This window comes from Nocardiopsis listeri NBRC 13360 (genome assembly GCF_001570765.1).
Lineage (GTDB): Bacteria > Actinomycetota > Actinomycetes > Streptosporangiales > Streptosporangiaceae > Nocardiopsis > Nocardiopsis listeri.
Genome location: NZ_BCSH01000002.1, coordinates 1 through 57,671, shown reverse-complemented (window position 1 = coordinate 57,671; position 57,671 = coordinate 1). Strand labels below are relative to the sequence as shown.

The window sequence follows — 57,671 nt, the reverse complement described above, 5'->3', positions numbered from 1 at the left end:
GTCGCTGCTGATCGGCAGCGTCCTGCTGCTGGTGATCAACCTGCCGTTCGCTCCGCTGTGGGCCCGCCTGTTGAAGCTGCCCAAGCCGTACCTGTACGCGGGCATCACGCTGTTCTCGGTGCTGGCGGTGTACGCGATCAACACCTCGGTGACGCACCTGGTGATGCTGCTGGCGGTCGCGGTGCTGGGTCTGGTCATGCGGACGTTCGGGGTCCCGGTGGCGCCGGCGCTCATCGGTGTGGTCCTGGGGCCGATCGCGGAGACGGAGTTCCGTCGGGCCTTGGCCGCTTCCTCGGGCGACCCGTCGATCCTGGTGGGCAGTGGCATCTCGATCGGCCTGTACGCGCTGGTGCTGCTCGCGGCGGCACTGCCGCTGATCGCGTTCCTGCGTCGGCGTCGCGCCGACGCCCGCGCGGTGGACGTGAAGGAGCCCGTCGAGCGGCCCTGACTTCTCGTTCCCTCCCCCTGTGTGGCCCCCGGTTTCCGTCTGCCGGGGGCCACCGTTCGTGGAACCGTGCCCGTGGCCGCCCGAGACGGCTCGTCCGCCGAGGCGTGGCGTTACCGTCGCGGCGCCCGTGAGAACCGCGCACGATCCCACTGAACAGGTCCGGAGCGCGACCCGGTAATCTCGTCGGGCCAGTCGTACTCCACTCCGTGGGGCAGGGAACCCGGTGTGAATCCGGGACTGACGCGCAGCGGTGAGGGTGACGGGTGGGCATGTCCCGGGACACGTTTCCCGGGACGGCCACTGGAGCGACGCTCCGGGAAGGCGCCCCCTACCGATCGAACCCGAGTCCGAAGACCTGCTGGCGCTGGCGGTGACGGGCCGCCAGGTCATCCGCGGACCCCGCGTACGGGTCCCTGACCCGAAGGACGCGCATGCCCGATGTGCCCCGCACGCGGCGTGACCGCTGCCCCGGTGTACTCAGACCCTGGGCCGCCGACGACGGACTACTGGTCCGCCTCCGTCTGGTCGGCGGACGGCTCCCCTCCGATTCCCTGCGCGCCCTGGCCGCCGTGTCCGAGAAGTACGGAACCGGCAGGATCCACGTCACCGGCCGGGCCAACCTGCAACTGCGCGGGCTTCCCGGCGAGGACGGGCTCCTGCCCCCCGAGGTGCTGCGTGCCCTGGAGGACACCGGCCTGCTGCCCTCCCGCACCCACGAACTGGTCCGCAACATCATGCTCTCCCCGCGCGCGCAGGGAACGGTCCGTGACTCCGTCGCCACGGCTCTCGACGGGCTGCTGTGCGCCCGACCGCATCGGGCCGCCCTGCCCGGGCGCTTCCTGTTCGTCCTGGACGACGGCACCGGCGACCTGCTCGACCGCACCTGTGACCTCGGGCTCGTCGCACTCGACGAACACACCGCGCAACTGCGCGTCGGCGCCGGTTGGGGACCACTGACCCCGATCGGCGGAGCCGCGGCCCGGCTCGTGGAGCTCGCCGACGAGTTCCTACGGAGGCGCGGCGACGGGCCCACCGCGCCGTGGCACGTCACCGAACTCCCGGCACCGCTGATCGAACCGGTGCCACCGGACCCCCGGCTACCCGCCCCCGCGCCGCCGCTGCCGTACGGACCGCTGCCCGAGGGCGGGCATCACGTACCCGTGCCCGTGGAGGGCCTGGACCGCTCCGCCGCCGAAGCACTCGCCGCGGAGGCCCTGGTCTCCGGACGCGCAGACCTCGTCGTCACGCCCTGGCGTGGCGTTCTCGTCCCCGGAGGCGCCCTGTGAACGTTCCGAGTCGCCCGAACCGACGCTACGAGTACGTGGACGACGGCCCCGCGATCTACGTCGACTCCTTCGCCACCATCCGGCGCGAGGCCCGCCTGGACCACCTTCCGGCCAACGCCGAACGGCTCGCCGTACGGATGATCCACGGCACCGGCCAGGTCGACCTCGCCGAGGACCTGGCGATCCACCCCGATCTGGTCCCCGAGGCGCGCGCCGCCCTACGGTCCGGTGCCCCCATCCTGTGCGACGCGAACATGGTGGCCAGTGGTGTGACCGCGAGCCGCCTGCCACGCGGCAACGACGTGCTCTGCTTCCTCGGCGACGAGCGGGTCCCCGGTCTGGCCCGGGAGTGGGGCACCACCCGGACCGCCGCCGCCGTGTCCCTCTGGGAGCCGCTGTTGGAGGGCTCCGTGGTCGCTGTGGGCAACGCGCCCACCGCCCTGTTCCATCTGCTGGAGATGCTGATCGACGGCGCCCCGCGCCCGACCGCGATCGTCGGCTGCCCGGTCGGCTTCATCGGAGCCGCCGAATCCAAGCAGGCCCTGACCGAGCTCGCCGACCGGTTCGGTGTCGACGTTCCCTACGTGGTCGCCCGAGGCCGCCGAGGGGGCTCGGCGATGACCGCATCGGCGCTGAACGCACTGGCCAAGGAGGAAGAGGCGTGACCGGTCGTTTCCACGGTGTCGGCGTCGGTCCCGGCGACCCCGAACTGATCACTCTCAAGGCGGCCAGGCTCATTCGCGGAGCCGACGTCGTCGCCTACCACGCGGGCGTCGGTAAGGAGTCCAACGCCCGCCGCATCGCCGCCGACCTCATCCCGGACGCGGCGGTCGAGGAACAGCTGACCTACCCGGTGACCACCGGCGCGACCGACCACCCGGGCGGCTACACGGGGGCACTGGCCGACTTCTACGAGGCGTCGGCCGCGCGGTTGGCCGCCCACCTCGACGCGGGCCGCGACGTCGTGCTGCTCTCGGAGGGCGACCCGCTCTTCTACGGCTCGTACATGTACATGCACGACCGGCTCTCCGAACGGTACGAGACCGAGATCGTGCCCGGGGTCCCCGCGTTCGGCGCCGCCGCCGCGGCGACCGCGACGCCGTTGGTCCGGCAGACCGACGTGCTCACCGTGCTGCCCGGCACCCTTCCCGAGCCGGAGCTGGCCCGCCGTCTGGCGGACACCGACGCCGCGGTGATCATGAAGCTGGGCCGGACCTTCCCCGCCGTGCGCCGTGCCTTGGAGGCGGCCGGGCGTCTGGAGCACGCGATGTACCTGGAGCGCGCGTCGATGGAGGGGGAACGGCGGATGCCGGTCGCGGAGGTCGACCCGGCCACGGTCCCCTACTTCTCCCTCGTGTTGGTCACCGGCGACAGCCGCAACGGCAGGAGGTCCCGGGACCGCGTGGTGTCCGAACCCGCCACGGGACCCGCGGCCACCGAACCCGCCGGGCCGGCGGCCGAACTGCTGGTCGTCGGTCTGGGGCCGGGCCCCGGGCACTGGCTCACCCCCGAGGCCTCCTCGGCGCTGGCGGAGGTGGACCACGTGGTGGGCTACGGCCCCTACGTCGACCGTGTCCCCCAGCGCCCCGGCCTGAGGCGGCACGCCTCCGGCAACAGCGTCGAGATCGACCGCGCCCGCCTCGCCCTCGACCTCGCCCTCGAGGGGGAACGCGTGGCCGTGGTCTCGGGCGGGGACGCCGGTGTGTTCGGTATGGCCACCGCCGTGTTCGAGGCGGCCGAGGACCCTGCCTACCAGGGGGTCCCCGTCCGGGTGCTGCCCGGTGTCAGCGCCGTGCAGGCGGTCGCGGCGCGGGCGGGCGCCCCCGTCGGGGGCGACTTCGCGGTGATGAGCCTGTCGGACCGGCTCAAGCCCTGGGAGGTGGTCGAACGCCGCCTGCGGGCCGCCGCCGAGGCCGACCTGGCGCTCGCGATCTACAACCCGGCCTCGCGCTCGCGAACCGCGCAGATCGCCACCGCACGCGAGGTCCTGCTGGAACACAGAAGACCCGACACCGTGGTCGTCGTCGGTCGGAGCATCGGCCGCGACGGCGAGTCCCTGGAGGTGACCACGCTCAACGAACTCGATCCCGCCACGGTCGACATGCGCTGCCTGCTCATCGTCGGCGCGTCCGGGACCCGTCTGTCCCGGTCGGGCCGTGTCTGGACGCCGAGGTGGGTGAGGGCGTGACGGTGCACTTCGTGGGAGCCGGGCCCGGCGCCGCCGACCTGCTCACCGTCCGCGCCACCCGGATGCTCGCCGTGGCCGACGTCGTCCTCTACCCCGGCACGTACCTGGACCCGGAGGTCCTCACCCACTGCGCGCCCGACGCCGACCTGGTCGACACTCAGGGCCTGGACCTGGACCGCATCACGGAACGGCTGGTCGCCGCGCACGCGGCGGGTCGGGAGGTGGTCCGACTCACCTCCGGGGACCCGTCGCTGTACTCGGCGCTGGCCGAACAGACCCGCCGTCTGGACGCACACGGCGTGCCGTGGGACGTCACCCCGGGTGTGCCCGCCTACGCGGCCGCCTCGGCGCTGGTGGGCAGGGAGCTGACGGTGCCGCTGGTGACGCAGTCGGTGGTGCTGACCCGGACCAGCGCCCGCTCGACCGCGATGCCGGCCACGGAGTCGCCGGCGGCGTTCGCGGCGACCCGGGCCACCCTGGTGCTGCACCTGGCGATCCGGCGGGTCCGCGCGCTCATGGCCGAGATCGTCTCCGAGTACGGCGCCGACTGCCCCGCCGTGGTCGTGTACCGGGTCAGCCAGCCGGAGGAGTCGGTACTGCACGGCACGGTCGCCACCATCGCCGACCTGGTGGAGGAGGCGGGGTTGCGGCAGGCCGCGGTGGTGTTGGTCGGACGCGCGCTCGCTCCCGAGGGCGGCGGCGAGTCCTACTTGTACGACCCGGCGCGGCCGAGGGTCAACGATCCCTCGACAGGTACCACTGGGTGACGGTGCGGGCGGGGGTCCAACCGGTGAACGTGCCGACGGGAGCGGCGGTCTCCACGGCCAACCGGGACAGCTCCCCGCCATGGCGCCGGTACGCCTCCGCCAACAGGTGCTCGGTCTCCAGCGTCACCCCGTGCACCACGATTCGGCCACCCGGGCCGAGCGCCTCCAGACAGGTGTCGAGCACGCCCGGTCGCGTCGCCCCGCCGCCGACGAACACCGCGTCGGGGGCGTCCAGCCCGGTCAGCGCGTCCGGCGCCCGCCCGGTGACCACGCGCAGCCCCGGAACGCCGAGCCGCCCGGCGTTGCGTCCGATCCGCTCGGCACGCCCGGGATCGGCCTCCACCGCCGTCGCCGCGCACGAGGGGTGGGCGCGCATCCACTCGACCGCCACCGAGCCCGCACCCGCACCCACGTCCCACAGGTGCAGCCCCGGGGAGGGCGCCAACCGGGCCAGGGCCGACGCGCGCAGGTCCCGCTTGGTCAGCTGGCCGTCGTGCTCGAAGGCGGCGTCGGGCAACCCCGGGACCAGCCCGTACCCCGCCGGACCGGACAGCTCCAACGCCAGTACGTGCAGGCGGGGGACCTTCTCGAAGGAGCCTCCGAGCAGGTCGTCCGCCGTGGTGGACGAACGGGACTCGGTGTCCGACCCCAGGTCGCCGAGGACGGTCAACCGGCTGGAACCGTAGCCGGACCCGACCAACAGGGCGGCGACCGTTCCGGGTGTGGTGGCGTCCGAGGAGAGCACCAGTACACGGCGGCCCGGCGACAGCTCGCGCATCAACAGGCGCGGATCGCGGCCGACCAGGCTCACCACCGCGCACCCGTGCGCCGACCAGCCCATCCGGGCGCGCGCCAGAGCGACCGAGGAGACGGCCGGCTCCACGCGTACCGCGTCCGTTCCGAGCAGTGCGACCAGTGTGGTGCCGATCCCCGACACCAGGGGATCACCTGAGGCCAACGCCACGACGCGGCGGCTTTCGAGGGAGTCGAGCAGCGGGCCCAGGCCCTCGCGCAGCGGAGAGGGCCAGGCTCGCCTCAGCTGACCGGGCGCGTCCGGTAGCATGGCCAGGTGCCTGCGCCCGCCCAGCACCACCTCGGCCGTCAGGACCAGGGCGCGCAGCCTCTCGGGCACGCCCGCCCAACCGTCTGCGCCGACGCCGACGACGGTGATCGGGGGAGGGGACGTCTCGACCTTCATGACAGGACGCTATCGTGGCGGCCGAAGGTGTGAGGTGCCCCGACGGCCCGACCATCGGAAACGGTGGGAAGGGCGGGAGGGGAGAATCTGGGAAGCCCGGTGAGACTCCGGCACAGGCCCGCTGCGGTGAACCGAGCCTCCCCGAAGGAGGACTCGGCAAGTCCGAAGACCGGCCCCGCACCCGCCCATGATCCATGGCGCAACGAGCGGGAGCCTCACATGCCATTGCGGACGTCCCACTATCCCTTCTCCGCGATCGTCGGCTGCGACGCCGAACCCCTTGACGACCTCGGTCTGGCCCTCGTCCTGGCCAGTGTCTCCCCCGACATCGGTGGTGTGCTGGTCCGCGGCCAGAAGGGCACCGCCAAGTCCACCGCGGTGCGGGCCCTGGCCTCCCTCCTGCCCCCTGTCGAGGTCTACCGGGGTGACCGCTTCTCCGTAGATCCGGCCGACCCCTCGCAGGAGTCCCCCGACGGCCCCTTCCCCTCCGGCACGGCCGTGGAGAACCGCCCCGTACGCCTGGTCGAACTGCCGGTCGGTGCCACCGAGGACCGTGTCCTGGGCTCCCTGCACCTGGAGCAGGCGCTCACGCACGGCCAGGTCGCCTACGAACCCGGCCTGCTGGCCAGGAGCCACCGCGGGCTCCTCTACGTGGACGAGGTCAACCTGCTCCACGACCACCTGGTCGACCTCCTCCTCGACGCCGCCGCCACCGGCCGGGTGACCGTGGAGCGAGACGGCTTCTCCGTGGAGCACGCCGCACGGTTCCTGCTCATCGGCACGATGAACCCCGAGGAAGGTGAGCTTCGCCCGCAGCTCCTGGACCGGTTCGGGCTCACCGTCGAGGTCGCCGCTCCCACCGATCCCGCCGCCCGGGTGGAGGTGGTCCGCAGGCGGATGGCCTACGACTCCGACCCGGACGCCTTCGCCGAGCGCTATGGCCGGGCCGAGAAGACGTTGGCCGAGCGCATCGCGGCGGCTCGGGAGACAGCTTCGCGCGTCCGGCTGTCCCACACCGCGCTGTTGAAGATCGCACAGGTGTGCGCGGCGTTCGAGGTCGACGGTTTGCGCGCCGACATCGTGACCGCGCGCACGGCCCTCGCGCACGCCGCCTGGCACGGCCGGACCTCGGTGACCCTGGCCGACATCCGTCGCGCCGCCCTGCTGGCTCTGCCTCATCGGCGCCGACGCAACCCTCTCGACGCGCCCGGCATCGACGAGGAACTCCTGGACCGTGTCCTGGGGGACGAGGAGCCGCCGCCGGACGACCCCGAACCGCCGGGCGGCTCGAACGTCCCGGACGACCCTGACGGCTCCGGTGGTCCCGACCCGTCCGATCCGTCCGACCCATCCAGCGAGGACGGCGAGGACGGCGAGGACGGCGCATCCGACACCGACGACCCGGGAGGGGGCCCCTCCCAGGGCCCGGACGGCGGAGGAACCGAGCAGGCCCCCGCCCCGCCCCGAGGGCCCGAGGGCTCCCAGGGCGAGGAGACGTCCCGGGAGGCGGAGGAATCCGAACCGGAAGGGGGCGCCCCTCGTCCCACGGCGGGCACCACGGTCAAGGCGGACCCCGCCTACCGACCCCGCACGTTCACCGCGCGGGGCGCGGGCGTCGGCGCCGACGGTCGGCGCAGCCGTGCCCTGGGCACCCGAGGCCGCAGGATCGGGGCCGCACCTCCCAGCGGGGGAAGCGGCGGCCCGTTGCACCTGGTGGAGACCATCAAGGCCGCGGCCTCCCGCCCGCACGGCGATGGGCGAATCGACCTGCGCCCCCGCGACCTGCGGGTGGCGGTACGCGAGGGCCAGGAGAGCAACCTGGTGCTGTTCTGCGTCGACGCGTCCGGGTCGATGGCGGCGCGCAAACGCATGGGCGAGGTCAAGACCGCCATCCTCTCCCTGCTCCTGGACGCCTACCGACGTCGCGACAAGGTCGGTCTGGTGACCTTCCGCGGCACGAGGGCCGAACTGGTACTGCCTCCGACCCGTTCGGTGGACACCGCCGCCGCCCGGTTGGACGCGCTGGCCGCCGGAGGGCGCACCCCGCTCGCGGAGGGTCTGTTGGAGGCTTCCCACGTCCTGCGACGCGAGCGTCTGCGCGACCCGAGACAGCGTCCGTTGCTCGTTCTGGTGACCGACGGCCGCGCCACCGGCGGCCGGGGTTCCGTCGGTCGTTCCCTGCGGGCGGCCGACCACGTCGCCGGGATGGGCGTGGCCACCGTCGTCGTGGACGGTGAGTCCGGCCCGATGCGGCTGGGTCTGGCCGCCTCCCTCGCCGCCCGGTTGGGCGCCGAACACCTCCCCGTCGGTGAGGTCAGCGCCGACACACTGGGTACCACCGTCAGAGAGAGGGCCGCCTGATGCCTCAGGGAAAACCGCTCGTCGTCCCCGACGACGGGCTCACCACCCGGCAGCGCCGCAACCAGCCCGTGTTCGCCGTGCACACCGGGGACGGCAAGGGCAAGTCGACCGCCGCGTTCGGGCTCGCCCTGCGCGGCTGGAACCAGGGCTGGCGAATCGGGGTGTTCCAGTTCGTGAAGTCGGCGAAGTGGCGCATCGGCGAGCAGACCGTGCTCGAACGTCTGGGAAGGCTCCACCAGGAGACCGGCGAGGGTGGCCCGGTGGAGTGGCACAAAATGGGCTCGGGCTGGTCCTGGAGCCGCCGCAAGGGCAGCACGGAGGACCACGCGGCGGACGCGGCCGAGGGCTGGGCCGAGATCAAGCGCAGGCTCACCGAGCAGACGCACGACCTGCTCATCCTCGACGAGTTCACCTACCCGATCCACTGGGGATGGGTCGACGTCGAGGACGTCGTGACCGCCCTCCGGGGCCGCCCGGGCCGCCAGCACGTGATCATCACCGGCCGCCGCGCCGCCCCCGAACTCTTGGAGGCGGCGGACCTGGTCACCGAGATGGCCAAGGTCAAGCACCCGATGGACGCGGGCCGCAAGGGCCAACGGGGGATCGAGTGGTGAGGACCCCGGCGGCCTCCGGGCCGACGGGACGGTCCCTCCCGGCGGACCTGCCGCATTCGGCGAAGCCGCCGAGGCTGATGATCGCCGCTCCCATGACCGGGCAGGGCAAGACCACGATCGCCACCGGGCTGATGGCCGCGCTCGGGGACACCGGCCTCACGGTGAGCGGCCACAAGGTCGGCCCGGACTACATCGACCCCGGTTACCACGCCCTGGCCACCGGCCGCCCCGGCCGCAACCTCGACCCCCATCTGGTCGGTGAGGAGCGGGTGGCCCCGTTGCTCCTGCACGGGGCACGGGGCGCGGACGCGGCCGTCATCGAGGGCGTGATGGGGCTGCACGACGGGCGGATCGGCACCGACGGCTTCGCCTCCTCCGCGCACGTGGCGGCGCTGACCCGCACTCCGGTGGTACTGGTCGTGGACGTGTCCAGGATGTCCCGCTCGGTGGGCGCGCTGGTCAAGGGTATGGCGGACTTCGACCTGGCGGTCGAGGTCGTCGGCGTGATCCTGAACAAGGCGGGCTCGGCGCGCAACGTCGCCGAGATCACTCGCTCGGTCGGCCTGCCCGTCCTCGGTGTGGTCCCCCGTGACGAGCGCGTCGCCGGTCCCTCCCGCCACCTCGGGCTGGTCCCGGCGGCCGAGCGGGAGGGCTCGGCACGGGTGGTCGAACGCCTCGGTGAGCACGTCGCGAACCACGTCGACCTGGAGGCGCTGCTGGAGGTGGCCCGTTCGGCTCCCCCGCTGAACACACGCCCCTGGGCCCCGGCCGAGCAGGTGAGGGCCCCGGACGGGAACGACCGGCCGGTGGTCGCCGTGGCCGGGGGCCGGACCTTCACCTTCCGCTACAGCGAGACCGAGGAACTGCTCACCGCCGCCGGATGCCGGGTCGTCGTCTTCGACCCGTTGACGGACACCGCGCTGCCCTCCGGTACCCGGGGCATCTACCTGGGCGGCGGTTTTCCCGAGGTGTACGCGGCCGAGCTGGCCGCGAACCGGAGCCTTGCGACCGAGCTGCGCGAGGCGGTCCGCGACGGGGTCCCGACCGTGGCCGAGTGCGCGGGATCGCTCTACCTGGCCGGGTCGCTGGACGGCCACGACATGGCGGGGGCGATCCCTGCCGAGGCCCGGATGACCAAGCGGCTCACCCTGCGCTACCCCGAGGCGGTCTCCCCCGGCGACACCCTGCTGACCCGGGCCGGGGAGAGGGTCACCGGCCACGAGTTCCACCGAACGACCCTGACGCCCGGTTTCGGGGATCACCCGGCCTGGGAGATCGACGGTGCGCCGGAGGGTTTCGCCTCCGCGACCCTGCACGCCTCCTACCTGCACACGCACTGGGCCGGGCACCCGAGCCTCCCCGCGAGGTTCGCCGAAGCCGTACACAGCGCACCGACCACGGCCTCGGTATCGGCCGCCGCGCCGGCCATGCCCTCCCCCATCGCACGGACGGCCGCCCCCGACCCCAAACCGGTGGTCGACCCGCTGCGCCACCACGGCGACGTGGAAGCACGCGGCGACCTGCTCGACTTCGCCGTCAACGTCCACCCGGGGCGGCGACCCGCCTGGCTCGACCGGGCGCTGCGAGAGAGCCTGAACCACTCGGGCGTCTACCCCGACGCCGAACCCGCACGCATGGCCGTCGCACGGCGGCACGCCCGGCCGCCCGCGGACGTTCTGCCAACGGCGGGAGCGGCCGAGGCGTTCACCCTCATCGCCCGGTCGCGTTCCTGGCGTCGACCCGTCGTCGTGCACCCCCAGTTCACTGAGCCGCACGTCGCCCTGGAGCAGGCCGGGAACACCGTCACCACCGTGCTGTGCGCGCGGAGGGACGGCTTCGCCCTCGACCCCGCCGCCGTCCCCGAGGACGCCGACCTGGTGGTGGTCGGCAACCCCACCAACCCCACCGGTGTCCTGCATCGGGCCGATGCCCTGCGCGGGCTGTGCCGGCCCGGACGGCTGGTCGTGGTCGATGAGGCGTTCATGGACGCCCTCCCCGGGGAACCGGAGTCCCTGGTCGGTGAGCGGATCGAGGGCCTGGTGGTGCTGCGCAGCCTCACCAAGCACTGGTCGATTCCGGGAATCCGCGCCGGATACGTGGTCGGTGACGAGGCCGTGGTGCGCGAGCTGGCCCGGGTACAGACGCCCTGGTCGGTGTCGGCGCCCGCGATCGCCGCCACGGTCGCCTGCATGAGCGACGAGGCGAGCGCGGAGGCGGAGCGCCGGGCCGAGGAGTTCCAGGGCCGGCGCACCGATCTGGAGAACGGCCTGCGCGAAGCGGGAATCGAATTCGTTCCCTCCCGGGCCCCGTTCCTACTGGTCCGCGTAGGTGAAGGGGTCCACGCGCGCCTGCGCGAGCAGGGCATCGCCGTACGCCGCGCCGACACCTTCCCCGGACTGGACTCCACCTGGGTGCGTGTGGCCGTGCGCCCGACCGAGACCACGCGGGAGCTACTCGCCGCCCTTTCCCGTTGACCCCACCGGACGACCTCACGTCCACCGTCGGTCCGCCTTTCGTACGGACGGTGTCCGAGGGTGGGGGCACGCGACGTCATTCCAATGAGGACACCCAGTCGAAGGCGGACGCCACGTCGTCGACGGTGGGAACCCCCTCCGGTCCGGGTGGGCGCCGTACCACCACCACCGGGACACCGAGCCGCTCGGCGGCCGCCATCTTCGGCCAGGTGTAGGTGCCCCCGGAGTCCTTGGTGACGAGCACGTCCGCGCGGTGCCCGGTCATCAGCTCCAGCTCACCTTCGAGCCGGTACGGGCCCCGGCTGGTCAGCAGACTCCAGGCGTCCGGAAGTTCGAGCTCGGGCACGTCCACCACCCGGGTCAGCACCGCGTGCTCACCCAGGGAGGGGACGAAACGGGCCAACTCCTGGCGACCGACCGTCACGAACGGCCGCTGTCCGAGTCCGGCCGCCAGCTCCGCCGCTTCCTCGTGGGTGTCGGCGTAGCGCCAGGTCGGGTCGGGTTCCCACCCCGGCCGCTCCAGACGCAGCAGCGGCAGGTCCGTACAGGCGGCCGCCGCGTTCGCGGTCATCCCGAGCGCGAAGGGATGGGTGGCGTCCACCACCGCGTCGTAGTCGGCCAGAGCCGCGCGCAGTCCGGGTACTCCCCCGAACCCGCCGATCCGCACCGCGCCCACCGGCAGACGCGGTCTGGCCACCCGTCCGGCCAGCGAGGTGGTCACGTCCACACCGTTCTCGACCAGTAGGGCGGCCAGTTCACGGGCCTCGGAGGTACCGCCCAGAAGCAGGATCCTCATAGGGGACGGCTGCGCCGAAGGCGTCCGTTGAGGGTGGCGGCGGGCGACGGGCGTGCGGACTCCCGACCTAGGAGGGGGAGAGCGGTGGGAGCGCCGTCGCGGGCCAGTCCCAGCAGCGCGTCGACGTCCAGGTACCGCTCCGCGAGGTCGGCGAGCAGGTCCATGCGCCGCTCGCGCGCGGCGGAGAAGTCCGCCCCGGACGGCTCGTGGCCCAGCGCCTGGGAGAGGAAGGCCGCCCGGAAGGCGTCGCCCTCCAGGCTGCCGTGCCACATGGTGCCGAAGACCCTGCCCGCACGCGCTCCGCCCAGGAACCCCTCCGCTCCCCCGCCCACGGTGACGCGTCCGTGGTGGATCTCGTAGCCGCTCGCGGGCGCGCCCAGCGCCTCGCCCTCGGGCAGCCGCAAGGTCTTCTCGGCGGTGAAGTCGGTGCGCACGTCCAGCAGTCCCAACCCCTCCTCGGACGAACCCGGCGCGGCCTCGACGCCTTCGGGATCGGTGATGGTGCGCCCGAGCATCTGGAGACCGCCGCAGATCCCGAGCAGCGGTCGCCCCCGGCGCACGTGCTCGGTGATCGCCTCGTCCAGCCCGCGCGAGCGCAGCCAGGCCAGGTCGGCGAGAGTGGAGCGGGTGCCGGGCAGCACCACGAGGTCGGCGTCGGCGATGTCGCGCGGCCCGGAGGCGAAGACCACGTCGAGTCCGGGTTCCAGGCCGAGCGCGTCCACGTCGGTGAAGTTGCTGATCCGGGGCAGGCGCACCACCGCCACCCGCGATACCGCCGTGGGGGCCGTCCGCCCGTCGGCCCGCCGCCCCTCCAGGTCGAGGGCGTCCTCGGAGTCCAGCCAGAGCCCGGGGTCCCAGGGCAGGGTCCCGAACACCCGGCGGCCGGTGACCCGTTCCAGGTCGTCCAGGCCCGGCTGGAGCAGGGCGTGCTCGCCCCGGAACTTGTTCACCACGAAACCGGCGATCAGGGCCTGGTCGGCGGGCTCCAGCAGCGCCACCGTCCCGTACATCGCGGCGAACACCCCGCCCCGGTCGATGTCGCCGACCACCACCACGGGCATTTCCGCGTGCCGGGCCAGGCCCATGTTCACGTAGTCGCCCGCGCGCAGGTTGATCTCGGCCGGGCTGCCCGCGCCCTCTGCGACGACGACCTCGTAGCGGGTGGCCAGGTCGTCGAAGGCGGTGTGCGCGGCCTCGGCGAGGTGGCGTCTGCCCGCTTCCCAGTCGGAGGAGGAGACCTCCCCGGCGGGACGACCCATCAGCACGGCGTGGCTGCGCCGGTCGCTGCCGGGTTTGAGCAGCACCGGGTTCATCGCGGGTTCGGGGACGGCGCGGGCGGCGAGCGCCTGCACCCACTGGGCGCGGCCGATCTCCGCCGGACGCCCGTCCGGGCCGTGACAGACCATGGAGTTGTTGGACATGTTCTGCGCCTTGTAGGGCGCCACCCGTACCCCCCGGCGGGCGAAGGCCCGGCACAGGGCGGTGGTGACCACGCTCTTGCCCGCGTCGGAGGTGGTCCCGGCGACCAGCAGCGCGGTCACTCGGGCCTCCTGAGCAGGGCGGTGTCCATCACCCAGCCGGCCTTGTCCTTGGCCCGCCGGCGCGCCGCCCCGATCTCGGTCAGCACCTCGCCCACCCGTCCGGCGACCAGTTCCTCGGAGTCGGCGCCCAGGTTGGCGCCCCACCACAGGGACCAGTCCTGCAGCCCCTCGAAGCCGTGCCGTCCGCCGAGCATGACGACGATGTTGTCCTGCCCCGCCTCGACGGCCTCGCGCAGCCGCCGCGCCGGTGTCACGTGCACCGGGCGGCCGACCCCGTTCAGCACGATCCGGTGCCGGGCGGCCAGGATCTGGGGGGCGCTGATCCCGGGGAGCACGTCGTGGTCCACTTCGACGTTTCCGCGTTCGGCGATCCGCGCCACGATCCGCAGCGTGGAGTCGTACAGGGAGGGGTCGCCCCAGACCAGGAAGGCCGCGGTGCCGCCGCGCTCGCCGAGTACCCGCTCGAAGGCGGCCACGCGTGCCTCGTGCCAGTCGGCGACCGCGGCCGGGTAGTCGGCGGGATCGTCGCGGTCGCGCTCCGGGTCGGCCACGGCCACCAGCGGCACACCGTAGGCGTCACAGATCTCCTGCCGCAGCGCGAACAGACCGTCGTCGTCCCTCTTGCGGACGGCGACGGCGTAGTCGCAACCGCGCAGGGCCTCGGCGACCTCCCCGGTGACGTGCCGGGGTCCCATGCCGATCCCCAGGATCCACACCCTCACTCGGATTTCTCCTCCAGGTCGCCCTCCACCTCCAGGTAGACCTCGGTGAGGGCCTCCATCGTGGCCGGGTCCGGCTCCGCCCACAGCCCACGCCGGGCGGCCTCGTGCAGCCGCTCGACGATGCCGTGCAGGGCCCACGGGTTGGAGCGACGCAGGAACTCCTGGGTCTGGTCGTCCAGCACGTACTCGGCGGCGAGTTTCTCGTACATCCAGTCGTGCACCACCCCGGCGGTGGCGTCGAAACCGAACAGGTAGTCGACGGTGGCGGCCAGTTCGAAGGCTCCCTTGTAGCCGTGGCGACGCATGGCCGCGATCCAGCGGGGGTTGACCACGCGGGCGCGGAAAACCCGGGCGGTCTCGTCGGCCAGGGGTCGGGTGCGCACCGCGTCGGGCGAGGTGGAGTCGCCCACGTAGGCCTTGGGGTCGGCCCCGCTGAGGGCGCGCACGGTGGCGATCATGCCGCCGTGGTACTGGAAGTAGTCGTCGGAGTCGGCGATGTCGTGTTCGGCGCTGTCGATGTTCTTCGCGGCGACCTTGATCCGGCGGTAGTTGGCCCGCATGTCGTCGGCGGCCGGAACGCCGTTGAGGTCGCGCCCGTAGGCGAACCCGCCCCAGGCCGTGTAGACCTCGGCGAGGTCGCGGTCGTCGCGCCAGTTACCGGACTCCACGACCTGGAGGATCCCGGCACCGTAGGAACCGGGGGCGGAACCGAAGATCCGCGAGGTGGCGCGGCGGTGGTCGCCGTGCTCGGCCAGGTCGGCGTTCATGTGCGCGCGCACGTGGTTGCGCTCGTCGGGTTCGTCGAGGTCGGCGACCAACCGGACCGCGTCGTCCAGCATGGCGACCACGTGCGGGAACGCGTCCCGGAAGAAACCGGAGATGCGCACCGTCACGTCGATGCGCGGACGCCCCAGCTCCTCCAACGACACCACGTGCAGCCGGCCGACCCTGCGGGAGGCCTCGTCCCACTCGGGGCGCACCCCGAGCAAGGCCAGGACCTCGGCGATGTCGTCGCCGGAGGTGCGCATGGCAGAGGTCCCCCACACCGACAGGCCGACCGACTCCGGGTAGGTGCCGGTCTCCTCCATGTGGCGGCGCAACAGGGACTCGGCCATGGCCTGACCGGTCTGCCAGGCGAGCCGTGAGGGGACCGCACGCGGGTCGACGGTGTAGAAGTTACGGCCGGTCGGCAACACGTTGACCAGTCCGCGCAGGGGGGAACCGGAGGGTCCCGCCGGTACGAAACCACCGTTCAGGGCGTGCAGGACGTGGTCGAGTTCGTCGGTGGTGCGGGCGAGCCGGGGCACGACCTGTTCGGCCGCGAACTCCAGGACTCGACACACCTCCGCGTCGTCGTGCGCGGCCGCCGCGGCGGCCGGGTCCCATCCGGCGGACTCCATGTGCTCGACCAGGTCCCGGGCCAGCTCCTCGACCCGGTCGACCTCGGTGGTGGGCGCGTCCTCCTTCAGCCCGAGGGCGGCGCGCAGGCCTGGCACCGCCCCTCCGACGCCTCCCCAGACCTGGGCCGCGCGCAGCACGGACAGGACCAGGTTGATCCGGGCCTCGCCCTCGGGCGCCGCGCCCAGCACGTGCAGGCCGTCGCGGATCTGGGTGTCCTTGATCTCGCACAGCCAGCCGTCGACGTGCAACAGGAAGTCGTCGAACTCCTCGTCGTCGGGCCGTTCCTCCAGTCCGAGGTCACGGTGCATCTCGGCCGCGCGCATCAGCGCCCAGATCTCACCCCGGATGGCGGGCAGCTTGACCGGGTCCATGGAGGCGATGTTGGCGTGCTCGTCCAGGAGCTGCTCCAGGCGCGCGATGTCGCCGTAGCTCTCCGCGCGGGCCATCGGCGGGATGAGGTGGTCGACGACGGTGGCGTGGGCGCGGCGTTTGGCCTGGGCGCCCTCCCCCGGGTCGTTGACCAGGAACGGGTAGACCAGCGGCAGGTCGCCCAAGGCGGCGTCGGTGGCGCAGGCGGCGGAGAGCGCGGCGTTCTTGCCGGGCAGCCATTCCAGGGAGCCGTGCTTGCCCAGGTGTACGACGGCGTGCGCGCCGAAACCGTGCTCCAGCCATCGGTAGGCCGCCAGGTAGTGGTGGCTGGGGGCCAGATCGGGGTCGTGATAGATGGCGATCGGGTTCTCACCGAAACCGCGCGGCGGCTGGACCAACACGACGACGTTGCCCGCCCTCAGCGCGGCCAGTACGAGTTCGCCCTGTTCGTTCACGTACAGCCTTCCGGGCGCGGCGCCCCACGCCCGGGTCATCGCCTCCTTCAGGGAGGGGTCCAGGTCCCGGGTCCATTCGGCGTACTGCTCGGGGGTGATGCGTACGTGGGCCTCGGTGAGCTGGACGGAGGTCAGCCAGTCCTCGTCCTGGCCGCCCGCCTCGATGAGCGCGTGGATCAAGGCGTCGCCCGCCTCGGTCTCGTCGGGCAGGTCGAGGCCGGGCAGGGCTTCGGGCTCGCCCAGGTCGTAGCCCTCCTCGCGCATGCGACGCAGCAGGCGCACCAGGGAACGGGGGGTGTCCAGGCCGACGGCGTTACCGATCCGCGCGTGTTTGGTGGGGTAGGCGGACAGGACCACGGCGATCCGCTTCTCGGCGGCGGGCACGTACCGGAGCCGGGCGTGGGCGACCGCGGTCCCGGCCAGGCGGGTGCAGCGCTCGGGGTCGGCGACGTAGCGCGGCAACCCGTCCCTGTCGATCTCCTTGAAGGAGAAGGGCACGGTGATGATCCGGCCGTCGAACTCGGGGATGGCGATCTGGGTGGCCGAGTCCAACGGGGTGACCCCGTCCTCGGACTCCTCCCAGTCCGCACGCGGGCTGGTCAGGCACAGGCCCTGGAGGACGGGGACGTCCAAGGCGGCCATGCGCTCCACGTCCCACGCCTCGTCATCGCCCCCGGCGCTCGCGGACGCGGGGACGCTACCGCCCGCCGCCAGGACCGTGACCACCAGGGCGTCGAGTGCGCCGAGCGCCTCGTAGAGGTCGTCGGGGGCCGAACGCAGCGAACCGGCGAAGACGGGCACGCCCACGGCCTGGCCGGTCGCGTCCACGGCGTCGGCCAGGGCGTGCGCGAAGGCGGTGTTGCCGCCCGCCTCATGGGCCCGATAGTAGAGGACGCCCACCTTGGGGAGTTTCGGGTCGCGGGGGCCCTCGCGCTCGGCGAAGCCCCACGGCGGCAGGGCCGACGGCGGCTCGAAGCCCTCTCCGGTCAGCAACACGGTGTCCGACAGGAAGGCGTGCAGACGGGCGAGGTTGGCGGGTCCGCCCTCCGCGAGGTAGCGGTGGGCCTCGGTCGCCAGACCGATGGGCACTGTGGAGTGCTCCATCAACTCGGCGCTGGGCTGCTGCTCACCGCTGAGGACCACCAGGGGCGTGCCCCCGTCTCGGACGGCGGCCAGTCCGTGCCACAGGTCGTGCGAGGAACCCAGCAGACGCACCACCACGAGGTCGGCACGCTCGACGGCGGCGGTGAGCTCGTCGTCGGACGCGCGAGACGGGTTGGCCCACAGGTACGCGGCGCCGCAGGCCCGCGCGGACAGCAGGTCGGTGTCGGACGTGGACAGCAGAGCGATCCGGACCGTCATGGCCGGACTCCTCCCTCGGGGTTCTCGCCCCATCGTCGGTCGGCTTGCCCGAGGTCGGTGTCCGGCTGCACCCCGGAGAGGGGTGTCACAGTGGCGGAACCGCCCCGGAATCGCACCGGGTTCCCGGACCACGAGCAAAGGATTCTCACTTTAGCCGTGCCACCCCGCGCCCTCCGGACGGGGAGGCACCCCTGCGCAGGAAACGGACCACCGGCCCCCCGGAGCCCCGGGCGACCTCGGCCGGGACCCCGTACACCTCGGCTATGAGGGCGGGGGTGAGGACCTGGTCGGGTGTGCCCTCGGCGACGGCGCGGCCGTCCTTGAGCACCACCAGGCGGTCACAGTACATCGCGGCCAGATTGAGGTCGTGCAGGGCGATGACGGCGGTCACCGGCAGGCTCGTGACCAGCTCCAGCAGTTCGAGTTGGTACTGGATGTCGAGGTGGTTGGTGGGTTCGTCGAGCAGGAGCTGGTCGGGTTCCTGGGCCAGGGCACGGGCGATCTGGGTGCGCTGGCGTTCACCGCCCGACAGGGTGTGCCAGGACTGGTCGGCGCGGTCGGTCAGGCCGGTGCGTTCCAACGCACGGGTCACGGCCGCCAGGTCAACGGAGGTCATGGGCGTCCAGGACCTGCGGTGCGGGATACGTCCCAGTGCCACCACCTCGCGGACCGTCAGCTCGGTCTGGGTGTGCGCGTGCTGCTGAACGGTGGCCACGCGCCGTGCCGCGACCCGGCGACCGACCCGGTGCAGCGGGCGTCCGTCCAGGGTGACCGTCCCCGCGGAGGGGCCGAGCACTCCGGCGAGCAGCCTCAGCAGGGTGGACTTGCCCGAACCGTTGGGCCCCAACAGGCCGATGGTCTCCCCGGGTCGGGGTGTGAGGGTGACGTCGTCGAGCACGATGCGCCCACCGATCCCCAGGCCGACCCGGTCGGCGCGCAACCCCTGACCCGGGGCCTGGACGGGATGCTTCACGACTTCCTCCTGGATCGGTACAGCACGGCGACGAAGGCGGGCACCCCGATGAGGGAGGTGACCACCCCCACCGGGATCTCCTGCGGGTCCAGCGCGGTCCTGGCGACCGTGTCCACCCACACCAGGAAGACCGCTCCCGCCATGGCGGTGACCGGCAGCAGCCGGGCGTGGGCGGAACCGGTGAGGGCGCGTGCGGCGTGCGGCAGGACCAGGCCCACGAATCCGATCGCCCCCGCGGAGCTGACCAGCACGGCGGTGAGCAGGGCGGTGACGCTCAGCAGCAACACGCGGGCCCGCCCCACCCGCACGCCCAGGTTCGCTGCGGCCTCCTCACCGAAGGCGAAGGCGTCAAGGGTGGTGGTGCTGGCCAGACAGACCACGAGCACCAGGCACAACACCGCGGCGCACAAGAGCACGTCCGACCATCCGGCACCACTGAGGGACCCCAGCAACCAGAACAGCACCCCGCGCGTGGTCTCGGCGTCCGCCGAGGTCAGCACGGTGAACGAGGTCAGCGCCGAGAACAGCTGCATGGCCGCGACCCCGGACAGCACGACCCGATCCATGCCGCCGCCCAGGCTGTGACTCAGTAGCAGCACCATGGCGAAGGAGAGCAGGGCGCCCACGAACGCGCCCGCCGACAGCGAGACCACACCCGCGCCCCAGCCCAGCACGATCACGGCGACCGCACCGGTGGAGGCACCGGAGGAGACTCCGAGCACGAAAGGGTCGGCCAGAGGGTTGCGGAGCAGGGACTGCATGACCACACCGCACAGGGCCAACCCCGCACCGCAGACCGCGGCCAGCAGGGTGCGGGGCATGCGCAGGTTCCACACGATGCCCTCGCGCAGCTCCGAGAGCGGACTCCCGCCCCACCCGAGGCGGGCGGCCACCGACCGCCAGACCTCGGCCGGCGTGATGTCGGCGGGGCCGATGGTGACCGCGACCGAGACCGAGAAGGCCAGGAGCAGCGCCCCGAAGGTGATGAGCAGCGCCGGACGCGCTCCGTTCACCGCGCGTACCCGAGTTCCCGCAGGCCCTCGGCGACCAGTTCGATGCCTTCGACCGTGCGGATGGAGGGGTTCATCGCCTGTCCGCTGAGCAGGACGTACCGTTCCTCCTTGACCGCGGTGAGGTTGCGGGTGGCCGGATTCTCCTCCAGGAACTCGATCTTGGCCGCAGCGGTCTCCGCGGTCTGGGACTCGCGGGTCAGGTCACCGAGCACGATGACGTCCGGGTCGCGGTCCGCGACGGTCTCCCAGTTGATCTGTGGCCACTCGTCATGGGTGTCGTCGAAGGCGTTCTCCGCACCGATCGCGCGGGTGATGGCGCCCGGGGCGCCGCAGCAGCCCGCGAGGTAGGGCGACTGGGAGTTGGCGAACCAGTACATGAGGCTCACGTCCTCGACCCGCAGGTCCTCGGTCGCGGTGTCCACACGCCGCCGCAGCTCGGCGACCAGTTCCTCGCCACGCTCCTCGACCCCGAACGCCTCGGCCAGGTCGTGGATCTCACCGTAGACGGCGTCGAGGGTGAGCGGCTCATCGCGGGAGCCGTCCCCGCCGCTCTCGTTGTCCTTGCCCACGGCGCAGTCGGTCGGGGAGACGTAGGCGGGCACGCCCAACTCCTCGAACTGTTCGCGGGTGGCCACGCCTCCGGTCCCGAGGGTGGAGACGAAGGAGGCGGTCACGAAGTCGGGCTCGGCCTCCAGGACACGCTCGAAGGAGGGGCCGTTCTCCGCAAGCCTCGGGATGTCCGCTTCGGCCTCCTCCAAGCCCGCCATGATCGGGTCGGTCCAGGTGGCGGTACCGACCACGCGGTCCTCCAGGTGGAGGGCCAGGAGGATCTCGGTGGTGCCCTGGTTGAGGGAGACCGCCCGTCGCGGGGCCGCGTCGAGGGTGACCTCGTGGCCGCAGTTGTCGATGGTGCGGGGGTAACCGGACTCGGCGACGGTTTCGGTGCCCTCGCCCCCGCCTTCCTCCGGCTGACCGCAGGCGGTGAGGAGCAGGACGGGCAGGAGCAGGAGGGTGAGAGGGGAACGCGCGTAACGCGGCATAGGGGTGCCTCGAATGTCGGGGCTCGGACGCGGAGCCTGGCATGGATGCGCCTCCGCGCGCTCGGCGCGAAGCGACCAGCAGGTCTTCGGACTCGGGTTCGTCCGAGCGGGGCGCCTTCCCGGGCCGGTGCGTCCGAACGTCCTCGTCCGTGCGCCCGTGTCCTAGTGGCGTCGATGCCCCGTTCGTCCCCCACACCGCTGCGCGTCAGTTCCGGATTCGCACCGGATTCCCTGACCACCTGAGTGGTACGACTGGCCATCGCAGCCTACCAAGGGACCTTCGCGACATCCCGTCCGGTCCCCGACTCCGCTCTCGCCCCCGTGCGGTGCCGGCCCAAGGGGCGCGGATCAGACGATGGTGCGCACGAGCGGGATGCGCTGGACGAGGGCCACCAGGATCAGGCTGATCACGGCGGTCGCCACGGCGTACCCGGCCGCCGCGAACAGCGCCGGGTAGCCCTCCGGCATGCCGCCCAGGTCGCGCAGCGTGTACATCACCATGACGTGCACGAGGTAGACGCCGAAGCTCAGTCCGGAGACCACGCGAACGACGTTCTTCGTGGCCAGGGCCGCCGGGTTCTCCGCCACGGCCAGGCGCTCGCCGGCGGCGCGCAGCGTCAGGTAGGCGCCGATTCCGGCGACGATCATCGGCGGGGACAGGAAGGCGTAGAAGTACTCGCCGCCCGCGCCCCATTCCCCTTCCACGTGCGCGGCGGCGCCCGCGCCCAGGGCCGTGCTCGCCACACCCAGGGTGAGCGCGGCGATCCCGAACCGGGTGGTCCGGGGACTGTTCTCGGTGGTCAGTAGCAGCCATCCCACCAGGTAGTAGCCGAGGAACGGCAGGAACCGGGTGGCGGCGCTCACACCGCCCGCCCCGTCGATCAGGGACAGGATCTGGTCGAAGACGCCCACCCCGAACGATGCCCCGGCGAACCACCACAGCGCGGTACGCGAACTGTGCGCGACCACCGTCCGGAAGAACGGGGTGAACAGGTAGAGACCGGCGATGACGTACAGGAAGTACAGGTGGATCGAAGGGGCTCCCGAGGCCGCCTGTGTCGCGGCGTCGGGTGTGCCGAGGTCGTCCCGCCAGTACTGCCAGACCAGGTAGATGGCGGTCCAGGCCACGAGCGGGATGCCGATCTTGGCCCATCTTTTGCGGTAGAAGGTGCCCACGCTCTCATCGCGCGGGCGCAGCAACAGCGCACCGCTGATCATCACGAACACCGCGACGCACCAGCGCGTGCCCGCGTCCAGGAGGTTGGCGGACCACCACGTGTAGCCGCCGAGTTCGGCGTAGACCGTACTCACCAGTGGTGAGTAGGCGTGCACGCCGATGACCGCCGCCATCGCGGCCACACGGGCGAACCCCATCCACGAAGTGGACGAGGAGGACTGTGAGGGCGCCTGTCTCCCGGCGGAGGCTGTCTCTACTCGCACACCCTACCGATACCAGTTCGTTATATCGGAATTCAACCCGAGTCTGGTTCGATCCATGTCACCCGAACGCCAACGTACACCGCCTGACCTGGCCATCGACACCCTCTGTGAATTCTTCGAATACCGTCCCGGCACGCCCCGGAGCCGGGGACCGTGGGCTCTTCGAATGACCGGCTCACACCGAAGAGCCAAGGAGGCCGAACCGAGGACGGCGCCTCGGGTGGTGCTGCGGGATCAGTCCGGCACCGGGAAGCGATAGTCGAAAACGGCCATGTCGGCGCGGATCAGAAAGTGTGCCACGTCGAGTGGACCGTCCTCGGTGTGATAGGTCCGGATCACCTCGAAGACCGGCGTCCCTTGAGGGATCCTCAACCGACCCGCCTCCGGCCCCGTAGGCATACGCGCGCTGATCTCTTCCTGGATCTCTTGGACGGTACTGATCCGGTCGATGTCGCAGATGTGCCCGCCCGGACCTTCCCCCTCCAGAATCCCCGGAGCTCGCGCAGCGGTCGCCGTACTGAAGTAGCTGTCCACGGACTGGTTGATGGTTCCGTCGAGTTTCGTGACGCGCTTGCGCACGTGGACGAGGTCTCCGTCCGAGACGTCCGGGAGCCTTTCCACTACGAAGTCGGGGGCGATGGTCTGGATGATCTCGGACTCCTGCTCCACCTTCTGGCCCTGATCAGAGCCTTCGGCTTGCAGCACTCCCTGAGGGTCCGGTCCACCCCAGACGGAGCGGCTATAGCGCTGGAGCCCGTATCGACGCGTCCATTTGGGCTCACGGACGTAGGTTCCACTGCCCTTTTTGCTGATCAAAAGACCTTCTTGGCGCAGTAGGTCCATCGAGCGGCGAGCCACCATCACGCTGACGTCGTATCGCTCGGCCAAGACGTGAAGGGTGGGGAGCTTGTCCCCCGGCACAAGCTCGGATCGCCGGATCTGATTACGCAAGTCATCGGCGATGCGCACCTGCTGCGGGCGAGCGTCAGTGGTCTCGTCACTCATGGCACCCACTCTAGCCTCATGCATGTTTGCATACAAACTTATTGCACAGGCCTTTGGAATGTGCTCTCATCTTTGTCAGCAAGTATGCAAGCTTTGGCCTTGCCCATGAGAAAGGCCCCGGCAGGTGCTAGCGACACCCGCCAGGGCCGGGCCGACAACCGACCCTCTAACCAGGAGTTGCCGACATGACCATTGTCCCTGAAAACCCCACCCCCGCCTACCCGGGCCGGCGCTGGCAGGCCCGCCACTACCCCGGCACCCGCTCCACCTGTACTCGCTTCCGGGCGGAACTGCGCTCCGACCTGGCCGCCCTCACCGGCGTTCCGCGTTCCCTGACCGAGGACATCGAATTGTGCGCCGGCGAAGCCTTCGCCAACGCCGTCACCCACTCGCGCTCTCAGCGACCCGGCGGAACGGTGGTCCGGCTGCTCTCCACCCCCATCGTGATGGGCCGCGAAACCACCCTGCGCCTGTCGGTCATCGACGACGGACCCCTGGACGCGCGCCCGGTGTGCCCGCCGGTTCGAAGTTCGGTGGAGGAATGGGAGGAAGCCGAATCCGGACGCGGGCTACTGCTCATCCACCAACTGGCCAGCGAGTGGGGCACCCAACGCTGGGCCGACCCCACCTTGCCCGCCGTACTGGGCACCGTGCTGTGGGCCGAATTCACCTACCCCACCGCCTCCGCTACGACCACTTGTGTCTGCGGAGGTGGGCGATGAGCAACTCGACCATCCCCATGGACCTACGCCGAGTCCTGGACGCACCCCGAGGCCGACGCTTCAACCACACCCCACACCGCCCCGGCACCCGCCCGGCTCCGCGCGATACCCCCAACCAGAGGCACGAACCGGCCCCTGATCGGCTCCCGCCGTTGGTCTCGCTGGGCCGCACCCCCAGGGAACGCGCCCTCCTGGCCCACATGCCCGACACCCCCGGACTACGCCGCCGCCTCGAACGCGGAGACCTACCCGAATGGATGCGCCTCGCCGCCGCCCGACGAGCAGAAGAACTCGACCGACCCCAACCACTCCCCTGGTGGCACGACCAGGTACCCGACCGAACCCCCACCCCGGAACCGGCCCGCGAACCCACCGAAGAAGCCGAACCCGCCAGGCCACTACCGATCCCGCGGCCCCGCCGAGAACAGGCCCCTCCTCCGCCGCTCCCGCGCAGGTCCGACCGGCCCCGCCGCCCGGCGAGCCACCGCAAACCCCGCCGCCGAATCGGCCACCTCATCACCGGCTACGCCCTGGCCGCCATCGCCGGCGCCGCCGCCCAACCCCTGATCACCCTCCTGAGTTGATCAGCCGAGCCCACGGTCCCTGGCAGGCCGCACCGGGCACGGGAACTGATGCGTACGGCACATACAAAGGTGTGTCGTATGACCAGGGTGTATGTGGCGGACGTGGAAAGAGATCGCCGAAACAGTTGACCTCAAGTGAGATTCAGGTTCCAGAGTGTGATGCGAGGGCCCTCCCCCACGACCCGGGCAGGGGCCATCCACTATCCGGAATGGACAGGTCATGAAAGCAGCAGCTTTCCAGGAGTTCGGTGAACCCGAGGTACTCAGGGAAACGGAACTCCCCCTACCCGATGCCGCCCCTGGAGAGGTTCGAGTGCGAGTGCTGGCCGCAGGAGTGCAACCCATTGACTGCGCTATCCGATCCGGGCGCCGTAGGCCACCAGGACTGAAGATCGTATTTCCACACGTGACCGGCGGAGAATTCGCCGGGGTCGTCGACGCGGTGGGCCAAAGTGTGACCGACTTCCGCGTCGGAGATCAGGTCTTGGGATTCCGGACACAGGGGACCTACGCCCAATACACGGTCGTTCCCACCAACCAACTCGTCGCCAAACCCGCCTCCGTGCCGTGGGAGATCGCCGGCAGCCTTTCCGGCGCCGGGCAAGCCGCCCACACCGCCGTCGGGGCGCTCAGGGTCACGGCCGGTGAAACCTTCCTGATCAACGGTGCCGCGGGGGGCGTGGGCACGGTCGCCATCCAGTTGGCCCAGCGCTGCGGGGCCACTGTCATCGGTACCGCTAGCGAGGCCAACCACGACTACTTGCGGTCGCTGGGAGCGATCCCGCTCACCTACGGCGACGGATTGGCCGATCGGGTCCGCGACGTGGCCCCGAACGGTGTGGACGCCGCTTTGGACGCGGCGAACGAGGCAGGTCTGAAGGCCGCTTTGGACCTCGTCCAGGATCCTGATCGTGTGGGCACGATCGCCGCTCCGGAAGCCGCCGAGAAACTCGGCACGCTGTGGATTGGGAGCCGGCGCTCCACCGAACGCCTCACCGATCTTGTGAACCTGTACACCGAAGGTGGTCTACGCATCCTCGTCCGCGCCACCTATCCCTTGGCAAAGGCCGCTGACGCCCACCGGGACGTCGAGTCCGGCCATGGCCGCGGCAAGGTCGTCCTCACGCTCGACTGACCTGAATCTCCTGGAATCGAGGCCACTTCCCATGAAACAGCGGCCGACAAGTGGCGACACCTCTCCCCTTCAATCCGCACCGGTCGACGCACCGCAGAGCCGTCACAGCGGGGTGCTGGTCGTCCTCCTCCTGGCATCGACCCTGGCCGTTATGGCCGGTTCGGTCGTCTCCCCTGTCATCGAGGTGATCCGAGGCGACCTGGGACTCAGCGGTACGGCCGGCGGCATGGTCATCGCAGCGCATGCTGCCGTCATCGCCGTCACCAGCCCTCTCATCGGCCGCCTCATCGACCGTTGGGGGATGCGACTGCCCCTGACCCTCGGGCTGATCGTCTACGGTGTGGCGGGTGGTGCGGGTCTGCTGACCTCGACCTATGCCACGCTCATCGCGAGTCGGATCGTGTTCGGCCTGGGTGCCGCAGCGGTGTTCGCCGGTACGACGGTGGCGATGCTGCAAATGTTCTCCGGACCCGAACGTGACCGGGTGATGGGATGGCGTTCCTCCGCCAACAGCGTCGGCGGTCTGCTATGGCCATTGTTGGGGGGCCTGTTGGGCGGGCTCTCCTGGCATGGACCGTTCGCCCTGTACCTGGTCGGCCTGCCGATGGGGTTGGTGGCGCTGTGGGCGTTGCCGCGCACCCCTCCCCCCGCCGCCGAGCGCGGGAGAATCGGCCTAGGGGCGCTGTTTCGGCAGAGCCCCACCCTGGTGGGCTTCTACCTGTTGCAGGCGACGGCGTCGGTCTTCCTCTACGCGACAGTGGTCTTTCTTCCCCAGCGCCTGGCCGACCTGGGCATCCACCAACCGGTCGCGGTGTCGCTCTACTCCGTGGTGACCACTGCCGCGGTGGGCTCCCTGGCCGGGCTGTCCTACGCTCGCTTGCGGTCGAAGCTGAGCTACGGCGCGCTGCTGCGCCTCTCGGCCCTGGCCTGGACCGGAGCGTTCCTGGTCCTAGGGACGGTGGAGCACTCCTGGCTGCTCCTCGTCGGCCCTGCACTGCTGGGGGTGGGGCAAGGTCTGTCCCTGCCGACACTGACCGTGCTGATCAATGACCGGGCCCCGGCGGAATCGCGCGGTCAGGCCGCCTCGCTGTCGGGAACCGTGATCTTCGGCGGCCAGTTCATCTCCCCCCTCCTCCTAGGACCGCTGATCGGTGCGACGTCCAGTACAACCGGTTTCCTTGTCACCGCCGTGTTCGGCGCGCTCCTGACGGTGGGTCTTCTCCTGCTTCGCATTTCCCCGCCCGGAAAGTGATATCTCCATGATCACCCTCCTGAGTTGATCATCCGAGCCCACGGTCCCTGACAGGCCGCACCGGGCACGGCTCCGGCCCGGGGTGTACCGCCGGGCCGGAGCGGGAGCGATCTCGCGCCGCCGCATCGATTCCGCCCACGCGGCCTCACATCCGGGCCCTCAGCACGTCTACCTCGCTGCCCGGCGCGAAGGGGTCGAAGCCGTGCTCGCTCAACCAGCGAACTATCAGCAGGCTTCGCAACGACCACCACGCATGGATCACATCGAGGTCGATGTCGGTGCCATAGCCGGCGATGACGTCGTCGAGATGCTCCTCATGGCCGAGCGTGAAGGTCGCGAGGTCGTACAGGGCATCGCCTTGGCCCGCCTCGGACCAGTCGATAATGCCCGTGACCTCATCACCATCGACGAAGACGTGTGCGATCTGTAGGTCGCCGTGCGTGAACGCCGGGGTCCACGGCCGGAGTGCGGCATCGGCGACCTGGCGATTACGGGTGACCAGGCCGGCGGGCAGGACACCGTTCGTCACGAGCAGCTCACACTCGTTGTCGAGTTCCGCCGCCAGCGCGACGATGCTCCGGCCGGACTGTCCCGTCCGGGACGGCGGCGGCGCGTCGTGCAGCTTCCGGATGGCGGCGCCCGCCGCGGCCCACGCCGCCGGCGACCCGGTCGACGGCCCACCAAGGCGCCCGAGCGTCGTCCCCGCGAGTGCGGCGGTCGCGAGCACGTGCGGCTTGCGCCACAGAACCTCGGGGGTCGGAACCGGCGCCAGGGACATCGCCTCGAACTCGGCGTCGATGCGCGCCTGATCGGAGTCCACCTTCAGGAACACGTCGCCGACGCGCAGAGTCGCACGTTCGGAGTGGGCGACGACGACTTCGACCTCATCCATGGGAGACCAGTATCCCCGGAACCATCGCCGACGTCGCCGGGTTTTTCGCCTGCGATCACGCGGGCGACCCCGTCCCACCGGCCGGTGGGACCGCGAAAACGCGAAAGGCCGGAGTGGAAGGTTCCACTCCGGCCTTCGTCGCTCGGGCTCTGGATCAGTCGTCGGCGGTGGCCACACCGATGGGGCAGCTGGCGCCGGTTCCGCCGATGCCGCAGTAACCGTTGGGGTTCTTGGCGTCGGACAGATACTGCTGGTGGTAGTCCTCGGCGAAGTAGAACGTCTCCAGCGGGGCGATCTCGGTGGTGATGGGTCCGTAGCCGGACCGGGTCAGGGCGGGCTGGAAGGCGTCCCTGGTGGCCTCTGCGGCCTTGCGCTGGGCCTCGGAGTGGAAGTAGATCGCCGACCGGTACTGGCTGCCGACGTCGTTGCCCTGGCGCAGACCCTGTGTCGGGTCGTGACCCTCCCAGAAGATCTTGAGGATCTCCTCGTAGGAGATCAGCTTCGGGTCGAAGACCACGCGCACGGCCTCGGTGTGACCGGTCAGACCCGAGCACACCTCTTCGTAGGTGGGGTTGGGCGTGTAGCCACCGGCGTAACCCACGGCGGTGGTGATGACGCCGCCCTGTGCCCCCAACCGCCAGAACACGCGCTCGGCGCCCCAGAAACAGCCCATGCCCAGGTCGGCGATCTCGCTGCCCTGCGGGTAGGGCGGGGTCAGCGAGGTGCCCAGGACGGTGTGACCGAAGGGCGGCTCGATCGGAGTGTCCCGGCCCGGAAGGGCGCGGGAGGGTTCGACCATGGTGGCGTTTCTACCGAACATGTCTCCAGCCTATCCACGGGCACAAGAAAGGGGAGGACAGGAGGCACGATTCGTCCTACGATTGCCGTTGTGCCGGAATCCAACCGTGGTGTCGCCCTCGGGGCGAGCGCCTTCATCCTGTGGGGCTTCGCGGCCATGTACTGGCCGTTCCTCTCCGCCGCAGAACCCGCCGAGATCCTCGCCCACCGCATGGTGTGGGCCCTGGGCGCGATGTGCCTCTTCCTGCTGCTGGCGCGGCGGGGCTGGGCGTGGCTGCTCCCCATCCTGCGCAGTCCCAGGCGCCTGCTGCCGGTGGCCGCCGCGGCCGTGCTCATCTCGCTCAACTGGTGGGGGTTCATCTACTCGGTCTCCATCACCCAGACCTTGCAGGCCTCGCTGGCCTACTTCATCAACCCGCTGATGACCGTCTGCCTGGGCGTGGTGTTCTTCTCCGAGCGTCTGCGCGCCGCACAGTGGGTCGCCGTGGGACTGGGTGCGACGGCGGTGGTCGTGATGACCGTCGCCTACGGTTCCACCCCGTGGCTCTCCCTGCTCATGGCCTCCTCCTTCGCCGCGTACGGCGCGGTGAAGAAGTACGTGAGTCTGGACGGGTTGCAGAGTCTGACCGTCGAAACCCTCGTGATGTTCCTGCCCGCGTTGGGCTACGTGGTCCACCTGGAGGTCACCGGGGCCGGTACGACGTTCTCGGTCTCGCCCGGACACACCGCGCTGCTGATCGGCGGTGGTTTCGTGACCGCGCTGCCGCTGCTGTTGTTCGGGATGGCGGCGCGCCGCGTGCCGTTGAGCGTGATCGGGATGCTCCAGTTCATCGCGCCGACCATGATGTTCCTCATCGGCTGGCTGCTCCAGGGCGAGGAGATGCCCCTGAGCCGCTGGGTGGGCTTCGGATTCGTGTGGCTGGCCGTGTGCGTGTTCGCCTATGACCAGGTCCGTTCGTCCCGCCGCCGGGCCGCCGAGCGCGCCGCGGTGACCGACCTTCCGGACGCACCGACGCCTCCCCCGTCCCCCGCGCCGCGAGAATGAGTTCCCCGGTTCCGGCGAACCGAAACTACACTGTGTGACCCTGTGCTAACGTCTGGTCGTGGGTGTCGGGCTCTGCTCCCGCCCCGAACCGGCCGCCTGCCCTGGAGGGTCCTCTTGAAGCCTCGCCTCAGCTCGATCGGCACGCTCCGTGCCGCCTCGGGCCTGCGCGCGGCGGCACCCTCCCTCCTGCTCCTGCTCGGTGTGCTGTTCGCGGCCCTATGGCTGTTCTCCGCTCCCGCTCAGGCCGAGACGCGCTCCGATCCGTTGGGGGGCCTGGGGCTGGAACGGGTCGACGAGGTCACCGGCCCGGTGACCGCTCCGGTCACCGACACCCTCGGCACCGTCCACCAACGGGTGGAGCGGGGAGCCGGCGAGGCCGCGGCGTCCGCCGTCGCCCTGCCCGAGCCCGCCGTCACCGAGGTGCGAGGCGAGGTGCGCGAGGTCGTCGCCGGGATCGACCGGACCCGCGAGGAGGCCGCCGATCAGGGCCTCGTTCCGAGCCTCGTCGAACCGGTCGCGCCCTCACGCTCCGATCTCGAACCGACCCCCGACGACCCGACCACCTCGCCGGAACCGGACTCCCCGGCCCCGGCGCGGCCGTCCGCCGAGGAGACCACCGAGGCCGGCGAGGACCAGGCCGTCCCGGACCCGTTCCGACTCATCGTCGAGGACCACCGGGCCGCCGAACCCGCACACGACCACGAGTCCGCCGAGGCGCTCATCGGTGGTCCCATCGACCCGCCCGAGGTTCAGGCCGGCACCGGTTCCGCGGTCTCCGCGGTCTCCTCCGCCAACGCCCCCACCTCCGCGCCCGCCGCCGTCGCCGGCTACCTCGCCGCGGCCGCGCTGCCCGGCCCCGACGCCGCCACCGTGCTCGTGCACGCCCGGTCCCCGCACGCCACGCCCGCGGACCCGGCGGACGACCCCACGGTCTCCCCCGACTAGCGAACGGCTCGACCGCACGTTCGGCGCGTGTCACCACGCCTGCCCACGTGCCCCCTGCGCCCTCCGTGCGCCCCTCGGACCCGTTCCCAGCCGGCCCCCACCCTTCTTCGTCTGGGAGCTGACCTGAGTCCCGTGCTCCACACACGTGATTCACGTCAGCCGGTGGTCCACCCCGGCTCGATCAGGCCGCCTCCCGCGGCCGCCCCAGCAGCAGCTTCAGGAAGGAAACCCATGACCCAGCCCAAGCGCCTGACAGCCCGAACCGTGATCCTCACCGCCGGCGCAGCCGGATTCGTGGCCCTGGGCGCCGGTATCGCCGGGGCCGAGGACTTGCAGACCCCCATGCACGACATCGCCCCCACCGTCGAGCGGGCCCTTGTCGAAGGCGTGGCGCCCACCGTGAACAAGATCGCCCCCGAGGGCGTGGGACCCATCGCCGGCACCGCTCTGGAGGAGTTGCAGGCGAGCGCGAACGACCCCGAACACGGTGCCCCCGACCTGGGTGCCGCCCTCCCGGACTCCCCGCTCGCCGACGCCGTCACCCGGACCCAGGACGCCACCGGTCTGGACGGGGACCCGCACGACACGATCGGTCACGCCGCCGGTGAGTCACTGGAGGCCGGCGCGCAGGACGCCGGGGTCGTGGTGGAGGACACCGCTCGCGGGGCCGGTGGCGTCGTGGAGGACAAGGCCCGGGAGGTGGTGCCGCACACCGTGGTGGCCGTCACCGACCTGCGCGACGAGGCGCTCACCCTCCCGGAGTTGGAGGGGCCCACCCTGCCCATGAGCCACTCCGAGTCCGCGCTGCCCACCGCGCCCAACGTGTGGGACCTGGCCGCCGGCTTCGGTGTGCGCACCCCCGACCGGCTCCAGGACGTCGTCGAGTCCAACCCGGTCACCTCCGACAACTACGTGGACCTGGGTGAGCAGGAGGTCTTGGGCATGGTGGGCAACCAGGCCTGGGACGAAGAGGTCACCACCGTCCCGCAGAGCTCGCCCCAGGCCCCGGGTCTGACCGACCTCACCGACGGACTGGCCGAGGGCATGTCCTCGGGTGAGGCCAAGCCCGTCGACGTGAACGGCCCCCTGGCGGACGCGCAGCTTCCCCAGGTCGCCGAGGGTCTGGACACCACCGCCGCCGAGGACCTCGTGGCCGGCCTGAGCCGCGGCACGGACCTGGTCCACGACCTGGACACCAGCGACCTGGTCTCCATCGAGGGCGGCACCGCCGAGCAGGAGACCCCCGAGGGCATGGTCGAGCACCCCACGTTCATGGACCTGCCCGGTTCCGAGGCCCTGCCCGTGGTCTCCTAAAGCCATCTGACGGCACTCCCCGTGTCGACGGCGCCGCCCCGGTGTATGGGGGCGGCGCCGTCCCTGTTCGTGGGTGGGACCATTCGTCACCCGGTGTCCGGTGGGCCGGGGCTCGGGCTCCTCGGCCCGCTCTCGAAGGCCCGACCCATCCGAACACGACGCGGGCCCTGCCTCGATCCGAGGAAGGGCCCGCGTGAAGTCGTCGTGCGGTGGGTCAGCCGGAGCGCTCCACCACGTAGTCGCACAGCGCGAGGAAGGCGTCCCGCGCCGGGATGTCCGGAAGGGTGCTCAGCTCTCCCCGGGCCTTGTCGGCCCAGTTGCGCAGGGTCGCGTCGGCCTCGGCCATGGCCGGGTGGGGGCGCAGCAGCGCCAGCGCCTCCTCGGCCTCCGTGTCGTCGAGCTGCCGCCCCAACAGGGACTTCAGGCGCTCGTCGGCCGGGTCCTGCGAGCGCATCGCGTAGAACATGGGCAGGGTGAGCACGCCCTCGCGCAGGTCCGTACCGGGGACCTTGCCCGAATCGGCGCTCTCACTCGCCACGTCCAGGATGTCGTCGGCGAGCTGGAACGCCATGCCCAGTGCGTCGCAGGCACGGGTCAGGGTGCCGACCGTCTCCGGGTCGACCTTGCCGAACATTCCACCGAACTCCGCCGACGAGGCGATCAGCGACGCCGTCTTGTCGTCGATGACGTTGAGGTAGTGGTCCAACGGGTCGACACCGTCACGGGGCCCGGAGGTCTCCAGGATCTGTCCCTGCACCAAGCGCGCGAAGGTCTCGGCCTGTAGGCGGACGGCCTCGGTGCCCAGGTCGGCCAGCATCGTGGAGGCCTTGGCGAACACGTAGTCACCGGTGAGGATGGCGACGGTGTTGCCCCAGCGCTGGTTGGCGCTGGACCTGCCACGGCGCAGTTCCGCCTCGTCCATGACGTCGTCGTGGTAGAGCGTCGCCACGTGGGTCAGTTCCACCACGGCCGCCGCGGAGATGAGGTCGGGGACCTTCGGGTCGCCGAAGTGGGCGGCGAGCAGCACCAGCATGGCGCGGAAGCGCTTGCCTCCGGCCTCCAACAGGTGGGACGCCGCCTCGGTCAGCAACGGGTCGCTGGACCGCACCGACTCCCGCAGCAGCTCCTCCACCTTCTCGAGGTCGTCCTGCACCCCACGGGCGAGGGCCGTGTCGACTCTCGGCAGAGCGAGAAACCCGCTCGGGACAGCACCGCTCACCGTAAAGCTCCACCTGTTGAACGGGCGTGTCGGCGACCCCTCGTGAGGGGGCCGCCGCACGCTCAGCACATGAACATGATCCGACTTGCCACGGTATCCGACCCGGAATGATCGTCCAAAGCCACACCCGGGTCGACGATCACTCCTCGGTGACCTGGTGGACCATCACCGCCGCCGGTTCCTGCCCGGCCTCGGCGTCCGGAAGCAGGCTGTCCAGGACCGGCCCCGGGAAGATTCCGAGGGCCAGCGTAGCCGCCACACCCACGGTGATCACACCGCCGGTGAGCGCGCCCGCGCGGGCCACCGTGGGGCCTTCGCCCTCCGATTCCCGGAAGAACATCACAACGATGATCCGGATGTAGAAGAAGGCGGTCACCGCGCTGCTGAGGACACCGACCACCACGAGCGGGGTCGCACCCGCGGCGACGGCGGCCTCGAACACCGCGAACTTGCCGATGAACCCGCTGGTGAGCGGGATACCGGCGAAGGCCAGGAGGAACAGTGACAACGCGAGCGCGAGTCCGGGGGCACGACGCCCCAGACCGGCCCAGCCCTCCAGGTCGCCGAGCTCCTGACCGCCGTCCCTGGTACGCACCAGGGTGACGATCGCGAAGGCGCCCAGGGTGGTGAACCCGTAGGCGGCCAGGTAGAACATGGCGCCCGCGAGACCATCGGCGCTGGAGGCGATCACGGCGGTGAGGATGAAGCCGGCGTGCACGACCGAGGAGTAGGCCAACAGCCGCTTGATGTCGCGCTGGGTGACCGCGATGACCGCCGCCGCCACCATGGTGAGGATGGCGACCGCCCACAGCATCGGTTCCCAGATCTCCAGGGAGCCGCCGAAGGGCACGAAGAACACCCGCAGCAGCGCACCGAACGCGGCCACCAGGGTGCAGGAGGCCATGAGCGCGGTGATGGGGGTGGGAGCGCCCTGGTAGACGTCCGGCTTCCAGTTGTGGAAGGGCACGGCGCCGACCTTGAACAGCAGACCGATCGCGACCAGGCCGATGCCCATGATGAGCAGCGGTTCGCCGTTGCCGTCGGCGAAGATCGCCGCGCCGCCCGAGTCCACGGCCTGACGGATCGCGGTGAAGTTCACCGAACCCGCGTAGCCGTACACCAGGGCGATACCGAAGAGGAAGAACGCCGAGGAGAACGCGCCGAGCAGGAAGTACTTGACCGCGGCCTCCTGGGAGAACAGGCGACGGCGGCGGGCCAGCCCGCACAGCAGGTACAGCGGCAGGCTCATCACCTCGAGGGCGATGAACATGGTGAGGAAGTCGTTGGCCGCGGGGAAGAGCAACATGCCCAGCACCGCGAACAGCACCAACGGGTAGACCTCGGTGTGCTGGGACCCGGCGAGGATGTGCCTGCGCTCCTCCTCGCTGCCCGGGACCGTGGCGGCCTGCGCGGAGAACGCGTCGCGACCGTCGCGCCGTTCGGCGATGAGCATGAGGCTGATCAGGGCCAGAACGGTGATGGTGCCCTGAAGGAAGAGCACCACGCGGTCCATCGCGAGGACTCCGCCCGCCACGACCACGCCGTCGCCGACCGCCTCCACCTGGAGGACGATCATGACGAACGTGACGAGCAGGGCCACGGCGGCGACGGTGATCTGCACCGGCCGCAGGGCCTTCTTGGGCAAGAAGGCCTCGAACAGCACCGCCAGCACACCGGCGCCGAAGACCACCAGGACCGGGGCGAGGAGCCACCAGTCCAGGGTCGGTGCCGCCTCGGTGATGCCGGGGAGCGACGGGGGCGCCCCGTCGGCGACGTAGAGCGCGTTCACTCCTCGTCTCCTTCCTCGGTGTCGCCCTCGGCGTTCGTGGTGGCCGAGGCGGTGTCCGCCCCGATCTCCACGGTCCGTTCGACGGCGGGGTTGATCACGTTGAGCAGGGGCTGCGGGTAGACGCCGAGCGCGATGATGAGGGCGAGCAGCGGGGCCACCACCCAGGTCTCACGAGCGGACAGGTCCGGCAGCTTCGACAGCTTCTGCGGGGTGGGGCCGGTCATGGTGCGCTGGTACATCCACAGGATGTAGAGAGCGGCCAGGACCACGCCCACCACGGAGATGATCGCGGGCACCGGGTTGAAGGCGTAGGCACCCACGAACACCAGGAACTCGCTGACGAACGGGGCCAGTCCGGGCAGGCCCAGACCGGCGAGACCGGTCACCAGGAACACCCCGGCGAGCTTGGGCGCGACCTTCTGGACACCCCCGAAGTCCTCGATGCGGGAGCTGCCCCGACGGGCGATGAGGAAGCCCACGATGAGGAAAAGCGCTCCGGTGGCGAAGCCGTGGTTGACCATGTACAGGGCCGCGCCCGCCTGTGCCTGCGGGGTCAGGACGAAGATTCCCAGGGTGATGAACCCGAAGTGGGAGATCGAGGTGTAGGCCACCAGGCGCATCATGTCGCTCTGCCCGATGGCGACGATCGCGCCGTAGATGATGCTCACGACGCTGAGTCCCACCACCGGCCACACGAACCAGGACACCGCGGACGGGAACAGCTCCAGGCAGAACCGGAGCATCCCGTAGGTGCCGACCTTGTCCAGGACACCGACCAGCAGCACCGCCGTGCCGGGGCTGGAGGAGCCCGCGGCGGTGGGCAGCCAGGTGTGCACCGGCCACATCGGGGCCTTGATCGCGAAGGCGATGAAGAACCCGAGGAAGAGCCAGCGCGCGGTGGCCGGGTCGACGGCGGCGAGCGGGCTGCCCGGCGCGGTCAGTTCGGTCCACAGGAAGGTGCCGCCGATGACGTACACGCCGATCACCGCGACCAGCATAATGAGGCCGCCGGCGAAGCTGTACAGCAGGAACTTCAACGCGGCCCTGGTGCGCTCGGCGCCCCGGCCGTACCGACCGATCATGAAGTAGACCGGGATCAGCATGACCTCGAAGAACACGTAGAACAGGAAGACGTCGGTGGCGGCGAAGACACCGATCATCATCGCTTCGAGGGCGAGGACGAGGGCGAAGTAGCCGCGGCCGCCGTCCGGATGGTCGGAGTGTTCGTTCCAGGCCGCCAGGATGACCAGCGGGACCAGGATCGCCGACATCAGGACCATCGTCAGGGCGATGCCGTCCACACCGACGGCGAAGTGGACCCCGAAGTAGGGGATCCACGGGTAGACCTCCTCGAACTGGAGGTCACCCGCCGTGGCGGTGTCGAAGTTCAGCGCCATGGCCACGATCAGGGCCAGGGTGACCAGGGAGACGATCAGCGCGACGCGCTTGGCGTTCTCCGCTGAGGCGGTCCCCGCCCCGGTCGTGGTGGCGGGTCGTGTCTTGACCGCGGTACCGCCACCGCCCGCATCGGCGGAGGCGGTGGCCCGGACCGAGGCGGACTCCGCCTCGGCCTTCGTCCCGACCCGGGGCAGTGCCCAGATGAGGATCGCGCCGACCGCTGGGAGGGCGATGGCGAGTGTGAGCCAGGGGATCATGTCAGAACCTCACAGCCAGCGTCGCGGCGACGATCACGGCGCCGATGAGCATGGTGAGCGCGTAGGTGCGGGCGAACCCGGTCTGTGTCCTGCCGAGCCCGGTGGAGGAGTCTCGGACCCCGGCACCGATCCCGTTGACCGCGCCGTCGATGACCTTGTCCTCGATGACGACCAGTGCCTTGGTGAGCACCTGGCCGGGTCGCATGAACAGGTCTTCGTTGATCTCGTTGCCGTACAGCTCGTTGCGGGCCGCGTTGGTGACGAGGTTGCCCTTGGGGGCGGTGCGTTCCACCGGCTTGCGCAGGTAGATCGCCCAGGCCGCGACCACGCCTAGGACCAGCACGGCCAGCGCCGCGATGCCGTAGGGCGAGGTGAAGGCGTGGCCCACCGTGAAGTGGGGGAGCTCCGCTCCGGTGACGGGCTGGAGGAACGCGGCGAAGCGGTCGCCGGCCACCAGGAATCCGCCCAGGGCGATCGAGCCGAGCGACAGCACCACCATGGGGGCGGTCATGCTCACGGGCGACTCGTGCGGGTGCGCGCCCTCGTCCCAGCGCTTCTCGCCGAGGAAGGTCATGAAGACCATCCGGGACATGTAGAAGGCGGTGAGCGCGGCGCCCAGGACGACCAGGGAGCCGAACACCAGGCCGACGTTGCCGCCGAGACCGAAGGTGGCGGAGATGATGCTCTCCTTGGTCCACCAACCCGACAGCAGCGGGACGCCGATGATCGCGAGGTAGCCCAGGCCGAAGGTGGCGAAGGTGATCGGCATCTTCGACGCCAGACCGCCGTACCTGCGCATGTTCACGTCGTCGTTCATGGCGTGCATGACCGAACCGGCGCCCAGGAACAGCCCGGCCTTGAAGAAGCCGTGCGTGACCAGGTGGGCGATGGCCGCCGCGTAGCCGATCGGACCGAGGCCCGCGGCCAGCACCATCATGCCGATCTGACTCATCGTGGATCCGGCCAGGGACTTCTTGATGTCGTCCTTGGCGGAGGCGATGATCCCGCCGGCCAGCATGGTGGCGGCGCCGACGATCATGACGGTCAGCTGCGCCGCCGGGGAGGCCTCGAAGATCGGACCGGCGCGCACGATGAGGTACACACCGGCGGTGACCATGGTGGCGGCGTGGATGAGCGCCGACACCGGGGTCGGGCCCTCCATGGCGTCCAGCAACCACGCCTGCAACGGCAGCTGCGCGGACTTACCGCAGGCGCCCAGCAGGAGCAGCAGACCGATGGCGAGCAGGACACCGTCGTGCGCGCCCGGCACGGCCGCGAAGACGTCGCTGAAGCCCACCGCGCCGAACGCGGTGAACATGATCATGATCGCCACGAGCAGGCCCATGTCGCCGACCCGGTTGATCAGGAACGCCTTCTTGGCCGCGGTGGCGGCGGTGGGCTTGTCCTGCCAGAACCCGATGAGCAGGTAGGACGCCAGGCCCACACCCTCCCAGCCGAGGAACAGCAGGACGAAGTTGTCCGCCAGCACCAGCACCAGCATGGCGGCGACGAACAGGTTGAGGTAGGCGAAGAACCTGCGCTTGCCCGGGTCCTGGGCCATGTAGCCGAGGGAGTAGACGTGGATCAGCGAACCCACGAACGTGATGAGCAGGACGAAGGTGATGGAGAGCGGGTCGACCAACAGGTTGATCCGCGCGGAGAAGTCACCGACCGCGAACCACTCGTAGACGGGAACGGAGACGCTGCGCGCGTCGGCGCCTCGTCCGAGCAGGTCGAACAGGGCCAGGACGGCCCAGACGAAGGAGACCACCGGTAGGACGGTGGCCAGCAGGGGCCCCCAGGCGTTGGTGCGTCGCCCGCCCAGCAACAGGATCGCCGCGCCCACCAACGGCAGGGCGATCAGCAGCCAGGCGTTCGACAGCACCGCGCTGTCGGCCGCGGTCGCCGCGGGTTCGGCGGCGAGGTACGCGTGATGTCGTGTCACAGCCACGTCGCCTTCTAGTGCTTGAGCAGGTTGGCGTCATCGAGCGACGCGGACCTGCGGGTTCGGAAGATCTGCATGATGATCGCGAGGCCCACGACCACCTCGGCGGCGGCGACGACCATCACGAAGAACGCGATGACCTGCCCCTCGATGTCCCCGTGCATCCGGGCGAACGCGACGAACGCGAGGTTGCAGGCGTTGAGCATGAGCTCCACGCACATGAAGACGATGATCGCGTTGCGTCGGACGAGGACGCCGACCGCGCCGATGGTGAACAGAAGCGCCGCGAGGACGATGTAGTTCATCGGGTCCACGTGGACTCGACCTCCTGTCCCTTGCCGTTGGTGCCGTTGTCGACCGCGGGGTCGGGGCCGTCCTCACCGTCGCCGGTGGGTCGGACCCCCTTCCCGGCGGCGGGTTCGTCGTCCTCGGGTCGGACCGCGTCGGATCCCCCGCCCTGGAGCGGGGTCGCCCGGATGTCCATGGGCACGCCCTTTTGGTACTGGGGGTCGCGCGCGGTGAGGACGGGGTTGAGGGACAGCTGGGAGACCGTGCCGTCCGGCAGCAGCGCGGGCATGTCGATCGCGTTGTGCCGGGCGTAGGTGCCCGGTCCGGGCAGCGGGGTGGGGTGGTCGCCGCGGATGCGGTCCTCGGACATCTCCCGCTGGGTGCGGCGCTTGCCGATCCGGGCGGTGTGCGCGAGCACCATGGCACCGAGCACGGCGGTGATGAGCAGCGCCGCCGTGGCCTCGAACGCGACCAGGTAACGCATGATCAGCTCGCCGGCCAGCCACGGGATGGTTCCTCCCACCGGGGCCGCGGCGGCGATCCCGGCCGGATCGCCCACGGTGATACGGGTGATCCCGGTGGCCAGGGCGCCGATGAAGCAGATCGCGACGATCGCCGTCATCAGCCGCTGTCCGCGCAGGGTCTCCGACAGGGAGTCGGAGGAGCTGACGCCGACGAGCATCAGCACGAACAGGAACAGCATGAGGACGGCGCCGGTGTAGACGACGATCTGGACGACCATGAGGAACGGCGCCTCGTTGACGCCGTAGAAGATCGCCAGGCCGACCATCGTCAGCGCCATCGACAGGGCCGAGTGGACGGCCTTGCGGGAGAAGACCACGCCCAGGGCGCCGAGCACCACGATGGTGCCCAGCACCCAGAACAGGGCGGTCTCCCCCGATCCGATCGGCGCTCCCGCGGCGGAGTGCAGTACGTGCGGAGTCGTGTCGAGCGGGGTCACCGGGTGGCCTCCGCGTTCTCCGGCCGGTCCTGCGTGCCGTGCTGACCACGCCCGGTGGCGTAGTAGTCCTGCTCGTCGTCGCCGAGCCGCATCGGGTGCGGGGGCTGCTCCATCTCCTCGGTGAGGGGCGCCAGGAGCTGCTCCTTGGTCCAGATGAGGCTCTGCCGGCTGTCGTCGGCGAGCTCGTACTCGTTGGTCATGGTGAGCGCCCGGGTCGGGCAGGCCTCGACGCACAGACCGCAGAGGATGCAGCGCAGGTAGTTGATCTGGTAGACGCGACCGTAGCGTTCGCCGGGCGAGTACCGGTCGTCGTCGGTGTTGTCACCGGCCTCCACGTAGATGGCGTCGGCCGGGCAGGCCCAGGCGCACAGTTCGCACCCGATGCACTTCTCCAGGCCGTCGGCCCACCGGTTCAGCTGGTGCCGTCCGTGGAAGCGCGGCGCCGTGGGGCGCTTGACCTCCGGGTACTCGACGGTGGGCACCTTCTTGAACATCGTGTGGAAGGTGACACCGAAACCCTTGACGGGGTTGAGCCACTCAAGCACCGGTAACCTCCCCCTTCTTCTGGTTGCGTTCGACGGTGCCGGCCGAGGCCGTCCGCGACGGTTCGGCGAGCACGCGGCTGCCGTAGTGGGCGGCGGTGCTCGGGGGCACCGGGAACCCGCCGAAGGAGGGTTCCTTGTGGGCTCGGCGCGCGTTCTCGGCACGCGCCTTGGCCTCCTCGGCGCGCTCACGGCGCACGAAGCGCACCCAAGCGGCGAAGGCGGCGATGGTGGCCACGGTGAAGGCCGCGACGACCGCCCCGATGATGACCGGGGAGGCGCCGTCCAGGATGAGCATGCGCACGACGGCCACACCGGTGATCCACACGAGCTGGATCGGGATGAGGACCTTCCAGCCGAGCTTCATCAGCTGGTCGTAGCGCACACGCGGCAGGCTGCCCCGGGCCCAGATGAACAGGAACATCACGGCGACGAACTTGAGCAGCCACCACAGGAGCGGAAGCCAGCCCTCATTGGCGCCGGGGATGATCGCCGTGACCCCTGGCGGCGCGTACCAGCCGCCGAGGAAGAGCGTCACGGACACCGCGGCGACGGTGCACATGTTCACGTACTCCGCGAGGAAGAACATCGTGAACTTCATGGACCCGTACTCGGTCATGAAGCCGCCGACGATCTCGCCCTCGCCCTCGGCCAGGTCGAACGGGAGCCGGTTGGTCTCGCCGATCATCGTGACGATGTAGATGAGGAAGGAGGGCAGGAGCAGCACCGCGAACCACAGGTTCTCCTGGGCCGCGACGATGCCGGAGGTGGTGAGGGTGCCCGCCATGATGAAGACCGCCACGAAGGACAGGCCCATGGCGACCTCGTAGCTGATCACCTGCGCGGAGGCGCGCAGGCCACCGAGCAGGGCGTACGGGGACTGGGAGGCCCAGCCGCCCAGGACGATCCCGTACACGCCCAGCGCGGCGGTGGCCAGCACCAACAGCGCGGCGATGGGAAGGTCGGTGAGCTGTAGCGGGGTCATGACCCCGAACATGTTCACCTCGGGCCCCATCGGGATGACCGAGAAGGCCAGGAACGCCGGAATGGCGGCGATCATCGGCGCGGCGATGTAGACGAACCGGTCCACACTGCGCGGGATCACGTCCTCCTTGAGGGAGAGCTTGATCCCGTCGAACAGGGACTGCAGGAGACCGAAGGGGCCCATCCGGTTGGGTCCGTGTCGCTGCTGCATGCGGCCCATGACCTTACGGTCGGCCATGATCATCATCAGCACGCAGACCATCAGGAACACGAAGATGCCCAGCGCCTTGATGGTGGTGATCCACCACGGGTCGTTCCCGAAGGCGCTCAGGGTGCTCTCCGCGGCCAGGTCGGCCACGCGCGGATCGAGGGCGGCGGGGGTCACTGTTGCCTCCCGTTGGTGGTGGGCGAGGCCAGTTCGACCGTCTGCCCGGCGGTGGCGCCCAGGTCACGACGGATGTCGCAGCCGTGCGCGTTGGCCGGGAGCCAGACGACCCGGTCGGCGATGTCGGTGACGACCGCGGGCACGGTCACCGTTCCCAAGGGACCGGTGACGCGCAGCGAGCCGCCGTCGGAGACGCCGACCTCCTCCGCCGTGGTCTTGGACAGGTAGGCGCGGGCCTTGCGGGCGGTCCCGGCCAGGTAGGGCTCTCCGTCCTCCATGCGACCGGTGCCGAGCAACTGCTTCCAGGTGGACAGCAGCGCGCGGCCGGGGCCGGGTTCGGGCGTGGCCACCGGGCGCGCGGACGGGCCGACGGGGCGGTTCCCCGCCCACGGGCCCAGCTCCAGCAGTTCCCGGTGGGCGCCCGCGGCGTCGGGCAGACCCAGGTGCACGTCCATCTCGTCCGCGATGGCGGACAGGACCCGCAGGTCGGAGAGGGCTCCGGGCACCTTGAGCGCCTCACCGAAGGGCCTGTGGCGACCCTCCCAGTTGACGAAGGTGCCGGACTTCTCGGCGACGGAGGCCACCGGGAGCACCACGTCGGCGCGGTCGGTGACGTCACTGGCGCGCAGTTCCAGGCTGACGATGAACGGCACCCGGGCCAGGGCGGCGCGGGCCGCCTCCGGGTCGGGCAGGTCGTCCAGTTCCAGTCCCGCGATGACCAGTGCGTCCAGTTCTCCGGCGGCGGCCGCGGCGATGATCGCGTCGGTGTCGCGGCCGGGTTCGCTCGGCAGGGAACCGACGTTCCAGGCTCGGGCGACCTCGGCCCGTGCCGAGGCGTCGGCGACGGGGCGTCCGCCGGGCAGCAGGTTCGGAAGCGCCCCGGCGTCGATGGCGCCGCGCTCACCCGCGCGACGCGGGATCCACGCCAGGCGGGCTCCGGTGCGTTCGGACAGGGCGATCGCCGCGGTGAGCGCGCCGGGGACGGCGGCGAGCCGCTCGCCCACCAGGATGATCGCGCCCTCCTGGCCCATGGCCTGGAGGATCTCGGGGTGTTCCACGTCCAGGGAGTTGAGGGTCCGGCCCTCATCACCCGGGACGGTCCGGACGAGCGTGCCCTTGGTCTTGGTCAGACCCAGGGTGGAGTGCGAGGCCAGCGAGTACACCTTCAGTCCTCGCTTGCGCATGCCCTTGCGCAGGCGCAGGAACGTGGAGGCCGACTCGTCCTCGGGGTCGAACCCGGCGAGCAGCACCGCGGGTGCCTTCTCCACCGAGGTGAAGTCGACGTCCACCGGCCTGCCCGCCACACGCGCGGCGAGGAAGTCCGCCTCCTCGACGGAGTGCTCGCGGGCGCGGGCGTCCACGTCGTTGGTGCCCAGGGCCACACGGGCGAACTTGGCGTAGGCGTAGGCGTCCTCGTAGGTGAGGCGCCCGCCGACCAGTACGCCCACGTTGCCACGAGCGGCGGCCAGCCCCTGGGCGGCCATACCGATGGCCTCGGGCCAGGAGGCGAACTCCAGGGCCCTGGAGTCCTCGTCACGGACCAGGGGGCGGCTGAGCCGGTCGGCCTGGGTGGCGTAGGTGAACGCCCATCGCCCCTTGTCGCAGTTCCACTCCTCGTTCACCTGCGGGTCGTCACCGGCCAGGCGTCGGGTGACCTTGCCCCGTCGGTGGTCGGTGCGCTGCGCGCAACCGCCGGCGCAGTGCTCGCAGATGCTGGGGGTGGAGACCAGGTCGAAGGGGCGTGAGCGGAACCGGTAGGCGGCGCCGGTGAGCGCGCCCACCGGGCAGATCTGCACCGTGTTGCCGGAGAAGTAGGAGTCGAACGGCTCCCCCTCGGCGATGCCGATCTGTTCCTGGGCGCCGCGTTCCATGAGCTCGATCAGCGGGTCACCGGCGATCTCGGCGGCGAATCGGGTGCAACGCGTGCACTGGATGCAGCGCTCACGGTCCAGCAGCACCTCGGTCGACAGCGAGACGGGTTTGGGGAAGGTGCGCTTGACGTCGATGAACCGCGTCTCGCCCTGGCCCGTGGACATGGCCTGGTTCTGGAGGGGGCACTCGCCGCCCTTGTCACAGACCGGACAGTCCAGCGGGTGGTTGATCAGCAGGAACTCCATGATCCCGCGCTGGGCCTTCTCCGCCACCGGGGAGGTCAACTGGGTGTTGACCACCATGCCCTCCATCACGGTGATGGCGCAGGAGGGCTGTGGCTTGGGCATCCCGCGGCCGTTGCCCATGTCGGGGATCTCGACCAGGCACTGGCGGCAGGCGGCGACCGGATCGAGCAACGGGTGGTCGCAGAACCGGGGGATCTGGATGCCGAGCAGCTCGGCCGCGCGGATCAGCAGGGTCCCCTTGGGCACCCGGAGCTGGAAACCGTCGATGGTGACGGTGATCAGGTCCTCCGGGGGCGGGGCGGGTGAGGACCCGCCGGAGGTGTTGGAGGTGACGGTCATCGGTTCCCTCCCTCTGCAGAGGTCGGCCGGTCCGCCCAGAGGGTGGACCTGGAGTGGTCGAAGGGACAGCCGCCCTTCTCGAAGTGGTCGACGTACTCCTGGCGGAAGTACTTGATCGACGACATGACGGGGCTGGTGGCGCCGTCGCCCAGGGCGCAGAAGGAGCGGCCGAGCAGGTTGTCGCAGATGTCCAGGAGCTTGTCGATGTCGGCCTCGGTGCCCTCGCCCCGTTCCAGCCGGTCCAGGACCTGGACCATCCAGAAGTTGCCCTCGCGGCAGGGCGTGCACTTGCCGCAGGACTCGTGGGCGTAGAAGGCGATCCAACGGCCGACGGCGCGCACCACGCAGGTGGTCTCGTCGAAGATCTGGAGGGCTCGGGTGCCGAGCATGGACCCGGCGGCGCCCACCGACTCGAAGTCGAGCGGGGTGTCCAGGTGCTCGTCGGTGAAGATCGGCGTGGAGGAACCACCCGGGGTCCAGAACTTGAGTTCGTGCCCGGCGCGCATCCCGCCCGCCATGTCGAGGAGTTCGCGCAGCGTGATGCCGAGCGGCGCCTCGTACTGGCCGGGGTTGGCGACGTGCCCGGACAGCGAGAAGAAGCCGAACCCGGCGGACTTCTCGGTACCCATGGAGGTGAACCACTCGGCGCCGTTGGCGACGATCCCCGGGACGCTGGCGATGGACTCCACGTTGTTCACCACGGTGGGCGAGGCGTAGAGACCGGCCACCGCCGGGAACGGCGGCTTGAGGCGGGGCTGGCCCTTGTAGCCCTCCAGGGAGTCCAGGAGGGCGGTCTCCTCACCGCAGATGTAGGCGCCGGCCCCGGCGTGCACGACGACGTCGAGGTCGAAGCCGGTGCCGAGGATGTCCTTGCCGAGCAGTCCGGCCTCGTAGGCGTCGGCCACCGCCTGACGGAGCCGGCGGATGACGTGCAGGACCTCACCACGCACGTAGATGAAGGCCTGGCCGGACTTGATCGCGTAGGCGGCGATCGCCACGCCCTCCACCAACACGTGCGGGTTGGCGAGCATGAGCGGGATGTCCTTGCAGGTACCCGGCTCGGACTCGTCGGCGTTGACGACGAGGTAGCGCGGGTTGGGGTTGTCCTTGGGCAGGAACCCCCACTTCATCCCGGTGGGGAAGCCCGCGCCGCCCCGGCCGCGCAGACCGGCTTCCTTGACCAGGTCGACGATGCCGTCGGGTTCCATGGCCAGCGCCTTGCGCAGCGCCTCGTAGCCGCCGGTGGCCCGGTAACCGTCGATCGTGAAGGAGTCGGGGCGGTCCCAGTTCTTGGACAGGATCGGGGTCAGGGTGGTCACTTGGCGCCCTCCTCACCCTGCTCGTCGGAAGAAGGTGTGGGGAGGTCGTCGGGGTCCGGAGCCGTCCACCCACGCTGCTGGGCGAGCCTGAGCCCGGCCAGCGACGGGGCGGCCGCCTGGACGCCCTCGCCCGCGCGCCCGTCGTCGAACCCGGCGAGCACGCGCGAGGCCTGCTTCCAGGTGCACAGGCTCTTCGGACCGCGGGTGGGCACGACGTCCTTGCCCGACCGCAGGTCGTCGACCATCTGTTTGGCGGTGGCGGGCGTGCGGTCGTCGAAGAACTCCCAGTTGACCATCACCACGGGGGCGAAGTCGCAGGCGGCGTTGCACTCCACGTGCTCCAGCGTGACCTTGCCGTCCTCGGTGGTCTCGCCGTTCTCCAGGTCCAGGTGCTCCTTGAGGGAGGAGAAGATCTCGTCTCCACCCATCACCGCGCACAGGGTGTTGGTGCACACGCCCACCTGGTAGTCGCCGCCGGGGCGGCGGCGGTACATGGTGTAGAACGTGGCGACCGCGTTGACCTCGGCGAGGGTGATGTCCAGCTGGTCGGCGCAGAACTTCATGCCGTCCCGACTGACGTACCCCTCCTCGGACTGCACCAGGTGCAGCAGCGGCAGTAGCGCCGACCGCGGCTTCGGGTAGCGGCTGATGATCTCCTTGGCGTCCTGCGCCAGGCGGGCCACCACCTCGTCGGTGAAGACGCTCTGCTCTGTCTCGGTGGTCCCGTTGTCGTTGTTCTCGCTCACCGGTCCACGCCTCCCATCACCGGGTCGATACTGGCCACGGCCGCGATGACGTCCGCCACCGTCCCGCCCTCGCACATGGCGGCGACGGCCTGGAGGTGGGTGAACGACGGATCGCGGAAGTGGACGCGATAGGGGCGGGTGCCCCCGTCGCTGACGGCGTGGCAGCCGAGTTCGCCCTTGGCGCTCTCCACCGCCGCGTACGCCTGGCCGGCCGGGACCCGGAAACCCTCGGTGACCAACTTGAAGTGGTGGATGAGCGCCTCCATCGAGCCGCTCATGATGTGCGCGATGTGATCCGGGGAGTTGCCCATACCGTCCGGACCCAGCGCGAGCTTGGCGGGCCAACCGATCTTGGCGTCCTCGATCATCACGGGCCCGGGCTCCAGCTTGTCCAGGCACTGCTCGACGATCTTGAGGCTCTCCTCCATCTCGGCCATGCGCACCCGGTAACGGGCGTACACGTCGCCGCCGTCGGAGACCGGCACGTCGAACTCGTAGTTCTCGTAGCCGCAGTAGGGCTTGGCCTTGCGCAGGTCCCAGGCCAGACCGGAGGCGCGTACCAGCGGCCCGGTGACGCCGAGCGCCATGCAACCGGGCAGGTTGAGGTAGGCGACGTCCTTGGTCCGGGCCAGGTAGAGGGGGTTCTCGTCCAGGAGCTTGCGCATGATCTTGATGCGCTCGGGCATGTCCTTGAGCAGTTCCCGCACCTTGCCGACCGCGCCCGGGGGCAGGTCCTGGGCCACCCCGCCGGGACGGATGAAGGCGTGGTTCATTCGCAAACCCGTGATGAGCTCGAAGATGTCGAGGATCATCTCGCGTTCACGGAAGCCGTTGGTCATGATCGTGGTGGCGCCCAGCTCCATGCCGAACGTCGCCATGGCCACGAAGTGCGAGGCCATCCGGTTCAGTTCCATGAGCAGGACCCGGATGACGTTGGCCCGGTCGGGGACGCGGTCGGTGATGCCGAGCAGCTTCTCGACCGCCAGGCAGTACGCCGTCTCGTTGAAGAGCGGCGTCAGGTAGTCCATGCGGGTCACGAACGTGGTGCCCTGCGTCCACGTCCGGTATTCCATGTTCTTCTCGATACCGGTGTGCAGGTAACCGATGCCGACACGGGCTTCGGTGCAGGTCTCGCCGTCCAGGGTGAGGATCAGCCGGAGCACGCCGTGCGTGGACGGGTGCTGCGGCCCCATGTTGACGACGAGGCGCTCGGCGCTACTGCCCTGGGCCTTCTCGACGACGTCGTCCCAGTCCCCACCGGAGGCGTCGATGTAGTCCTCGGTGACGGTCATGCCGTGCCTCCCTTCTGGATGGCCCTTCGAATCACTCGTGTGGTGGCCGGGCGGTTCACTTGTAGTCCCGCCGCTCGTCCGGTGGGGGCACGGTCGCGCCCCGGTACTCGACCGGGACGCCGCCCAGTGGGTAGTCCTTGCGCTGGGGGTGACCGTCCCAGTCGTCGGGCATCTGGATACGGGTCAAGGCCGGGTGGTCGTCGAAGACGATCCCGAAGAAGTCCCAGGCCTCGCGCTCGTGCCAGTCGTTGGTCGGGTAGACCGACACGATGGAGGGCACGTGCCGGTCGGCGTCGGGGCAGGTGGTCTCGACCCGGATCTCGCTGTTGTGGGTGATCGACCGGAAGTGGTAGACCGCGTGCAGCTCGCGTCCGGCGTGGTCGGGGTAGTGCACCCCGACCACGCCGGTGCACAGCTCATAGCGCAGGGCGGGATCGTCGCGCAGTACCCGGGCCACTTCCAGGAGACCCTCGCGGCGGACGTGGAAGGTGATCTCCCCGACCGCCACCTCGACCCGCTCGACGAGGTCCGCCCGTTCCAGGGCGTTCAACGCCGCCTCCAGGTCGTCGGCGACCCGGTCGAAGTCGGCGGTGCGCGGATCGTCGGGGTCGGTGAAGGGCCGACTGCTGTGGACGGGAGCGCTCCCCCGCACCTTCAGCCCACCGAACCCGGAGGTGTCCCCCGTGGTCGTCGACCCGAACATGCCGGTTCGCTTGACCGGCGCGGCCAACCGTTCACGCCCGCGCTGGTCGGGCAGGTTCTCCGCCGCCTCGTCACGGTCGCGCTCGTACTCGTTGCTCATGTTCAGTCCTTGGTCACCAGCGGCAGCGAATGACGGAGCATCCGCTCCTCGGTCTCGGTGATCTCCTGCTCCCGATGGGCGCCGAGCTTGGTGTTCTGCACCTTGTCGTGGAGCTTGAGCACGGCGTCCAGGAACATCTCCGGCCTGGGCGGGCAGCCCGGCAGGTAGATGTCGACGGGGACGATGTGGTCCACGCCCTGGACGATCGCGTAGTTGTTGAACATGCCTCCGCTGGAAGCGCACACGCCCATGGCGATGACCCACTTGGGTTCGGGCATCTGGTCGTAGATCTGCCGTAGGACCGGCGCCATCTTCTGGCTCACGCGTCCGGCGACGACCATCAGGTCGGCCTGTCGGGGGGTGGCACCGAATTTCTCCATGCCGAAACGGGCCAGGTCGTAATGGGGGCCACCGACCGACATCATCTCGATCGCGCAGCAGGCCAGACCGAACGTGGCCGGCCACATGGAGGTCTTACGGGCGAGCCCGGCGACCTGTTCGACCGTGGTGAGCGCGATCCCCGCGGGGAGTTTCTCTTCTAGTCCCATCAGCTTCGGACCTCCTCAAGGCTGAACTGCCGGGTCTGTGGTGCCTGGGGGTGGGGTGCACGGGTCAGTCCCATTCGAGGCCTCCGCGACGCCACTCGTATGCGTAGGCGATGGAGACGTTCACCAGGAAGAGGATGATCGCGATCAGACCGAACCAGCCGAGGGCGTCGAAGTGGATCGCCCAGGGAATGAGGAAGATGATCTCGATGTCGAAGACGATGAACATCATGGCCGTCATGTAGTACTTGACGGTGAAACGGCCGCCGCCCGCCGGCTGCGGGGTCGGCTCGATGCCGCACTCGTAGGCCTGCATCTTGGCGCGGTTGTAGCGCTTGGGTCCGACGATCGCTCCGACGACCATCGACACCACCACGAAGGCGGCGCCGATCCCGCCGAGCACGAGTAGCGGTGTGTACAGCTCCACGGCTCACCCTCCTCCGTTGAACGGCCCACCGGGGCGCGCGCCCGGCGGTCTTGTGAACGTTTTCACCTGCATGTCCCGCATCCTTTTCGGTGTGAGGGGCACCCTTTCGAAAGCACCCGAAAGGGGCGCCCATCACGAGAACGCTGTATCTTTTCGGGCCTCCGCCGGCGCTTCGGCCCGTGCTCAAGCGCCCAAAGTGCGACGTCGCGAGAAACCGCGGATCAGGCCGCGGGCGCCATCTTGCTCAAACCGTTGATCACCCGGTCCATGGCATCGCCCTTGTTCGGCTCGGTGAGGTTGGCGAGCATCTTCAGCACGAACTTCATGAGGGTGCGTTGACGCAGCCCGTACTTGGTCGCGTACTTCATGAACTCGGGCTGACCGATGACCTTCACGAAGTAGCGACCGAGCGTGTAGTAGCCGCCGTAGGTGTCGGCGAGGATCTCCGGGTAGCTCAACAGGACGCGTTCCCGGGTCTGCCGGGTGGTGCGACCGTGCGACTGCACGATCACGTCCGCGGCGATCTGGCCGGCCTCCATGGCGTAGGCGATGCCCTCGCCGTTGAAGGGGTTGACCATGCCGCCCGCGTCGCCGACCAGCATCAGCCCGCGCGAGTAGTGCGGAACCCGGTTGAAGCCCATCGGCAACGCCGCGCCGAGGATCTTGCCCTTGCGGTTCTCGTCGTTGAAGCCCCACTCCTCGGGCATCGAGTCGGTCCACCGGCGCAGTAGCTTGCGGTAGTCGACGTCCTGGAAGGCGGAGGTGGAGTTGAGGATGCCCAGGCCGACGTTGCTGGTGCCGTCACCCACGCCGAAGACCCAGCCGTAGCCGGGCAGGAGGACGTCCTTGTCGCCGCTGCGGTCCCACAGCTCCAGCCAGGACTCCAGGTAGTCGTCGTCGTGACGGGGGCTCTCGAAGTAGGTGCGCACGGCCACGCCCATGGGGCGGTCGTCACGCTTGCGGATCCCCATGGACACGGAGAGACGGGAGGAGTTTCCGTCGGAGGCCACGACCAGCGGCGCCCGGAAGCTCACGGGCTCGCGGTCGGCGTTCTTGGCGCGCACACCGACGATGCGGTTGCTGCGCTCGTCCATGATCGGCCCGGTGACGTTGGTGCGCTCCAGGAGCTTCACCCCGGCGCCGACCGCCCTCTCGGCCAGGATCTGGTCGAAGTCGAAACGGGTGCGGACGAGTCCGTACCCGGGGTAGGCGGCCAGTTCGGGCCAGGGGAGTTCGAGCCGGACGCCGGCGCCGACGATGCGCAGGCCGTGGTTCTTGATCCAACCCTCGTCCTCGAAGGTGATTCCCATCGAGGTGAGCTGTTTCACGGCTCTGGGGGTCAGTCCGTCACCGCAGACCTTCTCCCGTGGGAAGGAGGTCTTCTCCAGGAGGAGGACGTCCAATCCGGCCTGGGCCAGGTAGTAGGCGGTGGTGGCACCAGCGGGGCCGGCACCGACGACGATGACGTCGGCGTCGTACTCGATCCGCTCGCGGCCTCTGGGAGCGGAGGTGGCTGTCTCACTCACGGGTGGGTCCTCGACTACTCGCGCGGTCCTACCGTGGCGGGCCAGTGCGGGTTCGACCCGCCAACGGGGGTGTTATGGGTCGGTTCGGGACTTCCGACTTGTCCGACATAGGGCCATGTGTCCTACGCCTCGTGCGCTTGTGAAGCACTTCACAAGCCTCTTTTCCGAAGTCTAGCCCCCCGAGAGCAAAGAGGCGACACCCGGGGGCCGTTCTTCAATGAATCGGATATTGAACCCATAACCACCACAGCCGGCATCAAAGCGCCACTTGACGACAACAGTGCAGCTCATGGCGGATAAACAGGACCAAGTGACTCACCAGTAACGTAAAAAGTCCCAAGGAGCAGGACTCCTTGGGACTTGAGAACTTTGTTAATTTATACGAACAATAAAGCCACTTGGGCGTTATGTCGGATTTTACTTTTCCCGGAAACCACGGTGCAGGGCCACCGTGCCCAGCGTCAGGTTGCGCCAGGCCACCCGTGACCAACCGGCCGCCTGGAGGTACTTGGACAGCTCCGCCTGGTCCGGCCAGGCCATGATCGACTCCGACAGGTAGTCGTAGGCCTCGCTCCGCCCCGAGAAGGCGCCGGCGACCTTGGGCAGCGCCGCCATCAGGTAGGTCGAGTAGATCTTGTCGACGAACTCCACCGGGATGTGGCTGAACTCGCAGATGACCAACCGGCCACCGACCTTGGTCACCCGTTGCAACTCACGCAGGGCCTGGTCCACGTCGGCGACGTTGCGCAGACCGAAGGAGATGGTCACCGCGTCGAAGGTCTCGTCGGCGAACGGCAGCGACAGCGCGTCGCCGGCCACGAACGTCACCCCACCGCGAGAGGCACCGCCACGCCGCTCGGCGCCCTTGCCGAGCATCCCGAGGGAGAAGTCGCAGGCGATGACGCGAGCGCCCTTCTTGATGAAGGACTCCGAGGAGGTTCCGGTGCCCGCTGCCAGGTCCAGGACCAGCTCACCGCTGTGGGCGTCGACCGCGTCGACCACGGCCCGACGCCAGGCACGATCCTGGCCGAGCGAGATGACGTCGTTGACGAGGTCGTAGTTCTCTGCGATGCCGTCGAACATCGCTGCGACGTCCTTGGGCTGCTTGTCGAGCTTCGCGCGGGTCATGGCAACAAGACTAAGGGGGCCCGACAGGCGCCTGAGACCGCCCTCGCCCGGTGCGGGATCAGACCTGGCACTCCCCGTACCGACCGCCCTCCAGGAGGACCCGAGGAAGGTAATCCGAACGCACGTCCATCCGCTGGTCCGGATCGCGCCCGGCCTCGTCGTAGACCAGGCTAGCCAGCCCCAGCAGGCCGAGGGGCAGGACCTGCTCCAGCGGATCGGTTTCCTCCGAGCGGGCGTGGAAGTCCCCGAACATCTCCAGGCCGCGCACCAGTGTGCGTTCGAAGTCGTCCGGTTCGCCGGTCAGGTAGGCGCGCAGCAGGTCCAGTTGGGGGAAGAACAGCAGGTCCAGTTCCAGCGCCGATCCGGCGTCCTCTCGGGAATGGGAGTCCGACCCCTCCATCGCCTCCCGCAGGTGCGCGACAAGCCGGTCGTCAAGGTTGATCAGTGCTTGTAGGGCGCTCACCCAGGCGTAGACGTACTCGGGGTGCCGGGCCTTGCCCTCTCCGCGCAACCGTTCGATGGGGATGGACGCCAGGTGCCGGACCCGTTTCTCGTCCCGGCAGATCAAGCCCATGAAGAACGCGGTCAGCCAGGTCCGCGCGTCCGCTCCGGCCATGGCCCCTGGAGAGACCAGCGAGCGGCTCTCGTAGTCCACGAACAACTCCAGTTCGGTGCCCCGCGAACTGGTCCCGAGCGCGACGACGGCGTGGTGGTACTGGAAGGCGAACGCCCACGCGTCCCATGCCCAGATCCAGGTGCACTCGGGGTCCAGGACCAGCAATTCCATGGCGAGGCGGTACACCGCGTCGAGGTGGACGTCGGCGGTCGCCGTCTCCTCCACCAAGAGCCGGACGTAACGCTCACGCTCGGCCTCGATAGCCTCCACCCGTGACTCGTCGACCGTGAACCCGATCGGGGTGCGGCGGGGAACGAAAACCATGTGAGGTCTCCTCTAAGTAGGACGACTGATGCGACAGGTCGTTAGACGGGGAAGGCGTCGAGCCAGGAACCGTTCACGATCCCGGCGGGCAGATAATCGGACTCCACTTCGAGGGACACACCCTCCACGGCCCCGTCATGGGCCAGACAGGCCAACGCCAGCAACCCAAGCGGCACGATGCCCTCAAACCCGCCACTGGCAAATTCTTCGGCGCTGTACTCCCGGTACGACTCCAAGGCCCGCACCAAAGCCTCATTGAACCCGGGACCGTCCCCCGCGACCAACCTGCCCAGAACATCCAGCTCAGGAAGCGTCACCATCTCCGCGTGATCAGCAGCGAACGAAGCCCGCTTCGGATCCGACAACACCCGAGCCCGCTCCACCAACCCCGCCGCATCAGGCGAACCCAGGACAAACGCCTGCCACGCCTCCACCTCCGCATAAACACCGGCCATGAAACGACTACCCTCACTCTCCCCCGCACTACGCAATACCTCGACCGGAACATGCGCCAAAAACCGAGACCGATCAGCAGAACGACAAGTCAAGGCCTTACGCATAACACCGATCCACGAACTCGCATTGATCGCCCAGTTCGGCTTCAAACTACCCAGATCCCACAGCCGACCACCGACCGAACACTCCACCCGAGAATAAGGCTCCGCCATCGACACCTGATAGAACGCGCAGTGATACTGCATCGACGTCACCCACGCTTCCCAGGTCCGAACCTCCTCAACCCGAGGATCGACAACCAAGAACTCCAAAACCTTTCCAGTCATATTATTGATTCCAAGGTGCATACCCCTCGCCCCATCAGCAAGAGAACTCACCTGCTTCTCAATATACTTCTGGTTATACCGAATATCGTCTTCGTCGACCTTGCGCATAATTTCAGAACGAGCCACATGCATGATAATTATCCTACATCGAAAATTTGATAGTCATATCCGTTAGCGGAATAGCCACCTTTTGCAGATACTGGATTCCCCTTAAACAAAGCGTACGTAACTTTACCCTCCTTCATTTTTCCTTCAATGTAATCAGCAAGCTCCCGCTCTCCCACCGATATCCTCCTATCCTCCGTTTTGTCATCTTCGATAATTTTTGAACCCTCACCTACTGAGACCTTAGAGCCATGGCCTCGGCCACGCATGGCATCAAGGATCGAATCAAAATAGCCACTGGTCCCCTGCATGACATCGGCGGCGCTTCCACCTACCGGGGCATGGATCCTTGTACCCAAGGAAGTCTTCGTGCTGGCTTTGGCCTCGACGATGACGATATCCCCGTCTTTGGTCTCATAGATCAGATCGAACTGACTGTTTCCGTTTCCAGGAACCCCGGACCCACGGCCCAAAAGGGTCGCACCTTCCAGGTCCGGTTTGACGACCTTCTCCTCTCCGATCACGTTGCCTTGATCATCCTTGACCTCCCGCATAACCTCATTGCCATGCTTGTCAAGCAGAGGACTTCCGTCGAATTCGTAGCGGGCGGCGATCTTCGCCGACTCCTCGCCAAAGGTTTCGGCCACCTTCGTCGATTTGTGATAAGCATCCACCTTGTCCTGGTGCGCCCTTTCGAGCAGGTCATGATTTTCTCCACCTTCTACATATTTCCCGTATTTCTTCTCCGCCGCCTTGAAAGTTTCGTTTTTTCTTACCGCATCATCGTACGTCTTCGCCTTCTGTTCCGCCAAAGCATCAAGGCTCCTGAAATCTTCGCGGAGTTTCTCCTTCCTGGCGAGCTCGTCACCTGTCAGCGGATTCCCATTTGAATCCTTGAGGAAGTCAGGGCTATTGATCCTGACCTTGGTCTTGTCCCCATAGTAGTCCGGTGAATCCGGCTGCTTGAGAGGTGTGCGCCAACCAGTATTCTCATTGATGTGGAGCTTGGGAAGCTGCCAATTCTCCAGTCCGATCTTAAGATCTTCTTTAACCCGATGACCGATCCGGTTGTAATATTTCTTCCGGAAACCCTCGTCGTGGTTGACCAGATGTTCCACATCCCGCAGGAAGGCTTCCTCCGCGGCCGGGTCCTTCTGGTCACCCCAGCGGTGCTTCTCGAACTCCGCCAGGGTCTTGGGGCCGGGTGGCCTGGGATCGTCCCCGGTTCCATTGGCGAAGGGATCATCGGGGCGACCACCACCTCCACCACCCCCACCACCGAAGTGAGCGGGACCTCCGCCGGAACCGAAAGCACCACCCGTGCCGGTCCCCCCAGAGTGACCGCCGGAGTCGCGCTCCAGCAAAGCGGTACTTCCAGGGCTCTGTCCGTCTCGCGCCCGGGTTCCATCATGTCCACCATGTGGTTCGCCGGCGGTGGAACTCTGAGCCCGGAAACCGTCCTCTCCATTGCGGCGTCCGAGACCGTCGGGCCCGGGGATCTCCATCCCGCCGGGTCCGACCGTTGCCCGGTCCAGACTGCGTTTCAGCAGACGGGCACGCTTTTCCGCGTCCATCGCGCTGAACCGGTCGACCTCCGCGGACAGTCCACGAACCGATCGGTCCTCGGTTTCGTTCCGACGCCCCGTCGAGGCGGGCTCCTCCGAACGGCGGCCGTCGCGGGAGCCTTCGGATTCGTCGGAGCGCGTAGGTCTGCTACCCGAGCCATCTGCGTCGCCGTGGTTCGCGAACGGTGGCGTGGGCCGGTCCGGAACCGACTGTTCCGGTGTCGACCAACGGGTGGTGAGTTCGTTGAGCCGCACGGAGAGGTCGTTCAACCGACCGAGCACTCCCCCGGACCCATCCGGATTCCGGCCACGGAAGACATCGGACAGGTCGAAACCCGGACGTGCGGCCAACCCTGGGCCGAGGTGGAGGGATGGAGTGAACCCGTCGAGGTCCAGTCGGAACGCCCCGGTCCCCACCCTGGCGAGCATGGTCGCACCTCGCACCGGCAGACCACCCACCAGCGTCAGCGCGAGGTTTCCTCCGGCAGTGGTGATCGTGTACATGGGACGGTCGTCCCACTCCCGCCACGGCACCAGGTCGTGGGCGACCTCCTTCCAGGACTCGCCCATGTTCTGCAGCCAGGCTTCCCCGGTGAAATCACCATCGTCGAGGACGTTGCCGGCTCCGCCGTACAAGCCCGCGAGCGCCCCGTATCCCTTGAGGGTCTCCTTCAGGTGGTCCTTGGCGTTGTCGTAGGCTTCGGAACCGTTCTGGGCCCAACCACTGTTCGCATGCCACAGCCCGGTCGCCGACACGGCGTTGACACCGATGTCCCAGACCATGCCGCCGCCGAAGTTGTCCCAGCCGGCCATCCCGGCGTCGACCGCCCAGTTCATGCCCCTGGGCTTGTCGCCGTTTTCCAGGTAGTCCCAGGTGAACTCGTGGACCCGTTTCCAGTCGGAGAACTTGCCGGGGTCGAAGTTCGGATCGGGGACGTCGTTCGGGTCGATCCCGCAGACGACCTCTCCGGTGTCGGGTTCGCCCTCACCGGCGGCCACGTAGGTGTTACCGGAACCACTGATCGATGAAAGCCCGGTCGCGCAGTCGCGCTCGGCGTCCTAGTACTCACCCCATGCCTTGTTGACCGCGAGTTTGAGTTGAAGGTTACGGAGCGTGTTGATCGGGTTCTCGCTCCAGGCGTCCTCGGCCTGCATCTCCTCACGAAACTCCCAGGCCTCCTCCCGGAGCGAACCGAGCCTCTCCTTGGCGGTCTCGGCCGCGTCGGCGAAGGTCTCCAATTCGGATACCGCCGAGGCGATGTCGCCATCGATGTCGTCTCCCCGTTCGGAGACCCGTCCCATGGCGGAGAAGAGGGTGTCGCTGCCAGGCGCCGAGTAGTGGTTGGGGAGGGCACCCCAGGTGTCCTCGATGTCGTGGCCGCTGTCGCTGATCGACCCGGCCGCCGACCTCATCGTGCCTATCGCCTCCCGAAGGTTCTCCACGATCGTGGCGGGTCGGGGGATCAGCGGAGGATAGATGAGGGTGTTGGGATCGTGGTCGATCGCTTGTTGGTTGCGGGGATCGTCATCGTGTGAGGGCCTGAAGTCCTCGATGAGGGGCATGTGATTCGTCTGTCCTAGCGAGAGTGGGGGATCAAGCCGGGTCGTCGATTGTTCCCGCGGCGCTCTGGGCCTCCGCCGCCATCTCCATGTCGCCGACGAGGAAGGCGTCGACGGCTTCCGCGCATCCTTCGACCGCGGATCCGGCCCGACCGACCATTTCCTCGCACATCTCGCCGACGTGTTCGAGCAACGCGTAAAGCTCGGATCCGACGGGTCCGCTCATGGACGAGCCGGCGGCCTCGACAAGTGAGTTCGCGAGCGAGGTGAGGTGACCGTCGAGCGCTTCTCCACCGCCGTCACCGACCTGGTCGGCCACGTTGTGGAGAACACCGCCCACGCCGGTGGGGTCGACATCCCACTCGCTCATAGATCGCCCCCACCGGAGAAGAGTTCGGGACGGAAGTTCTCCGGGGGTGGGGACTCGTCCATGGCGTGGTGGTCCACTCGCTCGTGCTCGTAGCGAACGATGTTGGAGTCCAGTCTTCGCAGGACGGAGTGCAATGAGCGGGCGACCGTGGTGACACGGCCTCCCAAGGAGCCCGCACGCCGGGCCATCACGGTCCTGGA

Annotated in this window: 50 protein-coding genes and 4 riboswitches (1 of these 54 running past the window's edge); of the genes, 15 read left to right on the top strand and 35 right to left on the bottom strand. The window is 69.4% G+C overall.

Going from position 1 to position 57,671, the window contains the following annotated elements:
* The 5 genes from NLI01S_RS01020 to NLI01S_RS01000 form a co-directional block, all read left to right on the top strand.
* Positions 1-448, top strand: partial view of a tripartite tricarboxylate transporter permease gene (locus tag NLI01S_RS01020; RefSeq protein WP_067597642.1) — the final stretch only. 1,103 nt of this gene lie to the left of the window's left edge; the window shows 448 of its 1,551 coding nt (coding positions 1,104-1,551); its start codon lies off the left edge, out of view; the stop codon is at positions 446-448.
* 173 nt (positions 449-621) lie between these two features.
* Positions 622-825, top strand: a riboswitch (cobalamin riboswitch).
* Between the two features lie 54 nt (positions 826-879).
* On the top strand, positions 880-1,734 hold the full coding sequence (locus tag NLI01S_RS01015; protein ID WP_067597639.1) for a nitrite reductase: 855 nt from the start codon (positions 880-882) through the stop codon (positions 1,732-1,734).
* Positions 1,731-2,399, top strand: a complete 669-nt coding sequence (locus tag NLI01S_RS01010; RefSeq protein ID WP_067597636.1) for a precorrin-8X methylmutase — start codon at positions 1,731-1,733, stop codon at positions 2,397-2,399. The genes NLI01S_RS01015 and NLI01S_RS01010 overlap by 4 nt, the downstream gene beginning before the upstream one ends.
* Positions 2,396-3,922 (top strand): precorrin-2 C(20)-methyltransferase, encoded by a 1,527-nt coding sequence (locus NLI01S_RS01005; RefSeq protein WP_067597634.1) that lies wholly within the window; start codon positions 2,396-2,398, stop codon positions 3,920-3,922. The genes NLI01S_RS01010 and NLI01S_RS01005 overlap by 4 nt, the downstream gene beginning before the upstream one ends.
* Positions 3,907-4,689 (top strand): cobalt-precorrin-4/precorrin-4 C(11)-methyltransferase, encoded by a 783-nt coding sequence (locus tag NLI01S_RS01000; protein WP_067597631.1) that lies wholly within the window; start codon positions 3,907-3,909, stop codon positions 4,687-4,689. Before NLI01S_RS01005 ends, NLI01S_RS01000 begins: the two co-directional genes overlap by 16 nt.
* Here the strand turns inward: NLI01S_RS01000 and NLI01S_RS00995 are convergent.
* Positions 4,658-5,887, bottom strand: coding sequence for a bifunctional cobalt-precorrin-7 (C(5))-methyltransferase/cobalt-precorrin-6B (C(15))-methyltransferase (locus NLI01S_RS00995; RefSeq protein WP_067597628.1), 1,230 nt, complete (start codon positions 5,885-5,887; stop codon positions 4,658-4,660). The two genes, NLI01S_RS01000 and NLI01S_RS00995, sit on opposite strands and share 32 nt — an antisense overlap.
* Before the next feature lie 53 nt (positions 5,888-5,940).
* Positions 5,941-6,079: riboswitch (cobalamin riboswitch) on the top strand.
* 27 nt (positions 6,080-6,106) lie between these two features.
* On the opposite strand from NLI01S_RS00995, the gene NLI01S_RS00990 reads away from it, so the two are divergent.
* The 3 genes from NLI01S_RS00990 (at position 6,107) to NLI01S_RS00980 (ending at position 11,336) form a co-directional block, all read left to right on the top strand.
* Positions 6,107-8,248 carry a VWA domain-containing protein gene (locus NLI01S_RS00990; protein WP_371850595.1) on the top strand — a complete coding sequence of 714 codons (2,142 nt, stop codon included), beginning with the start codon at positions 6,107-6,109 and terminating at the stop codon, positions 8,246-8,248.
* On the top strand, positions 8,248-8,862 hold the full coding sequence (gene cobO, locus NLI01S_RS00985) for a cob(I)yrinic acid a,c-diamide adenosyltransferase (RefSeq protein ID WP_067597625.1): 615 nt from the start codon (positions 8,248-8,250) through the stop codon (positions 8,860-8,862). The genes NLI01S_RS00990 and cobO overlap by 1 nt, the downstream gene beginning before the upstream one ends.
* Before the next feature lie 77 nt (positions 8,863-8,939).
* Positions 8,940-11,336 (top strand): cobyrinate a,c-diamide synthase, encoded by a 2,397-nt coding sequence (locus tag NLI01S_RS00980; RefSeq protein WP_067597622.1) that lies wholly within the window; start codon positions 8,940-8,942, stop codon positions 11,334-11,336.
* Positions 11,337-11,412: 76 nt separating this feature from the next.
* Here NLI01S_RS00980 and NLI01S_RS00975 read toward each other — a convergent pair whose 3' ends face one another.
* The 9 genes from NLI01S_RS00975 to NLI01S_RS00935 form a co-directional block, all read right to left on the bottom strand.
* Positions 11,413-12,132: a cobalt-precorrin-6A reductase gene (locus NLI01S_RS00975; protein ID WP_067597619.1), complete on the bottom strand. Its 720-nt coding sequence runs from the start codon at positions 12,130-12,132 to the stop codon at positions 11,413-11,415.
* Positions 12,129-13,673 (bottom strand): cobyric acid synthase, encoded by a 1,545-nt coding sequence (locus tag NLI01S_RS00970; RefSeq protein ID WP_067597616.1) that lies wholly within the window; start codon positions 13,671-13,673, stop codon positions 12,129-12,131. The genes NLI01S_RS00975 and NLI01S_RS00970 overlap by 4 nt, the downstream gene beginning before the upstream one ends.
* Positions 13,670-14,395 (bottom strand): precorrin-6A synthase (deacetylating), encoded by a 726-nt coding sequence (cobF, locus tag NLI01S_RS00965; protein ID WP_067597613.1) that lies wholly within the window; start codon positions 14,393-14,395, stop codon positions 13,670-13,672. Before cobF ends, NLI01S_RS00970 begins: the two co-directional genes overlap by 4 nt.
* Positions 14,392-17,982 (bottom strand): cobaltochelatase subunit CobN, encoded by a 3,591-nt coding sequence (cobN, locus tag NLI01S_RS00960; RefSeq protein WP_067597611.1) that lies wholly within the window; start codon positions 17,980-17,982, stop codon positions 14,392-14,394. The genes cobF and cobN overlap by 4 nt, the downstream gene beginning before the upstream one ends.
* A gap of 35 nt (positions 17,983-18,017) precedes the next feature.
* Positions 18,018-18,130, bottom strand: a riboswitch (cobalamin riboswitch).
* Positions 18,128-18,955: an ABC transporter ATP-binding protein gene (locus NLI01S_RS00955; RefSeq protein ID WP_223809059.1), complete on the bottom strand. Its 828-nt coding sequence runs from the start codon at positions 18,953-18,955 to the stop codon at positions 18,128-18,130. Its footprint overlaps the riboswitch before it by 3 nt.
* Positions 18,952-19,968, bottom strand: coding sequence for a FecCD family ABC transporter permease (locus tag NLI01S_RS00950; RefSeq protein WP_067597609.1), 1,017 nt, complete (start codon positions 19,966-19,968; stop codon positions 18,952-18,954). The genes NLI01S_RS00955 and NLI01S_RS00950 overlap by 4 nt, the downstream gene beginning before the upstream one ends.
* Positions 19,965-21,008, bottom strand: a complete 1,044-nt coding sequence (locus tag NLI01S_RS00945; protein ID WP_067597607.1) for an ABC transporter substrate-binding protein — start codon at positions 21,006-21,008, stop codon at positions 19,965-19,967. The genes NLI01S_RS00950 and NLI01S_RS00945 overlap by 4 nt, the downstream gene beginning before the upstream one ends.
* Before the next feature lie 60 nt (positions 21,009-21,068).
* Positions 21,069-21,280, bottom strand: a riboswitch (cobalamin riboswitch).
* Positions 21,281-21,356: 76 nt separating this feature from the next.
* A complete protein-coding gene (locus NLI01S_RS00940; protein WP_084392227.1) occupies positions 21,357-22,382 on the bottom strand; it encodes an acyltransferase in 1,026 nt (341 codons plus the stop codon).
* A 300-nt stretch (positions 22,383-22,682) separates the two neighbouring features.
* The gene (locus tag NLI01S_RS00935) at positions 22,683-23,453 is read right to left on the bottom strand and encodes a GntR family transcriptional regulator (protein ID WP_067597602.1); all 771 of its coding nucleotides are present in this window, start codon (positions 23,451-23,453) and stop codon (positions 22,683-22,685) included.
* A gap of 185 nt (positions 23,454-23,638) precedes the next feature.
* On the opposite strand from NLI01S_RS00935, the gene NLI01S_RS00930 reads away from it, so the two are divergent.
* From NLI01S_RS00930 to NLI01S_RS00915, 4 genes are all read left to right on the top strand, one after another.
* Positions 23,639-24,175, top strand: coding sequence for an ATP-binding protein (locus tag NLI01S_RS00930; protein ID WP_067597599.1), 537 nt, complete (start codon positions 23,639-23,641; stop codon positions 24,173-24,175).
* Entirely contained in the window at positions 24,172-24,759 is a 588-nt protein-coding gene (locus NLI01S_RS00925; RefSeq protein WP_067597596.1) for a hypothetical protein, read from the top strand. Before NLI01S_RS00930 ends, NLI01S_RS00925 begins: the two co-directional genes overlap by 4 nt.
* Positions 24,760-24,979: 220 nt before the next feature.
* On the top strand, positions 24,980-25,894 hold the full coding sequence (locus NLI01S_RS00920) for an NADP-dependent oxidoreductase (protein WP_067597593.1): 915 nt from the start codon (positions 24,980-24,982) through the stop codon (positions 25,892-25,894).
* 31 nt (positions 25,895-25,925) lie between these two features.
* A complete protein-coding gene (locus tag NLI01S_RS00915) occupies positions 25,926-27,146 on the top strand; it encodes an MFS transporter (protein ID WP_067597590.1) in 1,221 nt (406 codons plus the stop codon).
* A gap of 145 nt (positions 27,147-27,291) precedes the next feature.
* On the opposite strand, the gene NLI01S_RS00910 is transcribed toward NLI01S_RS00915, so the two are convergent.
* Positions 27,292-28,038, bottom strand: coding sequence for a phosphotransferase family protein (locus tag NLI01S_RS00910; protein ID WP_067597586.1), 747 nt, complete (start codon positions 28,036-28,038; stop codon positions 27,292-27,294).
* Positions 28,039-28,192: 154 nt separating this feature from the next.
* Positions 28,193-28,858 (bottom strand): peptide-methionine (S)-S-oxide reductase MsrA, encoded by a 666-nt coding sequence (gene msrA / locus NLI01S_RS00905; protein ID WP_157090901.1) that lies wholly within the window; start codon positions 28,856-28,858, stop codon positions 28,193-28,195.
* A gap of 69 nt (positions 28,859-28,927) precedes the next feature.
* On the opposite strand from msrA, the gene rarD reads away from it, so the two are divergent.
* The 3 genes from rarD to NLI01S_RS00890 all read left to right on the top strand — a co-directional run bounded on the left by rarD (position 28,928) and on the right by NLI01S_RS00890 (position 32,140).
* Positions 28,928-29,881, top strand: coding sequence for an EamA family transporter RarD (gene rarD, locus NLI01S_RS00900; RefSeq protein WP_067597583.1), 954 nt, complete (start codon positions 28,928-28,930; stop codon positions 29,879-29,881).
* A 114-nt stretch (positions 29,882-29,995) separates the two neighbouring features.
* A complete protein-coding gene (locus NLI01S_RS00895; RefSeq protein ID WP_067597580.1) occupies positions 29,996-30,826 on the top strand; it encodes a hypothetical protein in 831 nt (276 codons plus the stop codon).
* Positions 30,827-31,057: 231 nt separating this feature from the next.
* Positions 31,058-32,140, top strand: coding sequence for a hypothetical protein (locus tag NLI01S_RS00890; protein ID WP_067597577.1), 1,083 nt, complete (start codon positions 31,058-31,060; stop codon positions 32,138-32,140).
* 214 nt (positions 32,141-32,354) lie between these two features.
* Here NLI01S_RS00890 and NLI01S_RS00885 read toward each other — a convergent pair whose 3' ends face one another.
* From NLI01S_RS00885 to NLI01S_RS00780, 23 genes are all read right to left on the bottom strand, one after another.
* Positions 32,355-33,359 (bottom strand): polyprenyl synthetase family protein, encoded by a 1,005-nt coding sequence (locus NLI01S_RS00885; protein ID WP_067597574.1) that lies wholly within the window; start codon positions 33,357-33,359, stop codon positions 32,355-32,357.
* Between the two features lie 139 nt (positions 33,360-33,498).
* Positions 33,499-35,148 carry an NADH-quinone oxidoreductase subunit NuoN gene (gene nuoN / locus NLI01S_RS00880; RefSeq protein WP_067597571.1) on the bottom strand — a complete coding sequence of 550 codons (1,650 nt, stop codon included), beginning with the start codon at positions 35,146-35,148 and terminating at the stop codon, positions 33,499-33,501.
* On the bottom strand, positions 35,145-36,803 hold the full coding sequence (locus NLI01S_RS00875; RefSeq protein ID WP_067597569.1) for an NADH-quinone oxidoreductase subunit M: 1,659 nt from the start codon (positions 36,801-36,803) through the stop codon (positions 35,145-35,147). Before NLI01S_RS00875 ends, nuoN begins: the two co-directional genes overlap by 4 nt.
* A gap of 1 nt (position 36,804) precedes the next feature.
* Positions 36,805-38,748, bottom strand: a complete 1,944-nt coding sequence (gene nuoL / locus NLI01S_RS00870) for an NADH-quinone oxidoreductase subunit L (protein ID WP_067597566.1) — start codon at positions 38,746-38,748, stop codon at positions 36,805-36,807.
* Positions 38,749-38,762: 14 nt separating this feature from the next.
* On the bottom strand, positions 38,763-39,062 hold the full coding sequence (gene nuoK, locus NLI01S_RS00865) for an NADH-quinone oxidoreductase subunit NuoK (protein ID WP_013156051.1): 300 nt from the start codon (positions 39,060-39,062) through the stop codon (positions 38,763-38,765).
* The gene (locus tag NLI01S_RS00860) at positions 39,050-39,997 is read right to left on the bottom strand and encodes an NADH-quinone oxidoreductase subunit J (RefSeq protein WP_067597563.1); all 948 of its coding nucleotides are present in this window, start codon (positions 39,995-39,997) and stop codon (positions 39,050-39,052) included. Before NLI01S_RS00860 ends, nuoK begins: the two co-directional genes overlap by 13 nt.
* On the bottom strand, positions 39,994-40,542 hold the full coding sequence (gene nuoI / locus NLI01S_RS00855; RefSeq protein ID WP_067597560.1) for an NADH-quinone oxidoreductase subunit NuoI: 549 nt from the start codon (positions 40,540-40,542) through the stop codon (positions 39,994-39,996). The genes NLI01S_RS00860 and nuoI overlap by 4 nt, the downstream gene beginning before the upstream one ends.
* Entirely contained in the window at positions 40,535-41,908 is a 1,374-nt protein-coding gene (nuoH, locus tag NLI01S_RS00850; RefSeq protein ID WP_067597556.1) for an NADH-quinone oxidoreductase subunit NuoH, read from the bottom strand. Before nuoH ends, nuoI begins: the two co-directional genes overlap by 8 nt.
* Positions 41,905-44,364, bottom strand: a complete 2,460-nt coding sequence (locus tag NLI01S_RS00845) for an NADH-quinone oxidoreductase subunit G (RefSeq protein WP_067597553.1) — start codon at positions 44,362-44,364, stop codon at positions 41,905-41,907. Before NLI01S_RS00845 ends, nuoH begins: the two co-directional genes overlap by 4 nt.
* Positions 44,361-45,683, bottom strand: a complete 1,323-nt coding sequence (gene nuoF, locus NLI01S_RS00840) for an NADH-quinone oxidoreductase subunit NuoF (RefSeq protein WP_067597550.1) — start codon at positions 45,681-45,683, stop codon at positions 44,361-44,363. Before nuoF ends, NLI01S_RS00845 begins: the two co-directional genes overlap by 4 nt.
* Complete coding sequence (gene nuoE / locus NLI01S_RS00835) at positions 45,680-46,429, bottom strand: NADH-quinone oxidoreductase subunit NuoE (protein WP_067597547.1); 750 nt, start codon at positions 46,427-46,429, stop codon at positions 45,680-45,682. Before nuoE ends, nuoF begins: the two co-directional genes overlap by 4 nt.
* Positions 46,426-47,721 carry an NADH-quinone oxidoreductase subunit D gene (locus NLI01S_RS00830; RefSeq protein ID WP_067597544.1) on the bottom strand — a complete coding sequence of 432 codons (1,296 nt, stop codon included), beginning with the start codon at positions 47,719-47,721 and terminating at the stop codon, positions 46,426-46,428. The genes nuoE and NLI01S_RS00830 overlap by 4 nt, the downstream gene beginning before the upstream one ends.
* Before the next feature lie 55 nt (positions 47,722-47,776).
* The gene (locus NLI01S_RS00825) at positions 47,777-48,523 is read right to left on the bottom strand and encodes an NADH-quinone oxidoreductase subunit C (protein ID WP_067597541.1); all 747 of its coding nucleotides are present in this window, start codon (positions 48,521-48,523) and stop codon (positions 47,777-47,779) included.
* A gap of 2 nt (positions 48,524-48,525) precedes the next feature.
* Positions 48,526-49,071 (bottom strand): NuoB/complex I 20 kDa subunit family protein, encoded by a 546-nt coding sequence (locus NLI01S_RS00820; RefSeq protein WP_067597538.1) that lies wholly within the window; start codon positions 49,069-49,071, stop codon positions 48,526-48,528.
* Positions 49,072-49,135: 64 nt separating this feature from the next.
* The gene (locus NLI01S_RS00815; RefSeq protein ID WP_067597535.1) at positions 49,136-49,495 is read right to left on the bottom strand and encodes an NADH-quinone oxidoreductase subunit A; all 360 of its coding nucleotides are present in this window, start codon (positions 49,493-49,495) and stop codon (positions 49,136-49,138) included.
* 221 nt (positions 49,496-49,716) lie between these two features.
* Positions 49,717-51,021: a geranylgeranyl reductase family protein gene (locus tag NLI01S_RS00810; protein WP_067597532.1), complete on the bottom strand. Its 1,305-nt coding sequence runs from the start codon at positions 51,019-51,021 to the stop codon at positions 49,717-49,719.
* A gap of 417 nt (positions 51,022-51,438) precedes the next feature.
* Positions 51,439-52,149, bottom strand: coding sequence for a demethylmenaquinone methyltransferase (locus tag NLI01S_RS00805; protein ID WP_067597529.1), 711 nt, complete (start codon positions 52,147-52,149; stop codon positions 51,439-51,441).
* 58 nt (positions 52,150-52,207) lie between these two features.
* Entirely contained in the window at positions 52,208-53,089 is an 882-nt protein-coding gene (locus NLI01S_RS00800; protein ID WP_067597526.1) for an immunity 49 family protein, read from the bottom strand.
* A gap of 41 nt (positions 53,090-53,130) precedes the next feature.
* Positions 53,131-54,003: an immunity 49 family protein gene (locus tag NLI01S_RS00795; RefSeq protein WP_084392223.1), complete on the bottom strand. Its 873-nt coding sequence runs from the start codon at positions 54,001-54,003 to the stop codon at positions 53,131-53,133.
* A gap of 5 nt (positions 54,004-54,008) precedes the next feature.
* The gene (locus NLI01S_RS00790; protein WP_157090900.1) at positions 54,009-56,540 is read right to left on the bottom strand and encodes a hypothetical protein; all 2,532 of its coding nucleotides are present in this window, start codon (positions 56,538-56,540) and stop codon (positions 54,009-54,011) included.
* Positions 56,541-56,600: 60 nt separating this feature from the next.
* Positions 56,601-57,104 (bottom strand): hypothetical protein, encoded by a 504-nt coding sequence (locus NLI01S_RS25495; RefSeq protein ID WP_157090899.1) that lies wholly within the window; start codon positions 57,102-57,104, stop codon positions 56,601-56,603.
* A gap of 31 nt (positions 57,105-57,135) precedes the next feature.
* Positions 57,136-57,471, bottom strand: coding sequence for a DUF6507 family protein (locus NLI01S_RS00785; protein WP_067597520.1), 336 nt, complete (start codon positions 57,469-57,471; stop codon positions 57,136-57,138).
* A partial coding sequence (locus NLI01S_RS00780; RefSeq protein ID WP_223809058.1) for a hypothetical protein occupies positions 57,468-57,671 on the bottom strand: 204 nt, incomplete at its 5' end. The genes NLI01S_RS00785 and NLI01S_RS00780, both read right to left, overlap by 4 nt.

What these genes read in the sequence shown, in the direction of transcription:
- NLI01S_RS00910 (WP_067597586.1), bottom strand. Translation starts at nt 28,038, where the DNA reads ATGGATGAGGTCGAAGTCGTCGTCGCCCACTCCGAACGTGCGACTCTG.
- NLI01S_RS00940 (WP_084392227.1), bottom strand. Translation starts at nt 22,382, where the DNA reads ATGGGGTTCGCCCGTGTGGCCGCGATGGCGGCGGTCATCGGCGTGCAC.
- NLI01S_RS00980 (WP_067597622.1), top strand. Translation starts at nt 8,940, where the DNA reads ATGATCGCCGCTCCCATGACCGGGCAGGGCAAGACCACGATCGCCACC.
- NLI01S_RS00845 (WP_067597553.1), bottom strand. Translation starts at nt 44,364, where the DNA reads ATGACCGTCACCTCCAACACCTCCGGCGGGTCCTCACCCGCCCCGCCC.
- NLI01S_RS00990 (WP_371850595.1), top strand. Translation starts at nt 6,107, where the DNA reads ATGCCATTGCGGACGTCCCACTATCCCTTCTCCGCGATCGTCGGCTGC.
- NLI01S_RS00925 (WP_067597596.1), top strand. Translation starts at nt 24,172, where the DNA reads ATGAGCAACTCGACCATCCCCATGGACCTACGCCGAGTCCTGGACGCA.
- NLI01S_RS00920 (WP_067597593.1), top strand. Translation starts at nt 24,980, where the DNA reads ATGAAAGCAGCAGCTTTCCAGGAGTTCGGTGAACCCGAGGTACTCAGG.
- NLI01S_RS00915 (WP_067597590.1), top strand. Translation starts at nt 25,926, where the DNA reads ATGAAACAGCGGCCGACAAGTGGCGACACCTCTCCCCTTCAATCCGCA.
- NLI01S_RS00820 (WP_067597538.1), bottom strand. Translation starts at nt 49,071, where the DNA reads ATGGGACTAGAAGAGAAACTCCCCGCGGGGATCGCGCTCACCACGGTC.
- NLI01S_RS00975 (WP_067597619.1), bottom strand. Translation starts at nt 12,132, where the DNA reads ATGAGGATCCTGCTTCTGGGCGGTACCTCCGAGGCCCGTGAACTGGCC.
- NLI01S_RS00875 (WP_067597569.1), bottom strand. Translation starts at nt 36,803, where the DNA reads ATGATCCCCTGGCTCACACTCGCCATCGCCCTCCCAGCGGTCGGCGCG.
- NLI01S_RS00930 (WP_067597599.1), top strand. Translation starts at nt 23,639, where the DNA reads ATGACCATTGTCCCTGAAAACCCCACCCCCGCCTACCCGGGCCGGCGC.
- cobO (WP_067597625.1), top strand. Translation starts at nt 8,248, where the DNA reads ATGCCTCAGGGAAAACCGCTCGTCGTCCCCGACGACGGGCTCACCACC.
- NLI01S_RS00890 (WP_067597577.1), top strand. Translation starts at nt 31,058, where the DNA reads ATGACCCAGCCCAAGCGCCTGACAGCCCGAACCGTGATCCTCACCGCC.
- NLI01S_RS00995 (WP_067597628.1), bottom strand. Translation starts at nt 5,887, where the DNA reads ATGAAGGTCGAGACGTCCCCTCCCCCGATCACCGTCGTCGGCGTCGGC.
- NLI01S_RS00830 (WP_067597544.1), bottom strand. Translation starts at nt 47,721, where the DNA reads ATGACCGTCACCGAGGACTACATCGACGCCTCCGGTGGGGACTGGGAC.
- NLI01S_RS25495 (WP_157090899.1), bottom strand. Translation starts at nt 57,104, where the DNA reads ATGCCCCTCATCGAGGACTTCAGGCCCTCACACGATGACGATCCCCGC.
- NLI01S_RS00785 (WP_067597520.1), bottom strand. Translation starts at nt 57,471, where the DNA reads ATGAGCGAGTGGGATGTCGACCCCACCGGCGTGGGCGGTGTTCTCCAC.
- NLI01S_RS00800 (WP_067597526.1), bottom strand. Translation starts at nt 53,089, where the DNA reads ATGGTTTTCGTTCCCCGCCGCACCCCGATCGGGTTCACGGTCGACGAG.
- NLI01S_RS00935 (WP_067597602.1), bottom strand. Translation starts at nt 23,453, where the DNA reads ATGAGTGACGAGACCACTGACGCTCGCCCGCAGCAGGTGCGCATCGCC.
- msrA (WP_157090901.1), bottom strand. Translation starts at nt 28,858, where the DNA reads ATGTTCGGTAGAAACGCCACCATGGTCGAACCCTCCCGCGCCCTTCCG.
- NLI01S_RS00825 (WP_067597541.1), bottom strand. Translation starts at nt 48,523, where the DNA reads ATGAGCAACGAGTACGAGCGCGACCGTGACGAGGCGGCGGAGAACCTG.
- cobN (WP_067597611.1), bottom strand. Translation starts at nt 17,982, where the DNA reads ATGACGGTCCGGATCGCTCTGCTGTCCACGTCCGACACCGACCTGCTG.
- NLI01S_RS00805 (WP_067597529.1), bottom strand. Translation starts at nt 52,149, where the DNA reads ATGACCCGCGCGAAGCTCGACAAGCAGCCCAAGGACGTCGCAGCGATG.
- NLI01S_RS01015 (WP_067597639.1), top strand. Translation starts at nt 880, where the DNA reads ATGCCCGATGTGCCCCGCACGCGGCGTGACCGCTGCCCCGGTGTACTC.
- NLI01S_RS00945 (WP_067597607.1), bottom strand. Translation starts at nt 21,008, where the DNA reads ATGCCGCGTTACGCGCGTTCCCCTCTCACCCTCCTGCTCCTGCCCGTC.
- NLI01S_RS00795 (WP_084392223.1), bottom strand. Translation starts at nt 54,003, where the DNA reads ATGCATGTGGCTCGTTCTGAAATTATGCGCAAGGTCGACGAAGACGAT.